The sequence below is a fragment of the Ornithinimicrobium cavernae genome (assembly GCF_003121625.1).
GTDB lineage: Bacteria > Actinomycetota > Actinomycetes > Actinomycetales > Dermatophilaceae > Ornithinicoccus > Ornithinicoccus cavernae.
On the sequence record NZ_QDDJ01000003.1, the window covers coordinates 1 to 55,487 of the forward strand.

A 55,487-nucleotide genomic window follows, 5' to 3' on the forward strand; every position below is an offset into this window, starting at 1 on the left:
GCCTCCTGTCGGCGTGCAAGTGCGGTCACCGTTGCCCGCTTCTGCACGACGCTGTCGCGGGTGTCGGTGCTGCTGCGCTGCGGGAGGGGGTGTGCCTCCTGTCGGCGTGCAAGTGCGGTCACCGTTGCCCGCTTCTGCACGACGCTGTCGCGGGTGTCGGTGCTGCTGCGCTGCGGGAGGGGGTGTGCGAGCAGGTACCTCCGGTCACCCGGGGACACCTCGCCGGTGGAGCACGTAGCCCCAGACGGCGAGGGCGAGCGCCGGCCCCCAGAGCCAGAAGGGGAAGATCAGCGCACTGACCAGACCGTCGCGCACACCCTGCTCCAGGAACATCAGCACGATCGGCACCGCAGCGGCGCACAGGATGGTGGCGACGAGCGCGCCGGGCACGGCCGCGAACCAGACCGGCACGGGTCGCCCGGCGACACCCGGCATCCAGCGCGGGAAGATCTCGCCCCACCGCTGGATGAGCCCGAGCGTCAGCACGAACCCGGCCCAGGCTCCCGCCGAGATGAGCAGTCCCTGCAGGCGGATCTCAGCGGGCATGTCACCCGGCGCGAACTGCGGCCACGGTGTCAGCCAGGTCAGCCGGACCAGGGCGTAGGGCAGTGGTCCCAGCGCAGCCAAGACGGTGATCGCGCGACGGTGTCGCAGCACCCAGGAGCCGAGCCGCTCGGTGGGCAGGACACTGGCCGTGAGGGACACCCACGCCAGCACGCCGGCGATCAGCAGGAACGGCATGGTCGTCTCGAGGTAGAGGTGCCGTGGCAGGGTCTGTGCGAGGTCGAGCATGTTGCCGACCGACTCGCGGGACAGGATGCCGGAGACGAGGCCGTAGCCCACGGTGGCCGTGACGCCGGCGAGGGCGAGCCAGCGGCCGGCGCCACCCCGGCGCAGCAGCTGGACCACGATGAACAGGACCGCGACGGGGACGGTGAACGCCATGACGTAGCCCGCCGAGGCGATCATGGTCACGGCGCTGAGTCCCACGCCGATGGTGACCGTCTGCACGAGGCCGACGACGGCGAGCCACCCCGGCAGCCGCCGTGCGGCCGCGCCCCGCTCGGTGCGTTGGTAGGCCAGCGCGAGGGCTGCCGCCACCAGTCCGAGCACCCCGACGCCGGTGGCGACCGCAGCGGTCTGGCCGGCGGTGAGCCAGGTTCGGAGCAGTGCGTGCTCAGGGTCGACGAACTGGTTCTGGTCCGGCTGCAGCAGCCACACGAGACCGAGTGTGGCGACGGCGGCGCCCGCGAGCGCCGCGAGGAGGAGCAGCCACCGGGCCCGGCCGCCGGCACTGGTGGTCACCGAGGCTCGAGGTGGTGCGATGTCGTGTCGGGTTGTCATATCTCCACGGTCCGCGACCTGGCCCCGCAGCAGATCACCCGCGCGGGTGAACCCACCTCCCGCCCGGGGGAGGCTCGTCGCCTGCGTGGCGGCCACGTTCAGCAGGAACGAACCCACCTCCCGCCCGGGGGAGGCTCACTCACCGTGGCAGGGACCGTCCGAGCGGGCATCCGGGCCCCTGAGCGCCTTCTGAGAGAAGTCTCACCGCCACCTCATCGCCTCTTCACAGAGCCGCCATAACTTCTCCACCAGGGCCCAGCGAACCTCCTCGCCGGGACAGAGGCCACAGAGCCTCCTGAGAAAGGACACTCTTGTGAAGCGCATCTTCAGCACGGCGGCCGCTGCGGCGGTTCTGGTGGGCAGCCTGATGGTGACGGCGCCCGCGGCACAGGCGGGCGACCGGCTCTGCGCCGGGACGATCGGCAAGGTCACGATCTCCGACAACCTCATCGTTCCCAGGGGCAAGACGTGCACCCTCAACGGCACCGTGGTCAAGGGCAATGTCGAGGTCCGAGCGAACGCCACCCTGAGGGCGAGTGCGGTCCGCGTCGACGGGGACGTCCAGGCCGCGGGACATCGCGCCCTGCACACCGTCGACTCCTTCGTCGACGGCAACATCCAGGCCACACAGGGCGGCGCCAGCAACCTGCGGCGCAACACGGTGAATGGTGACATCCAGCTCTTCGGCAACACCAAGGCCGGTGCCACCTACGTCTACAGCAACCGTGTGGACGGCAACCTGCAGTGCAAGAGCAACTCGCCAGTGCCCAAGGGGGCCTACAACAAGGTCAACGGCAACAAGGAGGGCCAGTGCAAGCGGTTCTGACTGCTCGCTGAACCAGCACCCCACACCCAGCCGGCCCCGCGACCACCGATCGTGGGGCCGGTCGGCTGTCCCGGGTGCACTGGCTGTCCCGGATCAGGCCTCGGCAGCGGCCGCGATGTCGGCCAGGTCCTGCTCCAGCGCCTTGCGGGTCGCCCGGGTGGCGACGCCGCCCAGGACGGCCATGAGCGCCTTCTGCACCGCGGACGGCCCGACCGGTTCGGCGGCGAAGCGCACCGTCAGCTCGGTGCGGGCACCATCGTCCAGCGGTGCAAGCAGGAACTCGGTGACATAGTGCGCGCCAGAGGACTCGGCGTGGATCTCGCTGCGACGCCACGGGTCGCTGGCCGTCACCCACATCTCCTCGGTCGACTTCTTCCCGAACATGGTGCGGGTCTCGCGCCAGCGGGTGCCCACGGCATACGGCCCGTCGGTCAGTCGCTGCACGTCGGTGACGCCCGTGAGGGTCTCGGGGGCGCGGTCGAGGTCGGTGAGGACCTCCCAGACCCGTTCGGGGGTCGTCTCGATGATCCGGCTGACGACGATCTCGCTCACGGCGTTCCTTCCCGACGGTGTCCGTCCGAGGTTACCCGCCTGAGGCCGTGCTCAGCTCCGTGCGCGGGTCGGTCTCCCCGCTCGAGCAGATGGCCGCCACGGCGGAGGCGGGCTCACTCGGTCGCGGTGGCCGAGTCGTCGGTCGCGACCGGCTCGATCTCCTCGAACTCCGCACCGATGTAGAGGTCGACCTCGTCGTCCTCGCGCTCGTCGGCGACCACCACGGCCTCGGGGAACAGGCTGCTCAGCAGCCGGGCGCCCTCCGCGCCCGCCGGGCCGTGGCGGATCTCGGCGACCTGTGGGGCCTCGGTGCCGGCAGGAGCGTTGTCCACCGCGTCGATGGAGTAGCCGCGGGAGGCCAGCGCCTCGGAGGTGCGGCCCGCCACGCCGACGGCCCCGGAGGCGTTGTAGACGTTGACGGTCACGTCCGACGGCTGGAGGGCCGGAGCGGTGGCGGTCGCGGTCACCTGGTCGGTGTCGCTGCCGGAGGCACCGTCGCCGGGCAGCCAGCCCTGGTAGTAGGCAAAGGCGTAGAGGCCGACAGCGGCCAGCAGTGCGACCAGGGCGGTCAGCACCAGGGCCGCGCGACGGCGGCGTCGTCGTGCGGCGGTCGACATGCCGGCAGTGCGGACATAACCCACGGGCGAGCTCCTTGGTGATCCGGTGAGCGAACGCTACCGAGCGCCCGGGTCGGGGAGCACGAGGACACGCCCGTGCACGATCGGGCGGCCACCCAGGGCGGCGCGCAGCGCGCGGTGCAGACCGTCCTCGAGGTAGAGCTGGTCGCGGTACTGCACCACGTGGCAGAAGATGTCGCCGTAGAACGTGGAGTCCGCCGCGAGCAGGTGCTGCAGGTCGAGCGTCGACTTGGTGGTGATCAGCTCATCGAGCCGGATCATGCGCGGCGGCAGGTGCGACCAGTCCTCGAGGTGGTGGGGAGGGTACGGCTGACCGTCGCCCACTCCCTTGAAGATCATGGGCCCAGTGTAGGAGCCCGGGCGGCAGACGGTCACTAGAGTGCTCGCGTGGGCAAGGAACCGGACGAGCAGACCCGCGGTGGCTCCGCTGTCGAGGGCGACTCCGTGGCGCCGCCTGCCGCAGTGTTCGAGGGCGGCGACCACGACGGGGGGAGCCAGCCGGCGGCGGACGCTCCTCACGGGACGATCCGGCGGCTCGCGCAGGGGTGCGCGGTCGTGGTCTTCGACCTCGACGGTGTCGTGCGCGAGTTCGCGCCGACCACCTCGGAGTCCGTGGCGGCCGACCTTGGTCTGACCGCCGAGGAGTTCCTCGCCCTGGCGTTCGCGCCCGAGCTGCTGCGCCCTGTCGTCACCGGCCGCACGACCTTCGCGCAGTGGTGCAGTCAGATCGTGGCGGTCCTGGTGGGCCGGGGGACCGATCCGGACCGGGCGCAGGAGTCTGTCGCGCGCTGGGTCGCCGACCGCGGAGCGCCGGTCGCCGAGACGGTCGAGCTGATGGCCGAGCTCGAGGAGGACGGCCGGCAGGTCTTCCTGTTCACGAACGGCACCGACAACATCCCCGCCGAGCTGCGTCAGATCGGCCTGGACCACCTGGTCGACGTGGTCCTGAACAGCGCGGTCCTCGGGGTGGCCAAGCCGGACCAGGGGGCGTATGCCGCAGCGCACGCGGCCATCGAGGTGCACCGTGGTGGACCGGTCGCCCGGGAGCAGGTGCTGTTCACGGATGACCGGGCGGAGAACGTCACCGCCGCGCTGGCTTTCGGGTGGCAGGCCGTGCACTTCGCCGGGGTGCGGACGGACGTCTGACCGGCCCGCCACGGTCCCGCGCGCGGCGCCACCGTGGGACGGGAGGTGCACCGGACGGCACGTGGTGGCAGCGAGACGCCACCGTGTCGTCCGAGCGGTTGACACCCCCTGGAGCCTCTGCTCGAATCGACTCAGCGGAACCGCCTGCCGCGAGGTCTGTCTCCAGGGTTTGAGAGGTTTGAAGGATGCATTTCACTCCATCGGACACCGAGAAGCTGTTGTTGAGCGTGGCCGGGATGGTCGCGCGCGACCGTCATGAGAGAGGCGTTCGCCTCAACCACCCGGAGGCGGTCGCCCTGCTGTCCTGCTGGGCACTGGAGCGCGCCCGGGACGGTGCCCGGGTCGCCGACCTGATGAACGACGGGCGGCACGTGCTGACCCGCGAGGACGTCATGGAGGGAGTGCCGGAGATGATTCCGGACGTGCAGATCGAGGCCACGTTCCCCGACGGGCGCAAGCTCGTCACGATCACGGACCCGATCCCGTGATCCCCGGAGAGGTGCGCGTCGGCGCCGAGCCGCTGGATCTCAACACGGGCCGGGACCGCCAGACCCTGGTCATGGTCAACGAGGGTGACCGGCCCATCCAGGTGGGCTCGCACCTGCACCTGCCCGCCGCCAACCCGGCCCTCGGGTTCGACCGCGTCGCCGCAGAGGGCTACCGGCTGGACATCCCGTCCGGGACCTCCGTGCGGTTCGAGCCGGGCGTCAGCAGGACCGTCGAGATCGTCGCCCTCGCGGGGCGCAAGGTCGTGCCCGGTCTCCAGGTCCGTCAGCCGGACGACCTGCCCAGCCACCACCGCGAGCCCAAGCCGGTCGTCCCCTTCGGCACGCCGGGCACCGAGGTGGAGACACCGCAGCGGGCCAGCGGCTACCAGGTCCGGGTCAGCGAGGAACCGACGCAGGCGGAGGCCGGCGCGTCAGAGTCAGGACAGGAGACGCCGTGAGCAGGATCGATCGTCGTGAGTACGTCCAGATGTACGGCCCCAGCGTGGGCGACCAGGTGCGGCTGGGCGACACCGACCTGTGGATCCAGGTGGAGCAGGATCTGACCGGCGGCGGGGACGAGATCGTCTTCGGTGGCGGCAAGACCATCCGCGAGTCCATGGGCCAGGGCCTGACCACGCGCGACCAGGGTGCGCTCGACCTGGTCATCACCAACGCGGTGGTGCTGGACCACTGGGGCATCGTCCGCGGCGACGTGGGCCTGCGCGACGGCCGGATCGTCGCGATCGGCAAGTCCGGCAACCCCGACGTGATGGACGGGGTCCACCCCGACCTGCACATCGGCCCCAGCACCGACGTCATCGCCGGCGAGGGCAAGATCCTCACCGCCGGCGCCGTCGACACCCACGTGCACTTCCTCAACGAGACGGAGATGCACGAGGCGCTCGCGACGGGCACGACCACGCTGGTCGGTGGCGGCACGGGCCCCACGGAGGGCTCGAAGGCGACGACGGTGACTCCGGGAGCCTGGTCCCTGGCGATGATGCACCGGGCGCTGGACCACCTGCCCGTCAACGTGCTGCTGTTCGGCAAGGGCAGCACCGTCAGCCAGGAGGCCCTTGAGCAGGAGGCCCTGGCGGGTGCCGGAGGCTACAAGGTCCACGAGGACTGGGGGGCCACCCCGGCGGCGATCGACGCCGCACTGCGTGCCGCCGACGAGCACGGTCTGCAGGTGGCGCTGCACGCCGACAGCCTCAACGAGGCCGGCTACGTGCAGCACACGCTCGACGCCATCGCGGGCCGGGGCATCCACGTCTTCCACTCCGAGGGCGCCGGCGGCGGGCACGCACCGGACATCATCGTGGTGGCCAGCGAGCCGAATGTGCTCCCGGCCTCCACCAACCCGACCCTCCCGCACTCGGTGAACACCGAGGCCGAGCACCTCGACATGCTCATGGTGGCCCACCACCTCAACCCGAGGGTGCCGGAGGACCTGGCCTTCGCCGAGTCCCGGATCCGGGGCACCACGATGGCGGCGGAGGACCTCCTGCAGGACATGGGGGCGATCTCGATCACCTCCTCGGACGCCCAGGCGATGGGCCGGATCGGTGAGCTGGTCTGCCGCACCTGGCAGGTGGCGCACGTCATGAAGCACCGGGTCGGGTCCCTGGGGTCGTCGCTGCCCGCCGACAACGAGCGCGCGCGGCGCTACGTCGCCAAGTACACGATCTGCCCGGCCATCGCGCACGGCATCGACCACGAGGTCGGCTCCGTGGAGCCCGGCAAGATGGCCGACCTGGTGCTGTGGGACCCCGCGTTCTTCGGGATCCGTCCCGCGGCCGTGATCAAGGGCGGTGCCATCGTCGTCGCCCAGATGGGCGACGTCAACGGCGCGATCCCGACGCCTCAGCCTGTCTTCCAGCGCCCGGCGCTGCCGGCGTCACCCGGCTCCGCACCCCACCTGGCGACGTCGTTCGTGTCGCCGAAGGCGATCGAGGACGGGCTGGCGGAGCGGCTGGGGCTGCGGCGACGGCTGACGGCAGTGCGGCCCACCCGCGCCCTGACCAAGGCGGACATGCCCAACAACACCGCCCTGCCGAGGCTCGAGGTCGACCCCGAGACCTTCGCGATCAGCATCGACGGCGAGCTGGTCCGACCCCGCCCGGTCGAGCGGGTTCCGCTGGCCCAGCGCTACCTGATGTTCTGATCCGGTGTCCGCTGAGCCGACCGCCGAGCTGGGCGCGCTCCTGCTGGCCGACGGACGGCTGCCCACCGGCAGCTACTCCCACTCCGCCGGCCTGGAGCCCGCAGTGCGCTCCGGCCTCACCGTGGAGCAGATCCCGGACTACCTCGAGGCGCGCCTGCGCACCGTCGGCCTCGTCGAGGCCACCGCAGCGGTCCTGGCCCGTCGGCAGGCGGCCCGTGAGCCGTCCGGCCTGGCCGGGGTGCAGGCCGCGCTGCTGGCCCGGACCCCGAGCGCGGCTCTGCGCACGGCCTCTGGCCTGCTCGGCCGGGGCCTGCAGCGGCTGGGCGTCCGACTGTTCCCGGACCATCCGGGCGTGGTCGAGCTCTCCCGGTGGCAGGACGCGCCGTTGCGTCCCGTGGCACTGGGGGTCGTGGGCGCAGCGGTCGGCATGGACGAGCGACAGGTCGCCCGGGCCAGCCTGTACGACGACCTCCAGACCGTGACGGCCGCAGCCCTCAAGCTGCTGCCGGTGGACCCCGTCGAGGCCACGGGTTGGGTGCTCGACAGCGCGGCGGTCCTGGAGGCTATGGTGGGCCGCGCCCTGGCGGTCCACGACACCGCGGACCTGCCGGCACTGGCCGCCCCCGTGGTGGAGCAGTGGTCACTGGACCACGAGACGAGCTCGAGGAGGATCTTTGTTGCCTGAACAGCAGTCCGGAGACACGACCGACGTCGCGCGCCGGCCGTTGCGCCTCGGCGTCGCCGGCCCCGTCGGCACCGGCAAGAGCACCCTGATCGCGACCCTGTGCCGGGAGCTGGCCTCCCGGATGGAGATCGCGGTCGTGACCAACGACATCTACACGGACGAGGACGCGCGGCTGCTGCGTGCGGCGGGAGTCCTGCCGGTGGAGCGTATCAAGGCCGTCGAGACGGGTGCCTGCCCGCACACGGCGATCCGCGACGACGTGACCGCCAACCTGCTGGCGGTGGAGGACCTCGAGCGCGCCTTCGCGCCCCTGGACCTGGTCATCGTCGAGAGCGGCGGGGACAACCTCACCGCAACGTTCAGCCCCGCGCTGGTGGATGCCCAGATCTTCTGCCTGGACGTGGCCGGCGGTGGTGACGTGGCCCGCAAGGGCGGCCCGGGCATCGAGCGGGCCGACCTGCTCGTCATCAACAAGACCGACCTGGCTCCCCATGTCGGCGTGGATCCCGAGCAGATGGTCCACGACGCCGGGCACGTCCGCGGTGGGCTCCCGGTGCTGGCCCTGAGCCAGCACGACCCGGCCTCGGTCAGCCGCCTGTGCGAGTGGGTCGACAGCATCCTGGCCGACCACCGCGCGGGTCGCCACGTGGCCAAGGACCCCGGTCCGATGGCCCCGCACAGCCACGCCATGGAGCACGACCACTCGTGAGCCGGCCGGCGCCTGCCCAGGTGTCGGTCGCGAACCGCCAGGGCACCGCGCAGGTCACCAGGCTCGCCACCAGCACGTTCGTGCGTCCCCGGGTGCTGGGCGTGCGCGGCGACCGGGTCTCGGTCGCCCTCGTCGCCGCGTGCGCCACCCTCCTGGCCGGTGACGACCTGCGCCTGGAGATCGACGTGGGGCCCGACAGCTGCCTGGAGCTCATCGAGCCCTCCGGCACGGTCGCCTACGACTGCCGAGGCGGTCGCGCACACTGGTCGGCTGTCATCCGGGTGGCCGAGGGGGGTCGGCTCCTGTGGCCGGCGGCACCCTTCGTCGTCTCCCACGGTGCCGATGTGCACCGCAGCACGCAGATCGAGCTCGCCCCCGGCGGCACCGTCCTGATGCGGGAGACCCTCGTCCTCGGACGTAGTGGCGAGGTCGGCGGATCACTGCGGGCCAGCCTGTCGGCGACTGCAGGCGGCGCACCGCTGCTCGTCGAGGACCTCGATCTCACGGACGACCGCCGGCGGTCGGCGCCCGGCGTCCTCGGGACGGCGCGGGTGCTCGCCACGGTCGCCCTCCTCGGGGCCGCACCGTCGGAGACGGCGCACCCGCACGAGACCCTGCTCGCCGGTCCGGGGGCCCTGCGGCGCGCGGTCACCCAGCACGCTCACGACGCCGAGGCCGCCCTTGACCCCACCTGGGAGAGGTGGCGTCAGGCGCAGCCCGGGGCGTGAGCCCACCGGGACCCTGAGCCTCTCGCGAGCCCCTTTGCGTTGACGCCCCAGGCCCCGTTCGTGGGCACCTGACGGCGTCTCATCGATCCCTTGACAGGTCGGGAGGTCAGCGTTAACCTGACCGCAATCGTTTGCATGAAGGGTGGATCAGCGTGGCTCAGACGACGCTTGTTGCTGTGGGACAGGTCGGTGGCATTCAGCCGGACGAGAGTCGGAGCGCGGTGGTGCGGCGGTTGATCGCCCTGCTGGAGCGAGCCGCCGCCCACGGGTGCCGGCTCGTGGTGTTCCCCGAGCTCACCCTCACGACCTTCTTCCCGCGGTACTTCCTGCCGAGCCCGGAGATGGCCGAGAAGTACTTCGAACGCGAGATGCCGAACGCGGACACGCAGCCGCTGTTCGACCGTGCCCGAGAGCTCGGCGTCGCCTTCGTGCTGGGTTATGCCGAGCTGACTCCGGACCAGCGCCGGTTCAACACGGTGTGCGCCGTCGATGTCGACGGAACGATCGTCGGGTCCTATCGGAAGATCCACCTGCCCGGGCACGCCGAGGACCGGAAGATGGAGCACCAGCACCTGGAGAAGTACTACTTCGAGGTCGGTGACGTCGGGTTCCCGGTCGTCACCCTCGCCGGGCTGAAGGTCGGGCTCGCCACCTGCAACGACAGGCGGTGGGCCGAGACGTACCGCGTGCTGGCCCTCCAGGGCGCCGACCTGGTGGCCATCGGCTACAACACTCCCGTCAGCGGCGTGCCGGGCATGAACCCCGAACCCCACCGGATGATGGAGGAACACCTCCTGTCCGTGCGGGCCGGGGCCTACCAGAACGCGCTCTGGGTGCTGGCGGCCGCGAAGTCGGGGGTGGAGGACGGGCAACGCCTCATCGGCGGTTCGTGCATCGTGACACCGGGGGGTGACGTGGTCTCCCGGGCGACCGGCGACGGCGACGAGCTGGTGATCGGTGCCTATGACCCCGGTGTGGCTGAGCCCTTCCGGGCGGAGATGTTCAACTTCTCCCGGCACCGACGGCCGGAGCACTACCAGCTGATCGTCGAGCGCACCGGCGTCGGCGAGCCCGTCGTCGCGGCGATCGCGGGTGGCCATGACGACTGACCGGGGGGTCGCCCTGCTCGGCGGGCAGGTGCTCGACGGCACCGGGACGCCGGCCCGTCCGGGCACGGTCCTGGTGGAGCGGGGACGGATCACGGACGTCCTGCCGCCCGGCGCCGCGGTGCCGAGTGAGGTCACCCGGCTCGACTGCACGGGGCAGGTCGTCGCGCCCGGCTTCATCGACGCACACTCCCACGCCGACAACGTGCCCTTCCTCGTCGATGACGACGTGTCGAAGATCGAGCAGGGCGTCACGACGGAGGTGGTCGGGAACTGCGGTTTCAGCCTGGCGCCGCTCGAGGTCCTCCACGACGACGCGGCCCAGGCCCTGCTGCGACGGTTGTTCCCGCCGATCCCCGTCGACTGGCGGAGCATGCAGGAGATGCTGCTGCGGGCGGACGCCGCGGGGAGGGTCACCCACCACGTGCCGCTGGTGGGACACAACATCCTGCGTATCGCCGCCATGGGCGCCGAGGGCCGCCCTGCGGACCAGCCTGAGGTCGCTCGGATGGTGCACCTGCTGGAACGCGCCCTGGAGGAGGGGGCCTTCGGGCTGTCCAGCGGCCTGATCTACCCGCCCGGACTCTTCGCCGAGCCGGCCGAGGTGGAGTCCCTGACCCGGGTGCTCGGCCCGGACCGCGTCTACGCGACCCACATGCGGAGCGAGACCACCCACCTGTTCGACAGCATCAGTGAGTCCCTGGCGGCGGCCGCCGGCCACTGCCGGCTCCACGTCTCACACCTCAAGATCGCTGACCGAGACCTCTGGGGGCGTATGCCGGAGGTGCTGGCGACCCTTGACCGTGCGCGTGACCGGGGTGAGAGCGTCACCCACGACGCCTACCCCTACACCGCGGGCAGCACCATGCTGACCGCGCTGCTCCCGCCCTGGTTCCAGGACGGCGGCGGCGCGGCGGTGCTGGCGCGGTTGGACTCCGAGGACGCCCGTCGGCGCGCGGAGCGTGACATCGAGCGGGACCGGTCCTACGAGAACCTGGTGGCCGCCACGGGGTGGGACAAGATCGTCGTGTCCAGCACGCGCTCCCAGCGTCACGTGGGCCAGTCGTTGGCGGCGCTGGCCGACCAGCGACAGTGCTCCCCGTTCGAGGCCCTGGTGATGATCCTGCGCGAGGAGGAGCTGGAGGCCACGATGGTCATGCACATGATGCACGAGGGCGACGTGCGGGCCGCACTGGCCCACCCGATGACCGCGATCGGCTCCGACGGGCTGCCACCCGGCACCGGCGGTCGACCACACCCGCGGACCTTCGGCACCTTCCCCCGGGTCCTGGGCCACTACGTCCGGGACGAGCAGGTGCTCACCCTGGAGGAGGCGGTGCGACGGATGACGTCCCTGCCGGCGGACATCTTCGGCCTGCGCGACCGTGGTCGGATCAGCCGTCATGCCGCTGCCGACCTGGTCACCTTTGACCCCGACCGGATCGTTGATGAGGCGACGTACGACGACCCGACGGCAGCGCCGACCGGCATCGGGTTCGTGCTCCAGGACGGACAGGTCGTCGTCAGCGACGGCCGCTGGCAGGGAGTCCGACACGGCCAGAGGCTGGTTCCCGCATGACGTCCCCGACGGTCAGCGTCCCGACTCCGGCCACCGTGGTGGATGTCGAGGTCCTGGAGCGCAACATCCGCTCGGTGCACGAGCACCTGGCCGGTCTCGGCGTCCGGGTGCGTCCCCACGTGAAGACGCACAAGTCCCTGGAGATCGCCCGTCGCCAGCTGGCCGCCGGCGCCGCTGGCCTGACCGTCGCCACGGTCGGTGAGGCCGAGGTCTTCGCCGAGGTCTGCTCGGACCTGTTCATCGCCTATCCGCTGTGGCCGGACGACTCCCAGCTCGCCTCCCTCGCGCGGCTCAGCGAGGGCGCCCGGGTGGCTGTCGGCACGGACTCGGAGGAGGCGGTCCACCATCTCGCGAAGGGGCTGGACCGCCGGGTCGAGCTGATGATCGAGGTGGACTCCGGGCACCACCGCAGCGGGTGTTCCCCCGAGCAGGTGGCCCGGGTCGCGCGCGCCGCCGGTGACCACGGCCTCACTGTGCGAGGAGTGTTCACCTTCCCGGGCCACAGCTACGCGCCGGGAGAGGGCGGGAGGGCGGCCCGTGAGGAGGCCGACGCACTGCGGCAGGCCGCGGAGCTCCTGCGCGCAGAGCTCCACCTCGACCGGGTGGAGGTGAGCGGTGGGTCCACCCCCTCGACACCGCACACCCGCCCCGGCGTCATCACCGAGACCCGCCCCGGCGTCTACGTCTTCAACGACGCCCAGCAGTGGGAGCTCGGCACCGTGCCCTCGGACCAGATCGCGCTCACCGTGCACGCGCGCGTCGTGAGCGTGCGTCCGGGGTCTGTCGTCCTGGACTCCGGGAGCAAGGTGCTGGGTGCGGACCGGGCGGCCTATGCCACCGGCTTCGGCCGTCTGCTGGACCACCCGGAGGCCAGGATCGTCCAGCTCAGCGAGCACCACGCGGTGGTGGCCGTCCCACCCACGATCCAGCTGCACCACGGGGACCGGGTCCGTGTCGTGCCGAACCACGTCTGCAACGCGGTCAACCTCGTCGACCAGCTCATCCCCGTCGCGGGTGGACGGCAGCTGCCACCGTGGCCGGTCGACGCGCGCGGCCGGAACCGATGACCCAGGGAGGACCGGACCCGCACGACACCATCCCGCACCCGCGGAACGAGACACACCAGCACTGACGATCCAGGAGTAAGTGGTGAGACCGATGAGCAGTAGCGATTCGCAGCGTTCAGCACCTGTCAACGACTTCGAGGAGGATCCACGCTACGCCGCCTCGGTGCGCGAGGCGTGGATCGCGGGAGCGTACTGGGTGGTCTACACGATCGTCGTCACGGCGGTCGCCTGGACCCTGGGCTACGGCAAGGCCGCGGAGGAGATCCGCTACGTCCTCGGTTTCCCCGAGTGGTTCCTCTGGTCGGCCGGCGTTGCCACGCTGGTCTTCTGCCTCATCCCGTACGTCCTGATCCGGCGGTACTTCGTCGAGGTCTCCCTCTCGCCCCATGGTGAGGACGGCGACGCCACGACGCGCACCGGAGACCGAACGACCCTCCACGACGAGGCAGGTGACACGGCATGAAGTGGGACATCCTGATCCCCATCATCATCTACATCCTCGGGCTCTTCGCCATCGGCGCGTGGGCCTTCCTCCGCAAGAAGAACGCACCGGAAGGTGGAGTCACGGCCGAGTACTACATCGGTGGCCGGACACTGGGGCCAGTGGTCCTCGTCTTCACCCTGCTGGCCTCGGCAGCCAGCGCAGGCACCTTCATCGGTGTCCCCGGGTTGGCCTACCAGGGTGGTCACGCCTGGGTCCTGGTGTTCCTCTTCCAGGCGCCAGCAGCGTTCATCACGCTCGCGATCCTCGGCAAGAAGTTCGCCATCCTGAGCCGCAAGCACAACTTCGTCACCATCACGGACTTCCTCAGGCACCGCTTCGAGAGCAAGGCCGTGACGGCCTTCGCCTCCCTCGGCATCGTCCTCTTCCTGGTCGCCTACATGGTGGCCCAGTTCGTCGGCGGGGCCCGTCTGCTGGTGAGCATCACGGGCGTGTCCTACCCCGTGCTGATCGTCGCCTTCGCCGGTGTCGTGGCGCTCTACACCGGCTTCGGCGGATTCATGGCGGACGCCATCAGCGACACGGTGCAGGGTGTCATCATGCTGGCCGGAGGGGTCGTCCTCTGGGTGGCGGTCCTGGTCGTCCTGGGTGGGACGACCCCGATGGCCGAGCAGCTCGCCGGGAGCCACCCCGACCTGGGCACCCTGCCGGGTCCCAGCGGCATCGGCCTGGGCGACATGTTCGCCTACTCCCTGCAGTTCGGTCTCCTGCTCTTCGCGCTCCCGCACGTCGCCATCCGGGCCATGAGCTACCGGGACAGCAAGACCGCGCACCTGGCGATGTGGACCGGCCCCCTCATCATGGCGATCTTCACGCTGGGGTTCGGCGCCATGGGCGTGACGGCGCGGGTCTTCTTCCCCGACCTCGACATCGTCGACCTCGCCGTGCCCAACATGGTCGTCGACACCCTGCCGGGGGCCCTTGCGGGCGCGCTGCTGGCAGCCCCACTCGCCGCCATCATGTCGACGGTCGACTCCATGATCCTCGTGGTCAGCGGCACCATCGTCCGGGACGTGTACATGGAGTACTTCAAGCCGAACCTCTCCGACCGCCGGGCCTCCAACGTCGGCACGCTGGTCAGCATCCTCATCGGTGTCATCGTGCTCGTGCTCGCGCTCCGGCCGCCCGACGCGCTCCAGTACCTCGTGGTCTTCGCGATCGCCGGCCTCCAGGCCGTGTTCGCGGTGCCGCTGGTCGGGGGCCTCTACTGGCGCCGGGCGAATGCGCTGGGAGCGATGCTGAGCATGGTCGGCGGCGTGGCGTGGTACATCGCCTCGACGCAGTGGTTCCCGGCGATGGCCATGGGGATCCTGCCGATCGTCAACGCCATGGTCGTCGCCGTCCTCCTCTTCGTCCTGGGCGGCTACCTCGGGTCTGCGCCGCCCCGGCACGTGCTGGTCAAGTTCTGGGGGACCCAGGCCGAGATCGACCGGTTGGGTGCCGTGCCGCAGGGCGGCGTGCGACAGTAGGCGGCGTGCCCGCGGACCAGCCCGATGAGGATCCGCCCACGCTGGCGACCCTCGCCCGCCGGCTCGGGGTCCACGTGTCGACGGTGTCCCGTGCCCTGAGCAACGACCCCGGTGTCCGCGGCACCGTGTCGCCGGCGACGGTCGCGCGCATCCGGGCGGTGGCCACGGAGATCGGGTACGTCCCGAACCGCTTCGGTGCCTCGCTGCGCACGGGTCGGTCTCGGGCGCTCGGCGTGCTCGTCCCGCACACCTCAGAGTTTGTCGTCGGTGCGATCTATGAGGGCCTCGACACCGCGGCGGCAGAGCTGGGCTACGCCACGTTCGTGGCGAACACCTTCGACGACCCCCGGGTCCGCAGCGTGCGCATGGCCCACCTGCGGCAGTGGGGGGTCGAGGCCATCCTGTATGCCGACGCCCGCCTGGGCGAGGACGAGCTGCCGACCGTCGGCAGGATCCCGTGTGTGCCGATCGTGCGGTACGGCGCCGCCCGCCACCGGCTGCACGCCGATGACCGTGAGGGGGGTCGGCAGGTGGCCCGTCACCTGCTCGAGAGGGGCTACCGCGACGCCGCGGTGATCACCGGCCCGCGCTATGCCAGCACGAGCCACGAGCGCGCCGTGGGCTTCCTCGAGGAGTACCGCTCACTCGGTGGGCACGTGGACCCCGGCCTGGTCGTCGACTCGACGTTCGAGGTCAGCGGCGGCCGCCGGGCGACGATGACCATCCTGGAGCGAGGGCTCCCCTCGGCCATCGTGACCGGTCACGACCTGCTGGCCCTCGGTGTGTACGGCGTGGCCCGCGAGCACGACATCGACATCGGCTCCCAGCTCGGGATCGTGGGCTACAACGACCTCGAGCTGTCGGCCCAGCTCCCCGTCCCGCTGACGTCGGTCAGGTGGGACTTCCACGCGCTGGGCCGTGCCATCGCCATCGAGACGATCGCGTCGCTGGAGGGCCGCCAGGTGCAGATCGACATCCCGACACCGCACCTCGTCGCGCGGGCCTCGACCTGCGGGTGGTCGGGGTCGTCATGACGACACGTCCCGCCACGTGAGGCGCAACCGGCGATCAGTCCCGGTCCGCCGTGCCCTGCGGCGCCTCGAGGTCGGGAGCGAACAGCCGCAGCAGCTCCTCGACGCCGACCATGTCGGCCGCGGCCAGGGACTGCGCCTCGGTGCGCAGGTCCGCGACGGTCACGCCTCGCGCGGTGACGATGGCGCTGCCCCTGAGCAGCTCGGCCGAGTCCGCGACGAGCGCCGCCAGACGCAGGGTGTCGGACGCCTCGGCCTGTGACCAGGTGATCGGCGCCTCCACCTCCGTGGTCTCGCCGCTGCCCGGGTCGGCCCACCGCAGCCGCGCCTCGCCGACCTCCGCGCCCTCGGTGACCGCATCGGTCGGGACCAGCTCATAGAGAGCAGAGACCTGGTGACCAGCACCGAGCTCACCGGCGTCCACGGTGTCGTCGCGGAACGCCTCGTCCTCCAGGGCGCGGTTCTGGTAGCCGATCAGCCGGTAGGACTCCACCAGCTCCGGGTCGAACTCCACCTGGCTCCTGGCGTCCCGCGCGACCACGGTGAGGGTCTGCGTCAGGTCCTCGACGAACAGCTGCTCGGCCTCCTCGAAGGTGTCGACGTAGGCGTAGAAGCCGTCGCCCCGGTCGGCCAGCTGCTCCATGAGCGTGTCGTTGTAGTTGCCCATGCCGTAGCCGACCGTGACGAGGTGGATCCCCTCCTCGCCGGCCCCGGCGATCTCCTCGGCGAGCCTGCCGCCGTCCGTGGTGCCGACATTGGCGACCCCGTCGGACGCCAGGACCACGACGTTGAGACCGTCCTCGCGCTGCGCCGCCCGCGCCTGCCGGTAGCCCATCTCCAGGCCGGCCTCCATGTTGGTGCTCCCGCCAGGAGCCAGCCCGTCGATCGCGTCGATGATGGTGTCGTGCTCGGCGACCCTCGCCGGCTCCAGCACGGGGGCCGCCTCGCTGCCGTAGGTGACGATCGCGATGGTGTCCTCGGCCCGGAGGCTCTCGGCCAGCAGGGCCAGGGACGACTTCACCAGGCCGAGCCGCTCCCGGATGTCCATCGAGCCCGAGGTGTCGATCACGAAGGTGATGTTCGCCGGCGGGCGGTCCTCGTCGGTCACCTCGGCCGCGCTGATCCCCACGCGCACCAGTGCCGTCCCCTCCTCGGCACGGGGCGCCGCCCCGGTCTCCACCTGCAGCCCGAGCGCGGTCCCCTCAGGTGGACTGTCGGCATACGCAAAGGAGTTGACCCACTCCTCGACGCGGATCGAGTCGGGCTCGGGAGCCATCCCCTCTGCCGCCATCGCCTGCGCGACCCGGTAGGAACCGGTGTCCACGTCCAGGGCGAACGTCGACAAGGGACTCGCCTGCGCCGCAACCCAACCGGTGTCGCCCACGTCCGTGAAGGTGTTGTCGTCGCCCGGGCCGGGAGGTGGCACCGGCGGCGCCGGCTCGGGTGGCCGCGCCCCGTCCTCGCTGTCCCCGGCGGGTCGCCCCTCGTCGACGGCGGCGGGCGGCGGGGCGGCACCGACGGGTCCTGCTTCCCCCTGATCCTCCCGGTACTCCTCGAAGTACCGCCGCGCCACCTCGTGGTCGCCCGCCCCCTGGGTGGGTTCGTCCGGCTCGGGGGCACCTGAGCAGGCTGTGGCGCCGAGTCCCGCCACGAGCAGCACGGCAAGCAAGGTCTTGTTCATGGCCGTGCGACGCCGCCAGATGGCGATCGGGTTCCCTGGCCGCGGGTCACGATGTCGTCACGGTCGCGCGCGGACGTAGAGGGTCCCCCGCGCACCTGGAAGAGCTCACCTGCCCTTGCTGCATTCCTGCCCTGGGGGAGTTCAGTGAGGTACCACCGCACGGGGGACCGGTCCCCATGATACGTGCCGGACCGCCGGGCGACGAAACCTGGGGATCGCTCGCGGTGTCATCCGGCGGGCACCTCCGGACAGCACGAGACCCCCGGCCCGAACGGGCTGGGGGTCTCGGCGTCCTGGGTCAGGACTCGTGGCGGAGGATGGGGGATTTGAACCCCCGAGGGTTTTATCCCAACACGATTTCCAATCGTGCGCACTAGGCCACTATGCGAATCCTCCGTCGGAGAGGTTACCTGACAGGCCGCTGACCTCCGAAATCGGTCGGTGCGCACGGGCGGGGGCCGCGACCCTCGGGCCGCACCCGCGCGGAGGGACTCGAGGTGTCAGGGCCGCAGCATCACCTTGATGGCGGTGCGCTCGTCCATGGCGCGGTAGGCGTCGGCGACCTCGCTCAGGGGACGCACCGAGTCGAAGACCCGGCCCGGGTTGATCTGGCCGTCCAGCACGCGGGGCAGCAGGTCGGCGAGGTAGCCGCGCACCGGCGCGACACCACCGGCCAGGCCGACGTTGCGGCGGAACATCTCGCCCATGGGTGCCTCGGCGCCGTGCGGCACCCCGACGAACCCGACCGTGGCGCCGGGGCGGGCGCTCGCGAAGGCCTGCTCCATCGACTCCTTGGTGCCCACGCACTCCAGCACGGCGTCGGCGCCGACCCCTTCGGTCAGCTCCATGACGCGGGCCACGCCCTCCTCCCCGCGCTCGGCGATGAGGTCGGTCGCCCCGAACTCACGGGCCACCGCCTGGCGGTCCGCGTGCCGGGACATGGCGATCACCCGGTCGGCACCGAGCAGCACCGCGGACAGGACCCCGCTGAGGCCGACGGCGCCGTCACCGACGACGACGACGGTCGAGCCGGGCACGACCCGGGCGGAGACGGCGGCGTGCCACCCCGTGGCCATCACGTCGGTGAGCGTCAGCAGCGAGGGCAGCAGCGCCTCGTCGGGCTGCTCGGGCGTGGCGACGAGGGTGCCGTCGGCGAGGGGCACCCGCACGTACTCACCCTGGCAGCCGTCGACCAGGTCGCCGTTGCGGTCGGGGCCGCCGAAGCCGCCACCGTTGGCGCAGGCCGACTGCAGGCCCGCGGCACAGTGGGCGCAGGTGTTGTCGGACCAGAGGAACGGGGTGATGACGAAGTCGCCGGGGCGGATGGTGCCCACCTCCGTGCCGACCTCCTCGACCACCCCGATGAACTCGTGGCCGATGCGTCGCGGCCGGGTGACCTTGGAGATGCCGCGGTAGGGCCAGAGGTCGGAGCCGCAGACACAGGTGGCGGCCACCCGGACCACGGCGTCGGTCGCCTGACGGATCTGGGGGTCGGGCACCTGGTCGAGCCGGATATCGCCGGGGGCGTGCAGCACAGTCGCGTCCATGGACACATTCTGTCTGTCCCGGGCAGTATGCCGCGCGGCCGGCTCCCGGTGACCGGCCGGGAGAGCGGCCACACGGCATACTCCCGGTGGTCCGTTCCGACGCTCGCGGGGGTGCCGTCCGGCTCCGGCGGGTGCGAGGATGGGGACCGCCGACGCACGGCAGCGACGAAAGGACCAGCCATGCCACTCCATGTGGGCTCCGAGGTGGGCCGGCTCCGGCAGGTGATCGTGCACCGTCCCGACCTGGAGATGCGCCGTCTCACCCCCGAGAACAAGGGCCGCTACCTCTTCGACGAGATCCTCTGGGTCGAGCGGGCGCAGGAGGAGCACGACGAGTTCGTCCGGGTCATGCGGGAGCGGGACATCACCGTGCACTACTTCCACGACCTGCTGGAGCAGACCCTGGCGATCCCGGAGGCGCGCACGCAGGTGCTGTCCCAGGCGCTGGACGAGCGCCACCTCGGCCCGTTCGCGGCGCAGGAGATGCACGAGCTGTTCGACCAGATGGCCGACCGCGAGCTGACGCAGTTCCTCATCGGCGGCATCACCAAGGCCGAGGTGCTGGACCGCATGGACGCCCCCAGCTCGGTGGTCATCGCCCAGCTGGATCCGCACGAGGCACTGCTCGCCCCGCTGCCCAACCACCTGTTCACCCGCGACACCTCCGCCTGGCTCTACAGCGGGGTGGCGGTCAACTCGATGCACAAGAAGGCCCGCCGGCGCGAGACGGTGCACTACGGGGCGATCTACCAGTGGCACCCGATGTTCCGGGACGTCGGCATGGACTGGTGGACCGACGGTGTGGAGGCCGGTCCGGCCACGGCCGAGGGCGGCGACATCCTGGTGCTCGGCAACAAGGTGCTGCTCGTCGGTGTCAGCGAGCGGACCACGACCCAGGGCGTGGAGCGGCTCGCGCAGCGCACGCTGGCCTCCGACCAGATCGACACGATCATCGCGCTGGACATGCCGAAGGCGCGCGCGGTGATGCACCTGGACACCGTGATGACGATGATCGACGAGGAGACCTTCACCAGGTACCTCGGGCTGCCTGACCTGCCGTCCTACACGATCACCGCCACCGGGGCCGGCGACTCCGCGCTGCCCGACCTCCGGATCGAGGCCAACGAGCCCCCGGACATGATGAAGGTCATCGGTGAGGCGATGGGCATCGGCACGCCCCGGGTCGTCGCCGCCGACCAGGACCCGCGCGCCGCCGCCCGCGAGCAGTGGGACGACGGCTGCAACGTCCTGGCCCTCGAGCCGGGGGTCGTCGTGGCCTATCAGCGCAACACCGTCACGAACGACTTCCTGCGGGGGCTCGGCGTCGAGGTCCTCGAGATCGCCGGGCAGGAGCTGGGCCGCGGCCGTGGCGGTCCCCGCTGCATGTCCTGCCCGATCGAGCGCGACCCGCTGGGCTGAGAGCGGCGAGGTCCTCACACCCGGCGGTCCGGCCCCGGACTGCTACGCGCCAGCGCGTCACCCACGTCCGGGGCACCCACGTCCGCGTCACCCACGTCCGTGTCACCCACGTCAAGGAGAGCTGTGCCCCCACGTCGTCGCACCCCGCTTGATCAGGGAGAGCAGGCTCTCTGGGCCTGGCGGGCCGCGCCGGAGCAGACGCCTCGCCCGGTGCTGGCCACGGCGGTCCGCTACACGCTGGAGGAGCTGGCCGAGCGTGCGCCCGGCCGCTCCGTGGAGGTGCGGGTGCCGCCGTTCGGCGCGGTCCAGTGCATCGAGGGCCCGCGGCACACCAGGGGCACCCCGACCAACGTGATCGAGGCCGACGCGCAGGCGTGGCTGCGCCTGGTCACCGGTGTGACGACGTGGGAGCAGGAGCGCGGCGAGGGCACCGTGCGGGCCAGTGGCCAGCGGGCGGACCTGTCGGACTGGCTGCCCCTGGTCTGAGTCACCCCGCGGGGCGACACGGGGCGCGGGCCGTCAACGCCGGGTGGAGTAGCGCTCGACCAGGAGGTAGACGACGCCGCCGAGCAGGCCTCCGAGGAGGCCGCCGGGCCCGGCGACCGCGATGAGCTCCTGGGACGCCGACGCGGTGGGCGCGTCCGGGCCGGTGACCGCGAGGAAGGTGCCGATGATGAGCCCGATGACGGCGCCGGTCAGCAGGAACGGCAGCAGCCGGGGACGGCGGTGCACGGGACGGCGCTGCGGGGAGGTCACGCCCCAAGGATGCCACGGCGGACGGACCCACCCGCCGGTCACCCGGCAGGTGGGCCCGTTCCCTCGGCCCCGGGCTCGAGGGCGAGGACCAGGTGAGCCTCGACGGGCGCCGCCTTGCCCTTGAGCTCCAGTGGCCCCAGGGGACTGGTCCGTGCGCGGGGGAGGGCCGCCAGGGTGGCCGGTCCGACGGCCACGCCTCCTGCCGGGGCCCGGCCCTCGATCCGGGAGGCCGTGTTGACGGTGTCACCGATGAGGGTGTGTGTCCGGCCACCGTGGGTGCCGAGCAGGCTCACCGAGGTGGGTCCGGTGTTGATGCCGACCCGGAACCGTGGCCACTGCGGGTGCCGGACAGCGACCTCCCGGGTGGCCTCCTGGAGGGCCAGCCCGGCGCGCACGGCCCGGACCGCGTGGTCCGGTTGGTCACCGCGCTTGTTGAAGGTCACCATGAGGGCGTCACCGACGATCCGGTCCACGTCCCCGCCGTGACGCGTCACCGCCGGCACCGCGGCGCCGAGGTACGCATTGAGCATGGCGGTCACCTCCTCGGGCCGATGGCGCTCGGAGAAGGCGGTGAACCCCTGGAGGTCGGCGAACAGCACGCTCGCCTCACGGTGACCACTCGTCGTGTCCTCGAGATAGAGGGCAGCGAACCGCTCCTCGTGCCAGGAACGCCTCGCGCCGACGGCCACGAGTCCGAACGCGATGAGCAGGAGCACGTGCCACTCCCACCACGACAGCTGCCAGGTGGGGGCGAGCGCCATCGCGAGCAGGGCCTGGGCGAGGAGCAGGTAGGCGGCGAGGACCGCGAGGAGCACGTCCTGGCGCCGCGCCCTCCACAGCTGCGCATAACGCCAGGCGGCCAGGGCATACAGGGCCATGCCCGGGACGGCGAGCAGCACCGGCAGGGTCTCCGCCTCCGTCGGCGGACCGTCGAGGGGAGGAAGCCCGGCGAGCGACACCAGGGCCCAGATCAGCATGAGCGCCAGCAGGGCCCAGCGCAGCCGTCGGCTGCGGACGACCTCCGTCGCGGCCGCGCTCCCGGAGACGTCCCGGGTCGAGCGGAGCGCGAAGAGGGAGCCGATGGCCACCCCCACGGGTGTGGCCACCACGAAGCCGACGTTCGACGCGGCCAGGAGGATCCCCGGCGTCGCCAGGGCGTGCAGTCCCAGGAACCCCGCCGAGGCGAGGAAGGCCAGGGAGACATGGCTCAGCCGGGCGTCACCGCGTCGTCCCGCGGCCTCGCCCGTGGCATAGGCGAGCACGGCCGACACGGCGGCGGTGCCGAGCACGAGCCAGAAGTGGGTGGGCTGGTGTCCCCAGTGCAGGTCGAGCCGTGGCACGCCGAGCAGCAGCGCCAGCCCGGCCACGGGGAGAGCCAGCGCGACGGCGGTGGCCACGACCGCCCGGCCACCGTGGCCCGAACGGGCAGCACCGGGCGCCCCGGACCCGGGGCCGGCGGGTGCGGGCGGCGTCGCGGTCATGGGTCATCACGCGCGCGGGACGCTGAGGTGCTGGTGGACCTCCGACACGACGACCGAGCCCTCACCGACGGCGGACGCGACCCGCTTGACCGAGCCGCTGCGCACGTCGCCGACGGCGAACAGACCCGGCAGTGAGGTCTCGTGGGGTTGCGGAGCCCGGTCCGGCCCGGGTGCCGGCTGGCGCTGGTCCGGGGGTCCGGCCGCGGCCTCCGTGCCGGTCAGCACGAACCCGCGCCGGTCCCGCTGCACCTGCTCCGGCAGCCAGTCGGTGTGCGGCTCGGCCCCGATCATCACGAACAGGCCGTCGGCGGCGATCGTCGTGGTGTCACCGGTCGTCAGGTCGGAGAGCACCAGCGTCTCCAGCCTCCCGGCGCCTGCAGCGTCCGTGACCGCGCAGGACCGGTGGACGGTGATGACGGGCTCACCGGCGATCGCCTCGATGAGGTAGGCGGACATGGTGTCCTCCAGTCGAGGACCACGGATGACCAGGTGCACCGCGCTGCAGTAGCGGGCGAGCTGGAGCACCGCCTGCCCGGCCGAGTTGCCGCCGCCGATGACGGCCGCCGACAGACCGGTGAGGGCGTGCGCGGCCGACACGCTGGCGCCGTAGTACACGCCCTGACCGGTGAACGCCTCGACGCTGGCCACGCCCAGCCGGCGGTAGGCCACGCCGCACGCCAGCACCACGGCCCGCGCCGTCACGGTGCCCTGCCCCGAGACGGTCGCCCGCAGCAGGCCGTCCGCCTGCTCCAGGGCCTCGACCCAGCGGGTCAGCACGAACCGCGCCCCGAAGACCCAGGCCTGCTGGTAGCCGCGCTGGGCCAGCTCCGAGCCGCTCAGCCCGCGCGAGAAACCGAGGTAGTTGCGGATCAGGGAGCTCGTGCCGGCCTGACCCCCGATCGCCTCGCGCTCGATCACCAGGGTGTGCAGTCCCTCGGAGGCGCCGTAGACGGCCGCGGCCAGACCCGACGGCCCGGCCCCGACGACGAGCAGGTCCACGGTGCGGGCCTCCTCGGTCAGTGTGGTCGGGATCCCCCAGGCGTCGAGCACCTGCGCGTCGCTCGGGTCGACCAGGGTGGTCCCGCCGATCGCGGGCATCCACACCACCACCTGCCCGTCCGGCGCAGGGGCCGCGGCCCGGAGGACCTGCTGCCCGCGCTGTGAGTCCCGGTCCCGGAAGGCGTACGGGATCCGGTTGCGGTGCAGCAGGTTGCTGAGCTCGAACGCGCGACCCGAGTGCGGGTCCGCGACGATGACGACCTCACGCTTGTTGCGCGGGTCCGCCCGGGACCAGTCCTGCACGATCTCCGCCACGGTCCGGTGGAACAGCTCGTCGCCCTCGACCCAGGGGCGCAGGACGTAGGAGTGCAGGTCGCCGATCGCCGTGCCCTGCAGGATGGTGCGGGCGACGTCCGGCTCGGACCAGGCGCCCCAGTCGATCAGCAGCACCCGCCGGGCCTCGGGGTGCTGCGTCCGTGCGGCGGCGAGCACCGCGCCGCGGTCGACCTGGGACAGGCGGTCACTGACCAGCACCAGCGCCACGCGCTCGCCCCGCTGCAGGGCGCCGTCGAGCTGGTGGACCGCCTCGGCCGCGCTCGGCTCACCCCGGATCCTCAGGGAGGTTCCGAAGCTCCGCGCCAGCTCGGTCTCGGTGCGCCCCAGGCGGGCGGCGTCCGACTCGACGGCGAGCACCAGGGGACGAGTGCCCCAGTCGGCCATGGCCATGTTCCAGAGTAGGAGCGTCGGAGGGTCGTGCACCAGTGCCTGTGAGCAGGAAGGTGGTCGGACCACTCGCCGGTGTGCTGGAGGCCGTCCAGCGTGGGCGCAGCGCCGACACGGGCCCCGACTGTGGGACGATGGGGCAGTGGCACGCGCAGACGGACGTCTCTCCCACGACCTCATGCCCGACGAGAAGGTCCCGCAGGACGCCTGCGGGGTCTTCGGTGTCTGGGCGCCGGGGGAGGAGGTCGCCAAGCTCACCTACTACGGCCTCTACGCCCTGCAGCACCGCGGGCAGGAGGCGGCCGGCATCGCGACCAGCGACGGCCACTCCCTGCTGGTCTACAAGGACGTCGGTCTGGTGTCCCAGGTCTTCGACGAGTCCAGCCTGGCCTCGCTGCGCGGGCACCTGGCCGTCGGCCACTGCCGTTACTCCACCACGGGCCGCAACACGTGGGAGAACGCCCAACCGACCCTGGGCGGCACCGAGGACCAGACGGTCGCCCTGGCGCACAACGGCAACCTGATCAACACCTCCGAGCTGCGCGACCGGCTCGCCGAGATCTACGGCGGCGACCTGAACAACGCGCCGGGCGAGGTGCGGCGCGGCAACACCACCGACACCGCCCTGGTCACCGGACTGCTCACGGCCGACCCCGACCTGTCGCTCGAGGCCTCCGCCCTCCAGGTGCTGCCGACCCTGCGGGGCGCGTTCTCCCTGGTCTTCTGCGACGAGCAGACGCTGTATGCCGCCCGCGACCCGCAGGGGGTCCGTCCCCTGGTCCTGGGTCGCCTGGAGCGGGGGTGGGTGGTCTCCTCGGAGACCTCCGGCCTCGACATCGTGGGTGCCTCGTTCGTGCGCGAGATCGAGCCCGGTGAGCTGATCGCGATCGACCAGAACGGCCTGCGCACCCAGCGGTTCGCCGAGGCCGACCGCAAGGGCTGCGTCTTCGAGTACGTCTACCTCGCCCGTCCCGACACCTCCCTCAACGGCCGCGGCGTCTACGAGTCGCGGGTCGAGATGGGGCGCACCCTGGCCCGCGAGCACCCGGTCGAGGCCGACATGGTGATGCCGACGCCGGAGTCGGGCACCCCCGCGGCGATCGGCTATGCCGAGCAGTCCGGCATCCCCTACGGGGCCGGACTGGTCAAGAACGCCTACGTCGGCCGCACGTTCATCGCCCCCAGCCAGACGATCCGCCAGCTCGGCATCCGGCTCAAGCTCAACCCGCTCCGCGACGTGATCCGCGGCAAGCGGCTCGTGGTGGTGGACGACTCGATCGTCCGCGGCAACACCCAGCGGGCCCTGGTGCGCATGCTGCGTGAGGCCGGCGCCGCCGAGGTGCACGTGCGCATCTCCTCACCGCCGGTGCGCTGGCCGTGCTTCTACGGCATCGACTTCGCCACCCGGGCCGAGCTGATCGCGACCGGTCTGGGCGTCGAGGACATCCGCCAGTCGATCGGCGCCGACAGCCTCGGCTACATCAGCGAGGAGGGCATGGTCGCGGCCACCCACCAGGAGCGCGACCAGCTGTGCACGGCGTGCTTCTCGGGTGTCTACCCGATCGAGCTGCCCGAGGCCGAGAAGCTCGGCAAGGACGTGCTCGAGCTCGAGTTCCCCGCCGGTGAGGGGCAGGACAAGCCGGCCGAGCGGCATACCCCTCTGCACGCCCGTGCTGTCGACGCCGACGGCGTCGGCGTCACCGCGCACGCCGGCGCGGCGGACGCGGTCCGTCGCCCCTGACCCGCCACGCCCCCGCCCACCGAGGAGACCTGAGTTGAACGAGCCGATCACCTACGCCGGGGCCGGCGTCGACGTCGAGGCGGGCGACCGCGCCGTCGAGCTGATGAAGGAGTCGGTCGCGCGCGCGCAGCGACCGGAGGTGGTCGGCGGGCTGGGCGGCTTCGCCGGACTCTTCGACGCCAGCGCCCTGCGCGGTATGGAGCGCCCGGTCCTGGCCACCAGCACCGACGGTGTCGGCACCAAGGTCGCGATCGCCCAGGCGATGGACGTCCACGACACGATCGGGATCGACCTGGTCGGCATGGTTGTCGACGACATCGTGGTCAGCGGGGCGGAGCCGCTGTTCATGACCGACTACATCGCCTGTGGCAAGGTGGTCCCGGAGCGGATCGCGGCCATCGTCTCGGGCATCGCCCGCGGGTGTGAGCTGGCCGGTGTCGCACTGGTCGGCGGCGAGACCGCCGAGCACCCCGGCCTGCTGGCCCCGGACGAGTACGACGTGGCGGGGGCGGCGACGGGTGTCGTCGAGTACGACGACGTGCTGGGCCCGCAACGGGTCCGGGAGGGGGACGTCGTCCTCGCCCTGGCCTCCTCGGGGCTGCACTCCAACGGCTACTCCCTGGTGCGCCGGGTCGTCGCCGCGGCCGGTTGGGACTGGGGCCGGCACGTGGACGAGCTGGGGCGCACGATCGGCGAGGAGGCTCTCGAGCCGACCCGGATCTACACGCGGATGCTCCTGGACCTGATCCGCACGCCCGGCCTCGATGTGCACGCGTTGTCCCATGTCACCGGTGGCGGGCTGGCCGCGAACCTCGCCCGGGTGCTGCCCACGGGTGCGCTGGCCACGGTCGACCGCGCCACCTGGACCCCACCGCCGGTCTTCTCCCTCGTGCAGCGGCTCGGCTCGGTGCCGCAGGAGGACCTGGAGCGGACCCTCAACCAGGGCGTCGGGTTCGTCGCGGTGCTCCCCGGTGACCAGGCAGACCGCGCCGTGGCGCGCAGCAGTGAGCTCGGGGTGCCGGCGTGGGTGCTCGGTGAGGTGGGAGCCGACGCGGGCGACACCGGGCAGGACATCGTGCGGGGAGCCAAGGGCGTCGACGGCGGTGCGGTGCGTGTGGTGGGCACCCACGGCTGAGCGTGTCGTGCGGGTGACCGTGCCCTAGTTCGGCGGGGCGACCACGACGTAGAACGACGTGGTGTCGATCTCGCCGAGGTTGCGTGCGAAGACCGTGCGGTCGACGTCACTGGCCGTCATCTCGCGGTGGACGGTGGGCGGCGTCGTCGACGCGTCGACGATGTAGACCCTCCCGGCGGACTCCTGGAGAAAGACGTTGAGCCCCATGGTCGAGAAGGCCGTCGGCATGTTGCGGAACGTCCAGCTGGTCCCGTCGGTCTCGACATCCTGTGCGGGCACGCCGACGTCGAGCAGCTTGACGTCCGCGCCGGGGATCGCCTCCTGCGCGCACCCGGCAACCTCCATGTCCGACCACGTGGCCTCACCCGGCAGGGGCTGGTCACACGAGAACGTCGCCACGGTCCAGTCGCCGTACTGCCAGTAGTTGTTGTAGCGGGCGAGCGAGAACAGGATCAGGACGGTGGGAATGAGGAGCAGCCAGAGCCACGCCCAGCGGAACCGTCGCCGCGGCTTCTCAGGTGCGTCCGGGTCCACCCAGGTGGCCTCGTGCCAGGCCTTCATGACCGCTCCCCTCCTGCGTCGGCCGACGCCCGACGGGCAGCTGCGCAGCCCGATGTGCACGGTCGCCGAGTGAGCAGGGTGTCACACGCGGACCGTGACGGCAATGGGTTTCACGACAGCGCCGCCGGTCCCGGGGCATCCGGGCACGGCGGCGGTGGTGTCAGTTCTCGGACGAGGCCCAACGCTCGTAGGCGTCGTCCTCGTCGAACTCGTCCTCGGCGGACTCGTCGGCCGCGACGTCTGGGGCGGCGTCACCGCTCGCTCCCAGCTCGCGCGCGAGTGCGTTGAGGTCAGTGTCCGGAGAGTAGTACTTCAGTCTCCGGGCAACCTTCGTCTGCTTTGCTTTGGCCCGGCCGCGCCCCATGGCGAGACCCCCTTGTGCGTTGTGCGGAACGGCATCGCCTGTGAGGTGGCACCAAGGTGCCACCCCGCCGCGGAGCCGGTCCGGGGAATGTATCTGTCGTGGGTCTAACGGTACATGACTCGGCCCGCAGATTCCGCATCAGGGGGTGCCGGGCGGCGTCCCGGTGCGTGCTCAGCTGCGCCGGAAGGCCAGGAAACCGCAGGCCACCAGGCCGACGGCGGCCAGGGCGGCCACCAGCCAACCCCAGGCGGGTATGCCGGAGGCCGGCTCTGCGACGTCGGGGTCGGCAGCGTCGGCCGTCACCTCGGCCTGGTCAGCGGTGCCGGAGTCACCGGTCGCCGGTGCCGGGTCCGTGGTGGGCGTGGGGCTGGGGGCCGCACCGGGCGTCGCGTCGGTCGTGGTCGCCTCGCCCTCCGGGCCGGCGGTTGCCGCGCCCCGGTCGTCCGAGCGGGAGGCGTCGTCGGCCGCGATCGAGAAGGTGATCGTCCCCGAGATCGGGTGGCCGTCGGAGGACGTGACGCGCCAGGCGACCTCGTAGTCCCCGTCCACCAGCTCGTCGGCCAGCTCCTGGGTCACGACGGCACCCTCGACCGTGGGCGTGCCCTGCACCACGTCGCGCCCCTCCGGGCCGGTGACCATGAACTGGGCCCCGAGGTCGGAGATCTCTCCGGAGTACGTCAGCACGAGCGCGTCCGGCGCAACGGTGAGCACCTCGCCCTCGGCGGGCTCGCTCCCGGTCAGGCTGTCGTGGGCGGAGGCTGGCGCGGCGAGGAGCGTCAACCACAGGGAGATGAGAAGGGCGCCGAGCGCCACCCGACCCCCTGGTCGCCGCCCCCGGTGAAGGAGGGTGAACACTCCTTCATGCTACGCGCCCCCGGCGAGGACCTATCCTGCAGGCCATGGCGACCACCGGATACCGCACGATCCGCGCGCCGGTGTCCGCCTCCATCGAGGAGCGGCGCTCGGTCTTCGAGTGCCGGCTGGAGCGGGCCGACACCGAGGACGCTGCCCGCGCGGTCGTCGAGAGCGCGCGGGCCGCCCACTGGGACGCCCGTCACCACTGCTCGGCCTGGGTGCTGGGCGCCGACGCCGCCCTGACCCGGTCGAACGACGACGGCGAGCCGTCCGGGACGGCCGGGACGCCGATGCTCGAGACGCTGACCCACAGCGGGCTCAGCGATGTGGTGGCCGTGGTGACCCGCTGGTTCGGCGGGACACTGCTGGGCACCGGCGGGCTGGTGCGCGCCTACGGTGACGCGGTGCGGGCGGCGCTGGAGGAGGCTGAACCGCTGGAGCGGGAGCTGCGCCAGCTGGCGACCCTGGAGGTGGGGCACGCCGACGCGGGGCGCCTCGAGCACGACCTCCGGGCGAGTGGGGTGATGGTGACGGACAGCGAGTACTCGGCGCGCGTCATACTGCACCTGGCCGTGCCGGTCGAGGAGATCGACCAGGTGACCCAGCTCGTCGCGCGGTTCACCGCCGGATCGGGGCGGCTCGTGCGGGGTGACACCGAGTGGGTCGATCTGACCACGTGATCCGGGGGCCTGAGGGCCCTGTCCGGTGCTCCACGGCCGCTCCACGATCCGCTCCCGCAGACTCTTGTCGGGGGGTCGGTCACGCCGCCATGATTGACCTAGCGTCACGCGCGGCCAGCCAGGTCGCTCGGGCGCCTGAGGAGGAGTTATGCACCGATTACCGAGGAAGTGGGTCGCTGCGGCCGCAACCGTGGCGCTCGTCCCGGCCGGGCTGTTCGCCACGGCCGCTCCCGCCTCCGCAACAGTTCACGAGATCGTCGCGCAGTGGTGCTCCGGCCAGGACCCGCTGGAGCCACCCGGTGTCTCCGGAGGCAGCAACGGCGACAACTTCGCCAAGCCACTGATGGCCAGTGGGTTCATCGGTGACCCCGTCCCGTTCCGGGACGGCTTGCTCATTCCCTTCGACTACGGCGCTCCCGCCTCGAAGGTGATGGGCACCGGCATCTTCGTCCCGATCCAGACCCAACCGGTCACGATCTACATCGAGCTCATCCAGCCCGACCCCACCTTCCCCGCGTTCCAGCACTGTCCCCGGCTCGCGACCGGCTGACCCGCTGTAGGTCCCGCACGGGGCGACCGGCACCCGACGGTGCCCCGCCCCGTGCGGAGCGGACCGACGCGCTCCTAGAAGCCGGAGTCGGTCGGGCGGGGGTAGTAGGTCTGGTACTTCTTCACGTAGTTGGCCTTGGCCATCGCCACGTAGCCCTTGCGCCACAACGTGTCCCGATAGACCAGGGGGTGGTGCACTCCCTTGGCGGACACACGCTGGTGCAGCGCCCGCGCCTCGCCGCTGAGGTAGCGGCGCAGCAGCGGCTGGGGGAGGACGGAGTAGAGGATCTCGTTGCGGACGACCACCTGGTCGTGGCTGCGCTTCTCGATGAGGTCGGTGGTGATGAACTCCGCCACGTTCGCGCCGGCCGCGGTCACGTAGTAGTTGTTGCGCCCGATCCGCGGGTTCATCTCGAAGAACTTCATCACGCCGTCCCGGGGGTCCAGCTTGACGTCGAAGTTGGCGAAGCCGCGGTAGCCGACGTGCGTGAGGAAGCGCTCGGCCTGCTCCATGAGCTCCGGGAAGGGGGTCGTGACCATCGCGGCCGGGTTGCCGATCGCCAGCGGCGTGTGCTCCTGCAGCAGCACCTGCGCCGTCGCCAGCAGGGTCGCCTGACCCGACGAGTCGACGTAGGCGGTGATCGAGCGCATCGCCGTGTCGTCCCCGGGGATGAGCTCCTGGACGACGAACCGGTCCCGGAAGCCGGACCGCTTGACCCGGTCGAAGATGTCCCGCAGCTGCGCGGGTGTGTCGACCAGGTAGATCTTCTGCTTGCCCTCGAAGACCAGGCCCTCGTAGGCGGCGCCGACGGCGGGCTTGGCCACGACCGGGAAGGTCAGGTCGACGTCCTCGGGGCTCCAGTCGGGTGCGTCCGCCCCGGTGAAGTCCTGCACGAGGGTGCGCGGCGTCGGGATGTCCAGCTCCCCGCAGACCCGGGCGAACTCGACCTTGTCGGCAGAGATGTCCAGGACGGAGCCGTCGACGGCCGGCACGACGTACCACTGGCGCAGCCACTCGGCCTGCTCGGAGAGCATCCGGCTGAAGGTGTCGGCGTTGGACAGCAGCAGGGTGGTGCGGCCCGCGGCCTTGCGACGGCGGCCCTCCTGCTCCAGCGCCGCCAGGGTCTCCGGACGGCCGGCCTCCTCGCCCAGGTCGATCACCCTGATGATGCGGGAGTTCTTGACGGGCCCGGCGACCACCCGGGAGATGACCGTGCTCACGATGCCGTAGCGCTCGTGGAAGGCGCGGGCGAGCCCGTAGATCCCGATGTCGGTGCCGAGCATGACGACGTCGAAGTCGGGGTCTGGGTTCACGGTGGCCATGCTGCTCCTCGGGGTCGTGCTCCGCGGAGCCGAGGGCGCGCGGGCGGAACTGGTGCGCTGGCGAGCCTACTGGCAGACGGGCCGTCGGCGTGCACGGTGCAGGCGCCGCGGACGGTGCGCGGGAGTTCCCGGGGGCCGCACTCCGAGGCCCCTGACGCAGCGCTCGCGGACCTGGGGTTGGTTCAGTTGCTGGAGCCTCGCCGGATGATCTGCCACCGGTCGCTGAAGTCGCTGGTGGTGCCCGTGAGGATCTGGCGGGCGCACGCCGCGCCCTGCTCGCGCATGGACTGTGCGACGGTCGTGATGCCGAGGCGGTGCGCAACCTCCGCGTCGTCCCAGCCGGTCAGCGCGACGTCGCGCGGCATCCGGAGGCCAACGGCATCCAGGGCCGCGACCGCACCCGAGGCGAGCTCGTCGCTCATCGTGGCGAGAGCATCGGGACGAGGGGTCCGTGACATCAGGTCTGCGGTCATCGTGTGTCCCTCGCGCGCGTCATTCGTCGAGCACACCGCCACGAGCACTTCTGACCATCGGGCGCCCACGTCGCGTGCGGCGTCCTGCAGGCCGAGCAGGCGCTCGCGCGTGACGGGAAAGGTCACCCCGTGCGGATCCGGACCCGCGACGACCTGGGCCCGCCGGGCAGAGGTGAGGGGGAAGCTCACGACCGCCGGCAGGGTGGCGCCGGCGAACACCACCTGACCGATGGCCCGAGCGGCGGCGCGGTTGTCGATCCCGACCAGCCGGGCACCTGCAGCCGCTGGCCCACCGTGCACGACGACGGGCCGGTGGGTCGCGATCGCCGCGTCCAGGACCGGAGCGCCGTCCTCGGTCGTCCAGAGGATGTAACCGTCCACGGCCGCGGCGCGCACCCGCGCCACGTCGGCGCCGGCGTCCACGACCGGCAGGATCGTCATCGCGTGCCCCTGCTCCGCGCAGACGTCCGCCACGCCGGCCAGGAACGCCCGCGCCTGTGGGTCATCGAACGCGTAGGTCAGGTGCTCACCGAGGATGACGCCGAGGGCTCCGGCACTGCCCCGTCGCAGTGACCGGGCCGAGGGGTCGGGCCCGCCATAGCCCAGAGCCCTCGCGGCTGCCAGGACCTTCTCCCGCGAGGCGGCCGAGACCCGCTCTGGTCGGCTGAACGTGTAGGACGCGGTCATCGTCGAGACCCCGGCACGATCTGCCACCTGGGCCAGGGTCACCCGACTGGAAAACGACTTTCTCACGAGCTCATCCTATATGTATCGTTACACAAATGTCACGATCAGTCTCGGCTACCCGTCCGGTGGTCCGTGCGGCGACTCTCGCCTTCGCAGCGTTCGGCGTGTTCTGGGGTGTCTGGGGGGCCTCGATCCCGAGGATCCGCGCCCAGGCGGACCTGGACGAGGCCGGGCTCGGTGTCGCCCTGCTCTTCGTCGGGGCAGGGGCCCTTCCTGCCATGCTGCTGACGGGTCGGGCCATCGACCGGTGGGGCCTGCGGGTCGCAGCCGCCACCATTGCCTCGCTGGGAGCGGCAGGGGTCACCGTCGCGCTCGTCGCCGACGACCTGGCCAGCCTCTCCATGGCACTGGCGCTGGTCGGGGTGACGTCCGGCGCCGCGGATGTCGCCATCAACTCCGTCGCCGGGCGCGCCGAGCGCGACGCCGGACGGCCGGTCATCACCCGGGCACACGGCGTCTTCTCCCTGTTCGTCGTGATCGGCAGCCTGGGCACTGGACTGCTCGCGAGCGCCGGCACGCCCGTCGCTGCCCCGTTTCTCCTCGCCGCGCTCGCCGCGCTGTGCGCGGCCGTCCGGATGGCCCGTGTGCTTCCGGCCGGACCCGATGCCGGCGCGCCTGCTCACCCAGCCGCCGCCGGGGGCGACGACGGGCGCACCCCTGCCCTGCCGACCCTCTCGTTGGTCGGTCTGGGGTTGCTGGGGGCACTGGCCTTCGCCAGCGAGAACGCCCACCAGAGCTGGAGCGCTGTCTTCGCGACCGACGCCCTCGGAGCCGAGGCCGGCGTCGCCGCGATCGCCCCGGCAGTCTTCGCAGGCGGCGCAGCGATCACCCGCTTCAGCGCAGGAGGCATCAGTGCCTCCCGTGGGCGCCCGGTGCTCGCCGTCGGGGCGGGAGTGGCGGCGGCCGGCGCGGTCGTCATCGCCGGCAGCCACAGCCTGGTCGTGAACGCGATCGGTCTCGTGCTGGCCGCCGCCGGAACAGCCGTCCTGTTCCCGATGATCCTGTCCGTCGTCTCTCTCCGCATCGGCGAGGCCCAGCGTGGCCGTGCGACGTCGGTCGTCTCGACGGTCGCCTACCTGGGGTTCCTCCTCGGGCCCTCGTACGTCGGCCTGTCGGCCGCTGTCGTCGGCCTGCGCGGCGCCATGCTCGCCGTCGCCTTCCTCGGTGCCCTCCTGCTGGTGTTCACTCCCCTCGTCCGGCCCGGATCGCGCAGGGCGGTTGGTGCGGCACCCAGCCTGCAGGCATGACGCGCGCGAGGGACCACCGGGCTGGAGCGGCAGTGGCTACCGTGTGGCGATGACCAGTTCGGTGACGGGCGACGCAGGGCCGACCACGCGGCATACTCCCTGGCACCTGGTGGTGATGGGGGTGTCCGCCTCGGGCAAGACGACGGTGGCCCGCGAGATGAACCGGACCCTGCGGTGGGAGTTCGCCGAGGGGGACGACTTCCACCCGCAGGCCAACGTGGACAAGATGGCCTCAGGGGTGGCGCTGACGGACGAGGACAGGCGGCCGTGGCTGCGGGCGCTCGCTGACTGGACCGCGGAGCACGACGCGGCCGGGCGGTCGACGATCATGTCGTGCTCGGCGCTGCGCCGCTCCTACCGCGACGTCCTGCGGGAGGGTGGGGTCGGCACGTTCTTCGTGCACCTCACCGGCGACAAGGAGCTGTTGCTGAGACGGATGTCGCACCGCGGCGGTCACTTCATGCCGGTGGAGCTGCTCGACTCCCAGCTGGCCACGCTCGAGCCGCTCGAGCCCGATGAGCCGGGCGCGGCCTTCGACGTCACGCCGCCGCCGCGGCTCATCGCCTCCTCCGTGCTGCGCGAGCTCGGTCTGGCCTGACGCCGCTTCAGGCGGCCGCCGGTCCTGTCCAGGGCTGCACCAGGTCGAGGTAGCGCTGCGCGATGGTCTCCACGACCTGGTCACCGGGGGCCGCCCACAGGTCGGCGTTGAAGATCTCCACCTCGATGTCGCCCGCGTAGCCGGCACGGTTGACCCGCTCGGTGAAGGTGGCGAAGTCGATGTGCCCCTCGCCCATCATGCCCCGGCTGAGGAGCGCGTCCGGGGGCAGCGGGGTGATCCAGTCGCTGATCTGATAGCTCGCGATGCGGCCCGCGGCGCGGGCGATCTGCTGGTCCACACCGGGCTCCCACCACAGGTGGAAGGTGTCAATGACGACGCCGACGGACTCCGCGGGAAACTGCTCCGCCAGGTCGAGTGCCTGGGCGAGCGTGGAGATGACCCCGCGGTCCGCCGCGAAGATCGGGTGCATCGGCTCGATCGCCAGCAGCACCCCGTGCTCCTGAGCCACGGGCACGAGCTCCGCCACGCCGTCCAGGAAACGTCCGCGCGCCGCGTCGAGGTCGCGGTCGCCGTCCGGCAGGCCGCCGGGCACGAGCACGAGCGTGGCGGCGTCCAGGGCCGCAGTCTCCTCGATCGCGGCCCGGTTGCTGTCGATCGCGGCGCGGCGCCCGGACCCCTCCGGGCCGGTGAGGAAGCCCCCGCGGCACACGGAGGACACCCGCAGCCCGGCGTCGCGGATCCACCGGCGGGCAGTCTCCAGACCCACCTCGGCGACCGGCTCGCGCCAGACCCCGATGCTCGGCAGCCCGGCCCGCACGCAGCCGTCGATCGCCTCGCGGAGCGACCACTCCGCACAGGTCCGCTGGTTCAGCGACAGCCGCGCCAACCGGGTGTCGGCGGCGCCGGCCAGTTCCACCGTCATGCCGGTGCCCCCTGCGACGCGAGCCACAGCCCGAGCCGGTGGGCCGCCAGGTCCGGGTCGGGGAACAGCCGGGCCGCGTTGGCCAGCGCGAACACCTCCGCGAGGTGGGGCACCGAGCGTGCCGACTGGAGGCCGCCGACCATGGTGAACCCCGGCTGGTGGCCACACAGCCAGGACAGGAAGGCGATCCCCGTCTTGTAGAACCAGGTCGGCGGCGCGAACACCAGCCGGGACAGGGGGAGGGTGGGCGTCATCTCCCGCTCGTATGCGGCGAGGTCACCCTCGTCGAGCGCCGCCAGGGCGGCGGAGGCAGCGGGTGCGATGGCGGCGAACGCCCCGAGCAGGGCGTCGCTGTGCCGGCTCCCGTCACCGCGGATCAGCTCGGGGTAGTTGTAGTCGTCGCCCGTGTAGAGGCGCACCCCCTCGGGGAGCGCGGCGCGCAGCCCGACCTCGTGCTCGGCGGACAGCAGCGACACCTTGACGCCGTCCACCCGGTCGGCGTGCCGGTGGACCAGCTCCAGGAACGTGGCCGTGGCGGTGTCGATGTCGTCCGACCCCCAGTACCCCTCCAGCTGGGGGTCGAACATCGTGCCCAGCCAGTGCAGGATGACCGGCTCGCTCACCTGACGGAGGATCTCGTCGTAGACCGTGAGGTAGTCCTCGGCGTCGTTCGCGAGGCGGGCCAGGTGCCGGCTCGCCATCACGATGACCTGGGAGCCGGCACCCTCGACGAAGGCGACCTGCTCGGCATACGCCCGGGTCACCGCCGCCAGGTCGGCGCACTCCCCGACGTGGTCGGTGCCGGCACCCGACGCGATGCGGGCGCCTGCTGCCCGGGCCTGCGCGGCACTCCGGGTGACCAGCTCCTGCACCGCCGGCCAGTCCAGCCCCATGTTCCGCTGGGCGGTGTCCATGGCCTCAGCGACGCCGAGACCGTGGTCGAACAGGTGCTGGCGGAAGCCCAGTGTGGAGTCCCAGTCGATCGCTGCCGGTTGCCCGGGACCGTTCTCCCGCAACGGGTCCGCCACCACGTGAGCCGCCGCGAAGGCGACCCGGCTGCGGAAGCCCTGCGGGTGCTGCGCCCACTCGCGGGCCGGCTGCAGCTGGATGTCGTGCAGGCCACCGTCCGCCCTCGGGATGCGGATCGTCCCGCTGCTCACCAGGGTCACGAGATGACCTCCTTCAGCGCGACGCGGCGGCCCTCGGTGGAGGAGCGCAGGCCGGCTTCCACGAGCTGGAGGCCACGCACCCCCGAGCGGAAGTCGTAGGGATGCTGACGACCGTGGTGCAGGTCGACCAGGAACTGTTCCCACTGGGCCCGGAACCCGTTGCCGAAGGACTCGGTGTCCGGCACCTCGGACCACTGGGACCGGAAGTCCTCGGTCGTCGGCACGTCCGGGTCCCACACCGGGCGGGGGGTGAGCACGCGCGGCTGGACCCGGCACCCGAAGAGCCCCGCGACCGCGGACCCGTGAGTGCCGTCGACCTGGAACTCGACGAGCTCCTTGCGCTCGACCCGCACGGCCCAGGAGGAGTTCATCTGCGCGATGATGTCGCCCTCGAGCTCGAAGATGCCGTAGGCCGCGTCGTCGGCGGTCGCGGTGTAGGGCTGACCGTTCTCGTCCCAGCGCTGCGGGATGTGGGTGACCGCCTTGGCGGTGACAGCCTCCACCGCGCCGAACAGGCCCTCCATGACGTAGTTCCAGTGGCAGAACATGTCCAGAACCATCCCGCCGCCGTCCTCGGCCCGGTAGTTCCAGCTGGGGCGCTGCGTGGGGATGCCGTCACCCTCGAACACCCAGTAGCCGAACTCCCCGCGGACGGACAGGATGCGACCGAAGAAGCCGCTGTCGATGACGCGCTTGAGCTTGCGCAGCCCGGGGAGGTACAGCTTGTCGTGCACGACGCCGGTCGTGACTCCGGCCGCCTCGGCGGCGTCCGCCAGCTCGACCCCGTCCAGGACGGACTCCGCGATCGGCTTCTCGGTGTAGATGTGCTTGCCGGCGGCGATCGCCTGCAGGATGGCACCCTTGCGCGCCTGCGTGGTGGCGGCGTCGAAGTACACCGGTGCCGAGTCGTCGGCGAGGGCGGCGGACAGATCCGTCGTCCACTCCGCGATGCCGTGCTGCTCGGCGAGGGCCGCGAGCTTGTCGGCGTTGCGTCCGAGCAGGACCGGCTCGACCTGGATCCGGTCACCGTCGGGCAGCTCGACGCCCCCGTCGTCCCGGATGGCCAGGACGGACCGCACCAGGTGCTGGCGGTAGCCCATCCGGCCGGTCACGCCGTTCATCAGGATGCGGACGGTGTGCGTTGTCATGAGGGCTGCCTTTCCGTGGCTGAGGTGCGTGGGCGCCCACCGAGGTAGAGCTCGCCCAGCTTGGGGTCATCGAGGAGCTGGCGGGCGGGGCCACTGATGTGGACCCGGCCGAGGTCGAGCACGAGCCCGACGTCCGCGGACTCCAGTGCGCGCCTAGCGTTCTGTTCCACGAGCAGCACGGCGGTGCCGGCGTCGCGCATCCGGACCACCTGCTCGAAGATGATGGCGGTGGCCTTCGGGTCCAGGCCCATGGACGGCTCGTCCAGGAGGACGACCTTCGGGTCGACCATCAGCGAGCGGGCGAACTCCACCTGCTTCTGCTGGCCGCCGGAGAGGGCACCGGCCAGGGCGTCCCATCGGTCGGCGACGAGGGGGAACAGGGACTTCACGAAGTCCAGGCGCTCAGCGACGTGCCTGGGGTCACGCACGGAGAAGGCGCCCAGGTTGACGTTCTCTCCGACCGTCATCTCCTTGAAGACGCTGTGCCCCTGGAGCACGTGCGACAGCCCGGCACGGAGCAGCTGCTGCGGCCCCTTGCCCGTGACGTCCGCGCCGTCGACGACGATCCGGCCGCTGCGCGGCACGAGCATGCCGCTGGCGACCTTGAGCACCGTTGACTTGCCGGCGCCGTTGGGGCCGACCAGGCAGACGATCTGGGCAGGGGGCACCTGGACGGTGAGGCCCCGCAGCACGAGGGCCGCGCGACCGTAGCCGGCCTCGATGTCGGTGAGCTCGAGCAGGTAGTCAGACGCCAAGGTACGCCTCCAGGACGGCAGGGTCCTTCTGGACCGTGGACGGGGGACCGGCGGCGATGGGGGCGCCGCGGTCGAAGACGATGACGTGGTCGCTCAGCCGCATGACCAGCTCCATGTTGTGCTCGACCACGATGAAGGTGCGGCCCTCGGCGTTGAGCTCGACGATCAGCGTGCTGATCCGGTCGATCAGCGCCGGGTTCACCCCACCGGCGGGCTCGTCGAGCATGATCGTCTCGGGGTCGGTCATCAGCACCCCAGCCAGCTCGAGCAGCTTCTGCTGGCCGTAGGAGATGTCACCGGCCTCGGCACGCTCCAGGTGGTCGATGCCGACCCGGGCCAGGAGCGCCCGGGCCCTCTCCACGTCGCTGCGCCGCCGGCCCGAGCCCAGGAGCGTCGCGAGTCCGGTGGGGCGCACACCGGCGAGCACGTTGTCCAGCACGGTCATCCGCGGGAAGATGCGGCAGACCTGGAAGCTGCGGCCGATCCCGGCGTGGGCCACCCGGTGTGGTGCCTTCCCGGTGATGTCCTGACCCCGGTAGGTGACCGTGCCCGCGTCGGCCCGGATCATCCCCGTGACGCAGTTGAAGAACGTCGTCTTCCCGGACCCGTTGGGACCGATGAGGGCGTTGATGCGGCCGTGGTGGAAGTCGACCGAGGCATCGACGACGGCGTGGACCCCGCCGAACGACTTGGACAGGCCGTGCACGGCGAGCCCGATCTCGTGCGCTGGCGCAGTGCTCATGACGCTCCTCCGTTGTCGCCGACCAGGACGGCACGTTTGTTGGCGAGCTCCTCCGCGCTCTCCTCCCGGATGCTGGTCGCGCTGGGACGCAGCCGGTCGAGGAGCCTGCCGAGCGAGGGGAGGATGCCCTCGGGCATGAACAGGACCACCAGGCCCAGGAGCAGCCCCAGCGCCACCAGGTGGAACTGGGTGTCGCCGTACTGCGCCTTGAAGAACTCGATCGCGTAGCCGACGATCGCGGCACCGAGCGCGGGCCCGAACAGGGAGCGGATGCCGCCCAGCAGCGACATCAGGACCATGTAGGAGCCGGTCAGGATCGAGAACTGGAAGATCGGGTCCAGGAAGCCGAACCAGAGCGCGTACAGGCCGCCGGCGAGCGCGGTGAAGAAGGCGGAGATCACGTAGACGGACAGCTTGTAACCGAAGGTGGGGATGCCCAGGCTCTGCGCCTTGTCCTCGTCCTCCCGGATCGCCTTCAGCCCGGCCCCGAAGCGCGAGCGGTCGATGGCCCACCAGGCGACCAGCATGATCACCAGCAGCAGGACGTGCAGGTAGTAGAAGCGCTCGTGCTGCTCGGGGCGCAGCACCTCGGGCCCGAACGGCCGGGGCACGCGCAGACCGTTCGAGCCGCCGGTCACGTCGGACCAGCTCTGGAAGATCAGCAGCATGATGAGCACGAGGGCGAGCGACATGATGACGAAGGACGCACCGCGCACCCGCAGGGAGGCGAAGCCGATCGGGATCGACAGGACAGCCACGATCACGGCGGCCAGCACCAGGGCGATCCACGAGGGCACGTCGGCGCGCAGGATCAGCAGTCCCACCAGGTAGCCGCCGAGGCCGGTGAAGGCGGCGTGGCCCAGTGAGATATAGCCGGTGAAGCCGCCCACGAAGTTCCAGCCGGTCGCCATGCAGGCGTAGCTGAGGATGACGACACCGACGGACATGATGAACGGCCCCGGGCCGGTCTGTGGGAAGACCAGGACCCCGATCGCGGCCGCGACGACGGCCAGGACCTGCACGCCGCGGATCACCCGGACCACGGTCGGGCTGCCGCTGGCGGAGGTTGTCGCGGTGTCAGAAGCGTTGCGCAAGGCGACCTCCGAAGAATCCGTGCGGCCGGAAGACCAGGGTGGCGAACAGCACGATGTAGAAGATGGTCTGGGCCCACGTGGTGCCCATCGGGATCTGCAGCAGCGACTGGCTGACCCCGAGCACCATCGCCGCCGCGGCCGCACCGGGCACGCTGCCCAGCCCGCCCACGACGATGATGGCCATCAGGGGACCGATCCAGTGCCAGTGGAGCGAGGGATAGATGGTGGCGTCCAGGGAGAGCGCCGTGCCGCCGACGGCGGCGGTTGCCAGGCCGACGCCGAAGCCGTAGCCGGCGACCTTCTTGGTGTCGATGCCGACCAGGGCGGCCGCCTCGCTGTTCTGGATGGTCGCCCGGAGGGACTGGCCGAACCGGGTCGCCTTCAGCACGACGTACAGGACGGCCAGGGCCACGGCCGCCAGGGCGAACGCGATGAGCTTGACCACCGCGATCCGCGCCCCGAACACCTCGAGGCTGGCACCCGAGTAGGGCAGCTGGATGCGGCGCTGCGTGCCGGAGAACACGAACCCGAGCAGGCCCTCGATGGTGAGTGCGATCGCGAAGGTCAGGAGCACCGACATCATCGTCAGCGTCGCGGGCTTCAGCCGAGCGATCAGGACTCGCTGCACGAGGACACCGAGGACGAAGAAGGCGGGCACCGTGAACACCAGTGAGAGCAGCGGGTCCAGCCCGGTGCTGCTGCTGAACCACCAGGCCAGGTAGGCCGCGAGGATCAGGAACGCCGAGTGGGCGATCATCACGACCCGCATGACGCCGAAGTAGAGCGTGAGACCAGCCGCGAGGAGCGCGTAGAGGCCGCCCAGCAGAAGGCCCAGGATGAGGCTCTGGACGAGGAGGTCCATCACCACTCCGGCTTCGGGTAGATGAACTCGGCCTCCTTGGCGTCGTCGGGCAGCACGATGGTGATCTCCCCGTCGACGTACTGCTGGATCAGGTGCGCACCCTGGGGGCGGCCCTCGGCATCCCAGGTCAGGGGTCCCACCACGGTGTCGACCTCGTTGGTGCGCAGCCAGTCGATGAGCTGCCCCTGGCACTCTGGGGACGGGTCGGCACACCCGACGCCCTCCACGGCTGCCGCGACGACCTGGCCGGTGGTCCAGGCGTTCGCCTCGTCCTCGGTCGGCTCCGTGCCGTACTCCTCGGCGAAGTACTCCACGAACTCGGCGTTGGTGGGGTAGCTGGACTCGGGGGTGTATCCGGTCGGGGACAGGATCCCCTCGGTCTTGTCACCGATCGCCGCCGCGAACTCCGGGTTGGTCGGCGCGGTGGAGAACGCCGCGAGGTCTGGCTGGTAGCCGAGCTGCTGCAGCGCGATGATCAGGTTCACCGCGTCCTGGTACTGCGTGCCGCCGACGATGATGTCGGCGTCGCTGGCCTCGATCTTGGCCGCGATGGAGGAGAAGTCGGTCGTGTTCGGGGGGTACACCTCATCCACCACCGTCTCGACCCCGATGGCTTCGAGGCGGGCCTTGAGGCCGTAGGCAGTGCCCTGGGCGAACGGGTCGTCCATGGCGGCGTAGGCCGCGGTCTTCGGCCGCTCGGACTCGGGCATCGCCTCGATGTGGTCCGCGAGGTAGTCGTAGTGGTCCTGAGCGACCGCCGGGGCGGCGTAGAACAGGTTGGTGAACCCCTGGGTGAAGACCTCCTCGGCGGCACCGGCCGGCTCCACGAAGAGGAAGCCGTAGTCCATCGCGACCTGGGCCGAGGGCACGACCAGGCGCGTGGAGAAGGGTCCGAAGACGAGGTCGACGCCGTCCTGGTTGATGAGCTTCTCGTAGTCGCTGGCGACCCGGTCGGCGTTGGACTGGTCATCGAGGATGGTGAGCTCGACGTCGCGACCGAGCAGCCCGCCGTTCTCGTTGACGTAGGCGGCCCACGCCTCGTAGCCGCGTTGGACGCCCTTGCCGGGCTCGGAGAAGTCACCCGTCAACGGGAGCGAGATGCCGATCTGGATCGGGTCCTCACCGCCACCGGTGCCGGTCGCGCCGTCACCAGTGCCCCCCTCGCCGGACTCCGACGGGTCATCGATGCCGCAGCCGGTCAGGGCTAGCAGCCCTCCGGCCGCGGTGAGGGCGACCCACCGGCTGATGTTCGTGCGCGTGCTCTTGCTCATGCTTCGTTCCTCCTTGAACGTAAGCGCTTACGTAACCGCTTACAGAGCACCATAGGTCATGCCCTACGATCTGGGCAAGAGGCGACGTCCGGAACGTTCCCTCCGGTGGAGTCCGGGCGAAGGAGGAGGGTCAGATGGCTGGATCCGGCACGAGGGCGCGCCCCCACGGAAGCCGTCCGCGTCTGTCGGACGTCGCTGAGGAGGCGGGCGTCTCCATCGCGACCGCCTCACGCGCGCTGTCGGGTGCGGCGGGTGTCAGTGAGTCGATGGCCGACCGTGTGCGGACTGTCGCCGCGGAGCTCGGCTACGTCGCGAACCTGCACGCCCGCACGCTCGCGGGTGGCCCGACCTCCGTGGTCGGGTTGGTGGTCCACGAGATCGGTGACCCCTACTTCGCGGAGATCGCCAGCGGTGTCCTGGGTCTGGCGGCCGCCGAGGGGCTGACCGTGCAGATCTGCCACAGTGGCCGGGACCCGGAGGCCGAGCTGACCCAGATCCGCACCCTGATCGCCAATGGTGTCGGTGCCGTCATCGTGGCGGGCTCCGGCTTCGTGGACCGCGAGATCCGGGCCAAGGTCACCGCGACCCTGAAGTCCTACCTGGCCGACGGGGGCCGGGTGGCTGTCATCGGACGGCACCACCTGGCGGTGGACACGGTCCAGCCGGAGAACGACAAGGGCGGCCACGCGATCGCGGAGCATGTGGTGTCCCTCGGACACCGCCGGATCGGCATCATCTCCGGGTCGCGCGCCCTCACGACGATCCACGACCGGCTCGGCGGGATGGACCGGGCCCTGCAGGCCGTGGGCCTGGGTGTCGCGAGCACACCTCTCGTCGAGGCGGCGTTCACCCGGGACGGTGGCAAGGAGGCGGCGCTCGAGCTCCTCGAGCGGGCTCCCGACGTGACAGCGATCATGGCTCTCAACGACGACATGGCGATCGGTGCCCTGTCCGTGCTGCGGGACCGGGGGATCCCGGTGCCGGGCCAGATCTCGGTCACCGGCTTCGACGACGTGGCCGTCGCTCAGGATCTTGCCCCGAGCCTGACCACGGTGCGGTTGCCGATGGGGGAGATGGGTCGGCAGGCCCTGGAGCTGGCACTGTCTCCGGCGGCAAAGCGGTCGAGGCGCCGCACGGCACGCGCGGAGCTGATCGTCCGCGCCTCCACCGCGGCCCCGAGGACCTGACGTTGCGCGGGCCCAATGTCTCGCCCCACAGACTCTGCACGGGCTGGCGTGGCGCCTCCCGCCGTCTGGCCAGGTCAGGCCGCTAGACTGCCGACAGAGGGAGGTCGCGATGGAGTGGCTCAGGGAGACGCAGTGGCTCTGGTGGGTCGCCGGGGCCCTCGTGCTCGGACTGGTGGAGATCGCCTCGCTCGACCTGGTCTTCTTCATGCTCGCGGTCGCCGCGATAGCCGCCGCCGCGGCCGCCGGCCTGGACCAGAGCGTCACCGTGCAGGTGCTCACGTTCGTGGCGATGGCCGCCCTGCTGCTCGCGGTCCTGCGGCCTGTGGCGCTGCGCAAGATCAAGCCTGAGGGGGCGGGGGAGCGGACCAACGCCGACGCGCTGGTCGGCCGGACCGCCCTGGTGCTCCAGGAGGTCACCGACCGCAGCGGCCTGGTGAAGCTCACCGGGGAGGAGTGGACGGCGCGGACCCGGCCCGGGACCGTGCTCCCCGTCGACGAGACCGTCCACGTTGCCCGGATCGAGGGCGCGACCGCCGTCGTGGAGCCGCTGCACGGAGCCGGCCCTCACGGCCCCGACGAGCCGAACACCGACAACCAGCATCCCGACAACCAGCATCCCGACAACCAGCATCCCGACAACCAGCATCCCGACACCCGATAGCCAGAACGCCAGGAGGCCGCCATGCCCGCACCCACGACCGTTGCCCTGTGGATCGTCCTGGCGCTGCTCGTCCTCTTCACCGGGGTGGCCATCAGCCGCGCCATCCGGATCGTCCCCCAGGCGAGTGCCGTGATCGTCCAGCGGCTGGGCCGTTACAGCCGCACGCTCGACGCCGGCCTCCACTTCCTGATCCCGTTCATCGACAAGGTGCGGGCCACCGTCGACCTGCGGGAACAGGTCGTCTCGTTCCCGCCGCAGCCGGTGATCACCAGTGACAACCTGGTGGTCAGCATCGACACGGTCATCTACTTCCAGCCGACCGACCCGAAGGCGGCGACCTACGAGATCGCCAACTACATCCAGGGCATCGAGCAGCTGACCGTCACCACCCTGCGCAACGTCATCGGCTCGCTGGACCTCGAGCAGACACTGACCAGCCGTGACCAGATCAACGGGCAGCTCCGCGGCGTCCTGGACGACGCGACCGGTCGGTGGGGCATCCGCGTCAACCGCGTCGAGCTCAAGGCGATCGACCCGCCGGCCAGCGTGCAGGACTCGATGGAGAAGCAGATGCGCGCCGAGCGGGACCGGCGCGCCGCGATCCTCAATGCCGAGGGTGTCAAGCAGTCGCAGATCCTCACCGCCGAGGGGCAGAAGCAGGCCCAGATCCTGCGGGCCGAGGGCACCGCGCAGGCCGCGATCCTGGAGTCCCAAGGCGAGGCCCGCGCGATCCTGCGGGTCTTCGACGCCATCCACAAGGGCAACCCGGACTCCAAGCTGCTGGCCTACCAGTACCTCCAGATGCTCCCGCAGATCGCGCAGGGTGAGTCCAACAAGATGTGGATCGTCCCGAGCGAGCTCACCCAGGCGCTGCAGGGCATCGGTGCGGCCCTCGGTCCGCACGGCCCGTCGGGCACGGGCTCCCTGGACGCCCCGCCCGGGAGCTCCTACGAGGTGGACCAGGACGATGCCGTGGAGGTGGACGAGCCCTCGCTGGAGGACCCGGCCGAGGCGCTGCGGCGCGCCCGCGCCGATGCGGCGGGGGCGGCCAAGGAGGCCGAGGAGTCCACCCGCACGGTCCGGAGCCGAGGCCTCCGTCCGGAGACTCCCTCCCCGCAGCCCGACCCCGGCCGTATGCCGACCGGTCCCGCTCCGGTCTCCGAACCGGATCTGCCGGACGAGCCGACGCAGTAGCGCCGTTCCCGACGCCCTCGCGAGGGCGTCGCCACCGAGCTGCCAGGCACGTGCTGAATGGCGGTTTGCATAGTTATGCGGTTGACCGTATACACTCGCACCGTGAGCAAAGTGATGACCAGTCTTCCTGTCGGCGAGCGCGTCGGCATCGCCTTCTCCGGGGGTCTCGACACCTCTGTGGCCGTCGCCTGGATGCGCGACAAGGGAGCGGTGCCCTGCACCTATACCGCCGACATCGGACAGTACGACGAGGCGGACATCGAGTCGGTGCCCGGCCGCGCCCTGCAGTACGGCGCGGAGCTCGCCAGGCACGTGGACTGCAAGCTTCCCCTGGTCGAGGAGGGCCTGGCCGCGCTGGCCTGCGGAGCGTTCCACATCCGCTCCGGTGGTCGTCCCTACTTCAACACCACGCCGCTGGGGCGTGCCGTGACGGGCACGATGCTGGTCCAGGCGATGCACAGCGACGGGGTCAACATCTGGGGTGACGGCTCGACGTTCAAGGGCAACGACATCGAGCGGTTCTACCGCTACGGGCTGCTCTCCAACCCGGACCTGCGGATCTACAAGCCGTGGCTCGACGCCGACTTCGTCGACGAGCTGGGCGGCCGGGCCGAGATGAGCCAGTGGCTCACCGAGCACAACCTCCCCTACCGCGACTCCGAGGAGAAGGCCTACTCGACGGACGCCAACATCTGGGGTGCCACCCACGAGGCCAAGACCCTGGAGCACCTCGACGTCTCCCTGGAGACGGTCGAGCCGATCATGGGTGTGAAGTTCTGGGACCCTGCGGTGGAGATCGAGACCGAGGACGTCACGATCGGCTACGAGCGCGGACGGCCCGTCTCGATCAACGGCGTGCGCTACGACGACCCGGTCGCCCTGGTCCACGAGGTCAACACCATCGGTGGCCGGCACGGCCTGGGCATGTCCGACCAGATCGAGAACCGCATCATCGAGGCCAAGTCCCGTGGCATCTACGAGGCGCCGGGGATGGCGCTGCTGTTCCTGACCTACGAGCGGCTGCTCAACGCTGTCCACAACGAGGACACGATCGCCCACTACCACGCCGAGGGGCGTCGCCTGGGCCGGCTGCTCTACGAGGGTCGCTGGCTCGAGCCGCAGGCGCTGATGGCCCGCGAGGCGATCCAGCGCTGGGTCTCCTCGCTCGTGACCGGTGAGGTGACGGTCCGGCTGCGTCGCGGCGAGGACTACACGATCCTGAACACCAGCGGGTCCAACTTCTCCTACCATCCGGACAAGCTGTCGATGGAGCGGACCGACAACGCGGCCTTCGGCCCCAACGACCGTATCGGCCAGCTGACCATGCGCAATCTCGACATCGCCGACTCGCGGAGCAAGCTCGAGCTGTATGCCCGGCAGCCGCTCGACGAGGGCCAGGTCATCGTCGAGAACGGGATCCTGCTCGGCGCCCTCGAAGCCGGTGGCGCGGACCGGATCGCCTCGAACCCGGCCGTCCGGGCGGACGAGGACCTCGCGCTGGACAACGCCGCGATGGAGTTCGGGGTCGACTGATCCGGAGGTGCCCGCTGCCCACCCTGGACGCAGGGCTCGCGAGGCGTCCGGTGACGTCCTGGAGCGGGCCCTGCATCTGAGGGCCGGCTAGAGGGGGCTCCAAGAACGCCACGGCGCTCCAAGAGTCCCGATGCGGCGCTCATGGTGCAGAGCGTGGAGCAGGTGAGGGTCGCGCGGGACAACCCCCATCGCGACCGCAGGGGTCACCAGAGCCCGGTGCCGGCCAGGACCGGCGGCAACCCCGGCGCGCTGAACGGCACGGCCGGACGCACCTCGGCACGCCGCTCCGCGCGGTCGGCCGGGAGGGCGACTCCGTGCGTCCGGAGCTCCGCGGTTGCCGGTGAGTCACCCACTCCGGCATCGCCCGCCGGGACGGAGCGGGCCGTGCCGGTGCCGTTCGTGGCGACGAGAGCGACCTGCGCGGCCTTCGCCCCCGAGGGGGCCCGGTCCTCCAGGGCGTCACCGATCGCGGCGAACACCTGGTCGGTCTCGATGAGGAACCCGTCGTGGCCGTAGCGCGAGTGCACGGTCACCAGGTCGCGGCAGGCGGGGGAGGTGGCGATGCGCTCGCCCTCGCCCGGTGTGAAGAGCCGGTCACTGTCGACCACGACCACGGTGAGGTCGGCCGTGATGCGCCTCAGCGCCGCCTCCACGCCGCCGCGGTCCCGGCCGATGTCGTGCCCGTTCATCACCTCGGTGAGCACCACATAGCTGTTGGCGTCGAACCGGCGGGCCAGCTTCTGGCCGTGGTGCTCGAGGTAGGACTGCACGGCGTAGCGACCACCCGCCGCCGGGTCCTCGCCCTCCTGGGAGTCGGCGCCGAACCGCTCCTGCAGCTCCTCGGCCGTGCGGTAGGTGGCGTGCGCGATCTGCCGGGCGATCTCCAGGCCGTGGCGCGGCCCGGGGCCCGGGTAGTAGTCGCCTCGGTGGTAGGCCGGGTCTCCCTTGATCGCGAACAGCTGGGGTGTGGCCCAGGCGATCTGGTCGGCGGAGGCGATCGCCGAGGTCGCGATCGGCAGGCACCTGCGGACGCGGCCGGGCAGCGTGACGGCCCACTCCAGGGCGCGCATGCCGCCCATCGAACCGCCGACCACTGCGGCGAAGGTGTGGATGCCGAGCCGGTCGGCGAGCAGCGCCTCGGCGCGGACCTGGTCGCGGACGGTCACCCGGGGGAACATCGATCCCCAGGGGCGACCGTCCGGGCCGGGCGACGACGGGCCGGTGGACCCGCGCGAGCCGCCGAGCACGTTGGGCGCGACCACGAAGTAGCGGTCGGTGTCCAGCGCCCGCCCGGGCCCGATCAGGCCCGGCCACCACCCGGGTGTCGGACTGTCCGGTCCGGCAGGACCCTCCACGTGGGAGTCCCCCGTGAGTGCGTGGAGCACCAGCACGGCGTTGTCCCTGGCCTCGTTGAGCCGTCCCCACGTCTCGTAGGCCATTCGCACGCCGGGCAGGGTCTCCCCGGACTCCAGGAGCAGGTCACCGACGGGGAGCGTGCGCCGTCGGCTGCCGGACCGGACAGTGTCAGAGGTCATCGCGGATCAGAGGCCCTTGGCGGCGCGGAAGCCCGTCTCCAGGTCGGCGATGATGTCGTCGATGTGCTCGAGGCCGACGGCCAGGCGCACCAGGCCCGGGGTGACGCCGGCGGCTGCCAGTGCCCCCTCGTTGAGCTGGCGGTGCGTGGTCGAGGCGGGGTGGATGACCAGGGAGCGCACGTCGCCGATGTTGGCCACGTTGGAGTGCAGCTCCAGGGCGGAGACGAACGCCTTGCCGGCCTCCAGGCCACCGGCGATCTCGAAGGCCAGGACGGCGCCGGCACCTTCCGGCAGGTAGCGCTGGGCCAGCTCGTAGGAGGGGTGGCCGGGCAGTCCCGCGTAGCTCACCGAGACGACCTGCTCCTGGTCCAGCAACCAGTTGGCCACCTTCTTGGCGTTGGCGACGTGACGCTCGACCCGCAGGGACAGGGTCTCGATGCCCTGCGCGATGAGGAAGGCGTTGAACGGCGAGATCGCCGGGCCGAGGTCGCGCAGCAGCGTCACGCGGGCGCGCAGGATGTAGGACAGGTTGGTGCCGCCGAAGATCTCGTTGCCGACGCCGAGGTCCTTGCCGAAGGTGAGCCCGTGGTAGCCCTCGTCCGGCTCGTTGAAGTGCGGGAACCGCTCCGGGTGCTGCGCGTAGTCGAAGTTGCCGCTGTCGACGATGACGCCGCCGATCGAGGTGCCGTGACCGCCGAGGTACTTGGTGGCCGAGTGCACGATGATGTCCGCGCCGTGCTCGAACGGCCGGGTCAGGTAGGGCGTGGCGATGGTGTTGTCGATGATCAGCGGGACGCCCACCTCGTGGGCCACGTCGGCGACCGCGCGGATGTCAAGGACCAGGCCGCTCGGGTTGGCGATGCTCTCGCCGAAGAAGGCACGGGTGCGCTCGTTGGACGCGGCACGCCACGACTCGGGGTCGGTCGGGTCCTCGACGAAGGTCACCTCGATGCCCAGGCGCGGCAGGGTCTGGGCGAACAGGTTCTGGGTCCCGCCGTACAGGCTCGGCGAGGCGACGAGGTGGTCACCGGCCTGTGCGACGTTGAGGATGGCCAGGGTGGAGGCGGACTGGCCGCTGGCCAGCAGCAGCGCGCCGACGCCGCCCTCGAGATCGGCGATGCGGTTCTCGACGACCTCGGTGGTCGGGTTGCCGATGCGGGTGTAGATCGGGCCGAGGTCCTCGAGGTTGAACCGTGCGGCGGCGACGTCCGCGTTGTCGAAGACGAACGAGGTGGTCTGGTAGATCGGCAGGGCGCGGGCGCCGGTGGCGGCGTCCGGCGTCTGACCGGCGTGGATCTGGCGGGTGGCGAAGGACCAGGACATGGTGTGCTCCAAGGGGATTCAGGTAAGGGGTGCGCGTGAGCGCGGGGTCAGGGAAGTGTGGGTGGCGCGGCGTGGTGGTGCCGGCTGAGTCGCGCAGACTCGGCCCGGGGACGGGCGTGCTGGTCTCGGGGGCGGACTCAGCGGTTGGGCATTCGACAACAGGTCACAGCAGCGCTCCTTCATGCGTCACTGGGCCCACCGGTCGACGGGCCCGCGCTTGCGGATCGTGGCTCCGGTGCCGCGTCCGCCCGGTCATCACCCGGGGCACCCCACCGCGAGTGGAGGGTTGCCGCCCAACGAGCCGGGGCTTGGCGTTGGGACTCATGACCTGGGTTAGTTGTAGCAGACAGGGATCACCGTGGTCAATTCGGCCAGAAAGGTGCTCGTGACCGTCATTTCGAACGATCTGCGGCACTATGCCGTGGCGTGCGTGGATCATGAGGCTGCCCTTGTCGCGGGGTGCCGACTGGGTAACGTCGTGGCATGGGAACCGACGAACCTCCCCGGGGCGGACGCCCGGACGGGCGCTCCGACATCGTCCGTGCCTTCGACAGGCTGCCCAAGCCGCTGCGCGTGATCCTCTTTGCGTTGGCCGTGTCGTTCGCCGTCGTGATGGTCATCAGCTATGTCACGCAGGGTCGCTGGGGAATGGCCGTCATCTGGGTGGTCGTGACACTGGTGTGGGGCGTCATCGCGCTCGTGCGGCTGGGGGAGGCCGACCGCTATGCCTCGACCCACGTCGACGGCCGGTGACGACGTACCCCGCGTCGTCACCGGCCGTCCGGCAAACCGCCTGCCCTGCCCCCGGGCGGCGGTGGGCTCATCGCCCGGGTGGTCTCACGTGCCGGGCGTCGTACCCGGCCTCACCGGTAGTCCTCGTCGACGTCCTCGTCACCGTTCCGGCGGACCAGCGCGGCCAGGCCCACCAGGACCAGCAGCAGCCCCAGGCCGACCAGGCTCAGGGGGCCGAAGCTGCTCCAGTCCAGGTTCACGTCGGTCAGCTCGACCAGCAGGGCGCCTCCGGCGACCACCAGGCAGACCAGCCCGAGCGCCACGGTCCCCCAGGAGGGGCCCTTGGGTCGGGGCAGTGTCCGCGGGGCCGTGGTCTCCGCACCCTCCGCGGCCCAGTCGTTGTCCATCCGGTCCGGTCCGTCCTGGCCCAGCTGGCCGGTCGTGCCGTTCTCGTCCCAGTTGCTGCTCATCGTCCGTCACCTTCCACCACGACCTGACCGAAACCCACGCGGGCCTCGACCTCTAGCTCGACCGGGCCGTCGCCGACCACGATCTCCTCACCGACGTTGACCCCACCCACCTCGCGGCGGGGATCGCCGTGCACGATGCCGCCCATGCCGGCACCGGCCTCGACACGCACCGTGACGTCGTCCGGCACGAGCACCCGCAGGGTGCCGAACGAGACGGTCGCGGTGATCGGTCCGGTGAGGTCCTGGCCGTCTGCTCCACGCAGGTCGAGCGTCCCGGTCCCGGCGCCGAGCCGGTAGGGGCCGGTGTCACCGGCGTCGGGTGCCCAGGTGTAGTCACCCACCCGGCCCGAGGGCACGAAGTGGTCACCGATCGGCAGCACCGCTGCGGTGACGAGCAGGGCCACGACGGCCACGAACCCGGGGAACCCCGAGGTCCGGCCGGCGAGCCCGAGGACCAGGATCACCAGACCGAGCGACCCGAGGGCGCCCACCAGGCCGATCACGAGCGGGTTGACACCCCAGGCGTACTCCGCGGCGGCCCAGGCCAGCCCGCCGCCGGCGGTCAGGGCCAGACCGAGCCCGAGCAGCGTCCCGGCAGCGCCCGCCGAGCGGCGACCAGGTCGCCGCGGCGCGGGCGGAGGCTTCGGGGCCCGCGGCCGGGACTGCCACCCACCCGGTCCCTGCGGGGCCGAGGGACCGCCACCCGAAGGACCGCCGGGCCCTGACCCCTCGGCGGAACCCCAGCCGCCGTTCGGGTCCGCGCTCCACGCCGACGCCTGGCCACCGGTCTCGCCGCCCCACCGGGAGTCGGTCGTCTCCGTCGCCGGTGTGGCGAACGAGGAGGTCGTCTCATCGGTGCCCGGCGTCCAGGCCGTGGCACCGCCGGTGCCCTGCCCACCGGTGCCGGCCGGACCTGCATACTGATCGGCGCGCTGACCGTAGAACCCGGGCTGCTCCCGCTTGGTCCACTCGCTCCAGAGCCACCAGGCCCCCAGCCCCACGATCACCAGGGTGATCACGCCCCAGCCGAAGAAGCCGCCGTCGGCCCACCAGCCGCCGCCGAACCAGCCGAACGACCCGAACAGGCTCAGCACCGCCACGACCAGGAGGACGACCGACTCGGCCCGCCCGTCCCGCAGCGCCAGCTCCAGGTGGGTCTCCTCCTGACGGTTCGGGATCAGCAGCCACGCGGCCAGGTAGAGCATCACGCCCAGCCCCATCCCGAGGGTCAGCACGACGAAGAGCGCCCGGATCACGAGGGCGTCCACGCCGAGGCGCTCGGCCAGGCCCGAGCAGACACCGCCGATCCAGCTGTCCTGGGAGCGGCGCATGTCGATGCGGCGGAGCCCGGTGAAGAAGGTGTCGGCGCCGCGCGGGCCGGGCTGCCCGCCGCCGGGTGGTGGTGTCTGTGTCATGGCTCCACTGTCCCGCCGATCGGACCCCTGCCGCTATGAGGGTCGACCCTGACCGGACCCTGAGCGCACCCCGAGAGCCTCGGTCCGGGGGCCGGCCGTGGGGGAGGATGGGGTCGTGACCAGCCCACGTGTGCCGCCCCCGCCGGCCGGGAGTGCCCCCCACCGGCAGCGGCCGCCGCTGCGCCGGGGTGCCCACGGGCGGGTGGTCGCTGGCGTATGCCGTGGGCTGGCCGACCACCTGGGCCTGCACCCGCTCGCCCTGCGGGTCGGGTTCATCGCGCTGACCGCCGTCGGCGGTGTCGGCGCCCTGGTCTATGCCTTCCTGTGGGCGACGGTCGAGCCCGCCGAGGGTGCAGCCCCTGCGGGAGGGGACCGCTCGAGGTGGCTCCGTCAGCCGGACACGGGGTCGCTGCTGGTGCTCACCGGGGGACTGGTGATCCTGGTGGGTGGGCTCGCCCTGGTGCAGGCCTGGGGGCTCGACCTGCGGCTGGACATCACCGTCCCGGTGCTGGTGCTGACCACCGGTGCCGTCTTCGTCTGGTCCCAGCTGGACACGAGTGGCCGTGACCGGTTGCTGGCACCGCACGGCGGCAGCCGGCAGCAGGCGATGGGCCGGTTGGTCATCGGGGTCGGTCTCGCGGTCGCCGGTCTGGTGGCGCTCGGGGCCCAGGGACGGAGCCTCGGGGAGCTGCGCGACGTCGGCGTCGCGGTCGTCATCACCCTGGCCGGCGTGGGTCTGCTGGCCGCCCCCTACGTCACCCGCCTCTGGCGTGACCTCAGGGAGGAGCAGGCGGCCACCGCCCGCGAGACCGAGCGCGCCGACATCGCGGCCCACCTGCACGACTCGGTGCTGCAGACCCTGGCCCTGATCCAGCGCCGGGCCGACGACCCGGTCCAGGTCGCCCGGCTCGCCCGTGCCCAGGAGCGCGAGCTGCGCAGCTGGCTGTATGCCGGACCGGTCGGCCCCACCGCCACGCTCGCGGGGGCGGTGGCCGCCGCGGGCCACGAGGTCGAGGACCTCCACGGCGTGCCGATCGAGCTCATCGTCACGGGCGACCGACCCCTGGACGCCGACGGTCAGGCGCTGGTCAACGCGTTGCGCGAGGCGATGCTCAACGCGGTGCGGCACGGGGCCCCGCCGGTCTCGGCCTACGTGGAGGTGGGCACCGGGTCGGTGGAGGCCTTCGTCCGCGACCACGGCGAGGGGTTCGACCCGGAGGACGTCCCGGCGGACCGGCTGGGCGTGCGCGAGTCGATCATGGGCCGGATGCAGCGACACGGAGGGACGGCGCGGGTGCGTCGCCTCGAGCAGGGGACCGAGGTCAGCCTGGAGCTGCCCGTGTCCCGCGAGCCACAAGGAGCAGAGTCATGAGCCAACCGCGTCCCACCGGCAGCCAGGGCACGCCCGCAGCCCGACCCGGCGGACCGATCCGCCTCGTGCTGGTCGACGACCACCGGATGTTCCGGTCCGGCGTCCGCGCCGAGCTCGACGAGGTGTCCGGCAACCGGCTGGAGATCGTGGGGGAGGCCGGCACCGTCGACCAGGCCGTGGTGGTCATCCGGGAGCAGCGACCGGACGTGGTGCTGCTCGACGTGCACCTGCCCGGCGGGGACGGCCGCGGCGGCAGTGATGTCATCACCGGCTGCGCAGGGGTGACGACCGAGTCCGGTGCCCCGGTCCGGTTCCTGGCGCTGTCGGTGTCCGACGCCGCCGAGGACGTCATCGCGGTGATCCGCGCGGGCGCCCGCGGCTATGTCACCAAGACGATCAGCGGGCCCGAGCTCGGTGGTGCCATCGTGCGGGTCGCCGACGGGGACGCGGTCTTCAGCCCACGGCTCGCCGGGTTCGTCCTGGACGCCTTCGGCGCCGCGGCCGGTGAGATCGCCGAGGTCGACGAGGAGCTGGACCGCCTCAGCGCGCGCGAGCGCGAGGTGATGCGGTTGATCGCCCGCGGCTATCAGTACAAGGAGGTCGCCAAGGAGCTGTTCATCTCGGTGAAGACCGTCGAGACGCACGTCTCCTCGGTGCTCCGCAAGCTGCAGCTGTCCTCGCGGCACGAGCTGACCGTCTGGGCGATGGGCCGCCGCCTCCTCTGACGACCCCGACCGGGGCGCGCGGTCGGATGGTCACGGCCTGGCCGGGCGCGGCTGCAGCAGCGCCACGCCGGCCCCGACGACGAGGATCGCCGCGGACAGGAGCAGCCCGGTGCCGAGGTCCGCGCTCAGGTCCGAGACCCAGCCGGTCAGCGTCGGTCCGACGGTCTGCCCGAGACCGAAGGCGATCGTGGCGAAGGCGATGCCGGCGGTCCAGTGCGGCTGCGGCAGGGTCTCCCGCACCGAGATGCTCACGGCAGTGACGACCGCCAGGAAGCTCCCGCCGACGACCGCGCCCGACAGGTAGGCCGCGACCGGGCCCTCCAGCACGACGGGCAGCACGGTCCCGCCCGCCAGCGCGATCATGACCACGACCATCCCGCGCGACCCGCCGAGCCTGCCCAGGACCGGTCCCCACGCCAGCCCGGAGACCGCCGCGGCGGTCCCGACGACGGCCCAGAACCCGGCGATCACCGGGCCGCTCATGCCCTGTTCGGTCAGGTAGG

At 71.5% G+C, this 55,487-nt stretch carries 56 protein-coding genes, 1 tRNA gene, 1 other RNA gene and 1 riboswitch (1 of these 59 running past the window's edge); of the genes, 29 read left to right on the forward strand and 29 right to left on the reverse strand.

Features of this window, described 5'->3' with window-relative positions; all coding sequences use genetic code 11:
- Window positions 1–204: 204 nt before the first annotated feature.
- Window positions 205–1,344 (reverse strand): hypothetical protein, encoded by a 1,140-nt coding sequence (locus DA085_RS03380; RefSeq protein WP_154402083.1) that lies wholly within the window; start codon window positions 1,342–1,344, stop codon window positions 205–207.
- A 313-nt stretch (window positions 1,345–1,657) separates the two neighbouring features.
- Here DA085_RS03380 and DA085_RS03385 point away from each other — a divergent pair, with 313 nt between their 5' ends.
- Window positions 1,658–2,170 carry a polymer-forming cytoskeletal protein gene (locus DA085_RS03385; RefSeq protein ID WP_109471547.1) on the forward strand — a complete coding sequence of 171 codons (513 nt, stop codon included), beginning with the start codon at window positions 1,658–1,660 and terminating at the stop codon, window positions 2,168–2,170.
- Window positions 2,171–2,263: 93 nt separating this feature from the next.
- On the opposite strand, the gene DA085_RS03390 is transcribed toward DA085_RS03385, so the two are convergent.
- The 3 genes from DA085_RS03390 to DA085_RS03400 all read right to left on the reverse strand — a co-directional run bounded on the left by DA085_RS03390 (window position 2,264) and on the right by DA085_RS03400 (window position 3,699).
- Window positions 2,264–2,722 carry an SRPBCC family protein gene (locus DA085_RS03390; RefSeq protein WP_109471548.1) on the reverse strand — a complete coding sequence of 153 codons (459 nt, stop codon included), beginning with the start codon at window positions 2,720–2,722 and terminating at the stop codon, window positions 2,264–2,266.
- Between the two features lie 113 nt (window positions 2,723–2,835).
- Window positions 2,836–3,339: a LytR C-terminal domain-containing protein gene (locus DA085_RS03395; protein WP_154402084.1), complete on the reverse strand. Its 504-nt coding sequence runs from the start codon at window positions 3,337–3,339 to the stop codon at window positions 2,836–2,838.
- Between the two features lie 57 nt (window positions 3,340–3,396).
- Window positions 3,397–3,699, reverse strand: coding sequence for a hypothetical protein (locus DA085_RS03400; protein ID WP_109471550.1), 303 nt, complete (start codon window positions 3,697–3,699; stop codon window positions 3,397–3,399).
- A 48-nt stretch (window positions 3,700–3,747) separates the two neighbouring features.
- On the opposite strand from DA085_RS03400, the gene DA085_RS03405 reads away from it, so the two are divergent.
- The 13 genes from DA085_RS03405 (at window position 3,748) to DA085_RS03465 (ending at window position 16,037) form a co-directional block, all read left to right on the forward strand.
- Entirely contained in the window at window positions 3,748–4,506 is a 759-nt protein-coding gene (locus tag DA085_RS03405) for an HAD family hydrolase (protein ID WP_109471551.1), read from the forward strand.
- Window positions 4,507–4,691: 185 nt separating this feature from the next.
- Entirely contained in the window at window positions 4,692–4,994 is a 303-nt protein-coding gene (locus DA085_RS03410; RefSeq protein ID WP_109471552.1) for an urease subunit gamma, read from the forward strand.
- Window positions 4,991–5,452 (forward strand): urease subunit beta, encoded by a 462-nt coding sequence (gene ureB / locus DA085_RS03415; protein ID WP_109471553.1) that lies wholly within the window; start codon window positions 4,991–4,993, stop codon window positions 5,450–5,452. The genes DA085_RS03410 and ureB overlap by 4 nt, the downstream gene beginning before the upstream one ends.
- A gap of 29 nt (window positions 5,453–5,481) precedes the next feature.
- Entirely contained in the window at window positions 5,482–7,158 is a 1,677-nt protein-coding gene (locus DA085_RS03420) for an urease subunit alpha (RefSeq protein ID WP_419866499.1), read from the forward strand.
- 4 nt (window positions 7,159–7,162) lie between these two features.
- Complete coding sequence (locus tag DA085_RS03425) at window positions 7,163–7,843, forward strand: urease accessory protein UreF (RefSeq protein WP_109471555.1); 681 nt, start codon at window positions 7,163–7,165, stop codon at window positions 7,841–7,843.
- Entirely contained in the window at window positions 7,836–8,552 is a 717-nt protein-coding gene (ureG, locus tag DA085_RS03430) for an urease accessory protein UreG (protein ID WP_109471556.1), read from the forward strand. Before DA085_RS03425 ends, ureG begins: the two co-directional genes overlap by 8 nt.
- Entirely contained in the window at window positions 8,549–9,280 is a 732-nt protein-coding gene (locus tag DA085_RS03435; protein ID WP_109471557.1) for an urease accessory protein UreD, read from the forward strand. Before ureG ends, DA085_RS03435 begins: the two co-directional genes overlap by 4 nt.
- A gap of 152 nt (window positions 9,281–9,432) precedes the next feature.
- Entirely contained in the window at window positions 9,433–10,389 is a 957-nt protein-coding gene (locus DA085_RS03440; protein WP_202619089.1) for a nitrilase-related carbon-nitrogen hydrolase, read from the forward strand.
- Window positions 10,379–11,965 (forward strand): N-acyl-D-amino-acid deacylase family protein, encoded by a 1,587-nt coding sequence (locus tag DA085_RS03445; protein WP_109471558.1) that lies wholly within the window; start codon window positions 10,379–10,381, stop codon window positions 11,963–11,965. Before DA085_RS03440 ends, DA085_RS03445 begins: the two co-directional genes overlap by 11 nt.
- Entirely contained in the window at window positions 11,962–13,032 is a 1,071-nt protein-coding gene (locus DA085_RS03450; RefSeq protein WP_109471559.1) for an alanine racemase, read from the forward strand. Before DA085_RS03445 ends, DA085_RS03450 begins: the two co-directional genes overlap by 4 nt.
- Before the next feature lie 91 nt (window positions 13,033–13,123).
- Complete coding sequence (locus tag DA085_RS03455; RefSeq protein WP_109471560.1) at window positions 13,124–13,495, forward strand: DUF997 family protein; 372 nt, start codon at window positions 13,124–13,126, stop codon at window positions 13,493–13,495.
- Window positions 13,492–15,003, forward strand: a complete 1,512-nt coding sequence (gene panF, locus DA085_RS03460) for a sodium/pantothenate symporter (RefSeq protein WP_109471561.1) — start codon at window positions 13,492–13,494, stop codon at window positions 15,001–15,003. The genes DA085_RS03455 and panF overlap by 4 nt, the downstream gene beginning before the upstream one ends.
- A 5-nt stretch (window positions 15,004–15,008) precedes the next feature.
- Window positions 15,009–16,037: a LacI family DNA-binding transcriptional regulator gene (locus DA085_RS03465; protein WP_161958400.1), complete on the forward strand. Its 1,029-nt coding sequence runs from the start codon at window positions 15,009–15,011 to the stop codon at window positions 16,035–16,037.
- A 34-nt stretch (window positions 16,038–16,071) separates the two neighbouring features.
- On the opposite strand, the gene DA085_RS03470 is transcribed toward DA085_RS03465, so the two are convergent.
- From DA085_RS03470 to DA085_RS03485, 4 genes are all read right to left on the reverse strand, one after another.
- Window positions 16,072–17,715: a vWA domain-containing protein gene (locus DA085_RS03470; RefSeq protein WP_109471563.1), complete on the reverse strand. Its 1,644-nt coding sequence runs from the start codon at window positions 17,713–17,715 to the stop codon at window positions 16,072–16,074.
- 75 nt (window positions 17,716–17,790) lie between these two features.
- Window positions 17,791–17,887, reverse strand: an RNA gene (gene ffs, locus DA085_RS03475) — signal recognition particle sRNA small type.
- A gap of 136 nt (window positions 17,888–18,023) precedes the next feature.
- Window positions 18,024–18,111: transfer RNA gene (locus DA085_RS03480), tRNA-Ser, on the reverse strand.
- Between the two features lie 104 nt (window positions 18,112–18,215).
- Window positions 18,216–19,262: a zinc-dependent alcohol dehydrogenase family protein gene (locus DA085_RS03485; RefSeq protein ID WP_109471564.1), complete on the reverse strand. Its 1,047-nt coding sequence runs from the start codon at window positions 19,260–19,262 to the stop codon at window positions 18,216–18,218.
- A gap of 180 nt (window positions 19,263–19,442) precedes the next feature.
- Here DA085_RS03485 and DA085_RS03490 point away from each other — a divergent pair, with 180 nt between their 5' ends.
- Both DA085_RS03490 and DA085_RS03495 read left to right on the forward strand, forming a co-directional pair.
- Window positions 19,443–20,681, forward strand: coding sequence for an arginine deiminase (locus DA085_RS03490; RefSeq protein WP_109471565.1), 1,239 nt, complete (start codon window positions 19,443–19,445; stop codon window positions 20,679–20,681).
- Window positions 20,682–20,804: 123 nt separating this feature from the next.
- On the forward strand, window positions 20,805–21,167 hold the full coding sequence (locus DA085_RS03495) for a sterol carrier family protein (RefSeq protein WP_109471566.1): 363 nt from the start codon (window positions 20,805–20,807) through the stop codon (window positions 21,165–21,167).
- A gap of 33 nt (window positions 21,168–21,200) precedes the next feature.
- Here DA085_RS03495 and DA085_RS03500 read toward each other — a convergent pair whose 3' ends face one another.
- Genes DA085_RS03500 through DA085_RS03510 form a run of 3 tightly spaced genes read right to left on the reverse strand, consistent with a single transcriptional unit; the run spans window position 21,201 to window position 24,643 of the window.
- Window positions 21,201–21,437: a hypothetical protein gene (locus DA085_RS03500; RefSeq protein ID WP_109471567.1), complete on the reverse strand. Its 237-nt coding sequence runs from the start codon at window positions 21,435–21,437 to the stop codon at window positions 21,201–21,203.
- A 38-nt stretch (window positions 21,438–21,475) separates the two neighbouring features.
- The gene (locus tag DA085_RS03505; protein ID WP_109471568.1) at window positions 21,476–22,918 is read right to left on the reverse strand and encodes an adenylate/guanylate cyclase domain-containing protein; all 1,443 of its coding nucleotides are present in this window, start codon (window positions 22,916–22,918) and stop codon (window positions 21,476–21,478) included.
- 6 nt (window positions 22,919–22,924) lie between these two features.
- On the reverse strand, window positions 22,925–24,643 hold the full coding sequence (locus DA085_RS03510; RefSeq protein ID WP_161958401.1) for an NAD(P)/FAD-dependent oxidoreductase: 1,719 nt from the start codon (window positions 24,641–24,643) through the stop codon (window positions 22,925–22,927).
- Window positions 24,644–24,782: 139 nt separating this feature from the next.
- On the opposite strand from DA085_RS03510, the gene purF reads away from it, so the two are divergent.
- Both purF and purM read left to right on the forward strand, forming a co-directional pair.
- Entirely contained in the window at window positions 24,783–26,381 is a 1,599-nt protein-coding gene (purF, locus tag DA085_RS03515; protein ID WP_202619090.1) for an amidophosphoribosyltransferase, read from the forward strand.
- A 34-nt stretch (window positions 26,382–26,415) separates the two neighbouring features.
- Window positions 26,416–27,516, forward strand: a complete 1,101-nt coding sequence (gene purM / locus DA085_RS03520; RefSeq protein WP_109471569.1) for a phosphoribosylformylglycinamidine cyclo-ligase — start codon at window positions 26,416–26,418, stop codon at window positions 27,514–27,516.
- Between the two features lie 24 nt (window positions 27,517–27,540).
- Here purM and DA085_RS03525 read toward each other — a convergent pair whose 3' ends face one another.
- From DA085_RS03525 to DA085_RS03535, 3 genes are all read right to left on the reverse strand, one after another.
- Window positions 27,541–28,077, reverse strand: coding sequence for a hypothetical protein (locus DA085_RS03525; RefSeq protein ID WP_109471570.1), 537 nt, complete (start codon window positions 28,075–28,077; stop codon window positions 27,541–27,543).
- Window positions 28,078–28,237: 160 nt separating this feature from the next.
- Window positions 28,238–28,441 carry a DUF3073 domain-containing protein gene (locus DA085_RS03530; protein WP_109471571.1) on the reverse strand — a complete coding sequence of 68 codons (204 nt, stop codon included), beginning with the start codon at window positions 28,439–28,441 and terminating at the stop codon, window positions 28,238–28,240.
- Window positions 28,442–28,612: 171 nt separating this feature from the next.
- Window positions 28,613–29,296: a copper resistance CopC family protein gene (locus DA085_RS03535; RefSeq protein WP_109471572.1), complete on the reverse strand. Its 684-nt coding sequence runs from the start codon at window positions 29,294–29,296 to the stop codon at window positions 28,613–28,615.
- Between the two features lie 44 nt (window positions 29,297–29,340).
- On the opposite strand from DA085_RS03535, the gene DA085_RS03540 reads away from it, so the two are divergent.
- Window positions 29,341–29,976 carry a YigZ family protein gene (locus DA085_RS03540; RefSeq protein ID WP_109471573.1) on the forward strand — a complete coding sequence of 212 codons (636 nt, stop codon included), beginning with the start codon at window positions 29,341–29,343 and terminating at the stop codon, window positions 29,974–29,976.
- Between the two features lie 148 nt (window positions 29,977–30,124).
- Window positions 30,125–30,526, forward strand: coding sequence for a hypothetical protein (locus DA085_RS03545; protein WP_154402086.1), 402 nt, complete (start codon window positions 30,125–30,127; stop codon window positions 30,524–30,526).
- 74 nt (window positions 30,527–30,600) lie between these two features.
- Here DA085_RS03545 and DA085_RS03550 read toward each other — a convergent pair whose 3' ends face one another.
- The gene (locus tag DA085_RS03550) at window positions 30,601–31,848 is read right to left on the reverse strand and encodes a carboxylate--amine ligase (protein WP_109471575.1); all 1,248 of its coding nucleotides are present in this window, start codon (window positions 31,846–31,848) and stop codon (window positions 30,601–30,603) included.
- 182 nt (window positions 31,849–32,030) lie between these two features.
- On the reverse strand, window positions 32,031–33,074 hold the full coding sequence (locus DA085_RS03555) for a LacI family DNA-binding transcriptional regulator (protein WP_154402087.1): 1,044 nt from the start codon (window positions 33,072–33,074) through the stop codon (window positions 32,031–32,033).
- A 29-nt stretch (window positions 33,075–33,103) separates the two neighbouring features.
- On the opposite strand from DA085_RS03555, the gene DA085_RS03560 reads away from it, so the two are divergent.
- Both DA085_RS03560 and DA085_RS03565 read left to right on the forward strand, forming a co-directional pair.
- Entirely contained in the window at window positions 33,104–34,315 is a 1,212-nt protein-coding gene (locus tag DA085_RS03560; protein ID WP_109471577.1) for an MFS transporter, read from the forward strand.
- A gap of 49 nt (window positions 34,316–34,364) precedes the next feature.
- Complete coding sequence (locus DA085_RS03565; protein ID WP_109471578.1) at window positions 34,365–34,913, forward strand: gluconokinase; 549 nt, start codon at window positions 34,365–34,367, stop codon at window positions 34,911–34,913.
- 7 nt (window positions 34,914–34,920) lie between these two features.
- Here DA085_RS03565 and DA085_RS03570 read toward each other — a convergent pair whose 3' ends face one another.
- Genes DA085_RS03570 through DA085_RS03605 form a run of 8 tightly spaced genes read right to left on the reverse strand, consistent with a single transcriptional unit; the run spans window position 34,921 to window position 42,837 of the window.
- Entirely contained in the window at window positions 34,921–35,796 is an 876-nt protein-coding gene (locus tag DA085_RS03570; protein ID WP_109471805.1) for a sugar phosphate isomerase/epimerase family protein, read from the reverse strand.
- The gene (locus tag DA085_RS03575) at window positions 35,793–36,959 is read right to left on the reverse strand and encodes a dihydrodipicolinate synthase family protein (RefSeq protein ID WP_109471806.1); all 1,167 of its coding nucleotides are present in this window, start codon (window positions 36,957–36,959) and stop codon (window positions 35,793–35,795) included. Before DA085_RS03575 ends, DA085_RS03570 begins: the two co-directional genes overlap by 4 nt.
- 2 nt (window positions 36,960–36,961) lie before the next feature.
- Window positions 36,962–38,113: a Gfo/Idh/MocA family protein gene (locus DA085_RS03580; protein ID WP_202619091.1), complete on the reverse strand. Its 1,152-nt coding sequence runs from the start codon at window positions 38,111–38,113 to the stop codon at window positions 36,962–36,964.
- Window positions 38,110–38,868 (reverse strand): ABC transporter ATP-binding protein, encoded by a 759-nt coding sequence (locus DA085_RS03585; protein ID WP_237565291.1) that lies wholly within the window; start codon window positions 38,866–38,868, stop codon window positions 38,110–38,112. Before DA085_RS03585 ends, DA085_RS03580 begins: the two co-directional genes overlap by 4 nt.
- Window positions 38,858–39,610, reverse strand: a complete 753-nt coding sequence (locus DA085_RS03590; RefSeq protein WP_109471580.1) for an ABC transporter ATP-binding protein — start codon at window positions 39,608–39,610, stop codon at window positions 38,858–38,860. The genes DA085_RS03585 and DA085_RS03590 overlap by 11 nt, the downstream gene beginning before the upstream one ends.
- Entirely contained in the window at window positions 39,607–40,704 is a 1,098-nt protein-coding gene (locus DA085_RS03595) for a branched-chain amino acid ABC transporter permease (protein ID WP_237565292.1), read from the reverse strand. Before DA085_RS03595 ends, DA085_RS03590 begins: the two co-directional genes overlap by 4 nt.
- Window positions 40,688–41,566, reverse strand: coding sequence for a branched-chain amino acid ABC transporter permease (locus tag DA085_RS03600; protein ID WP_237565293.1), 879 nt, complete (start codon window positions 41,564–41,566; stop codon window positions 40,688–40,690). Before DA085_RS03600 ends, DA085_RS03595 begins: the two co-directional genes overlap by 17 nt.
- Entirely contained in the window at window positions 41,566–42,837 is a 1,272-nt protein-coding gene (locus DA085_RS03605) for an amino acid ABC transporter substrate-binding protein (RefSeq protein ID WP_109471582.1), read from the reverse strand. The genes DA085_RS03600 and DA085_RS03605 overlap by 1 nt, the downstream gene beginning before the upstream one ends.
- Window positions 42,838–42,971: 134 nt before the next feature.
- Here DA085_RS03605 and DA085_RS03610 point away from each other — a divergent pair, with 134 nt between their 5' ends.
- From DA085_RS03610 to argG, 4 genes are all read left to right on the forward strand, one after another.
- Window positions 42,972–44,024, forward strand: coding sequence for a LacI family DNA-binding transcriptional regulator (locus DA085_RS03610; protein WP_109471583.1), 1,053 nt, complete (start codon window positions 42,972–42,974; stop codon window positions 44,022–44,024).
- Window positions 44,025–44,133: 109 nt separating this feature from the next.
- Window positions 44,134–44,685, forward strand: a complete 552-nt coding sequence (locus tag DA085_RS03615) for an NfeD family protein (protein WP_109471584.1) — start codon at window positions 44,134–44,136, stop codon at window positions 44,683–44,685.
- Window positions 44,686–44,706: 21 nt separating this feature from the next.
- On the forward strand, window positions 44,707–45,879 hold the full coding sequence (locus DA085_RS03620; protein WP_109471585.1) for an SPFH domain-containing protein: 1,173 nt from the start codon (window positions 44,707–44,709) through the stop codon (window positions 45,877–45,879).
- A gap of 102 nt (window positions 45,880–45,981) precedes the next feature.
- Entirely contained in the window at window positions 45,982–47,412 is a 1,431-nt protein-coding gene (argG, locus tag DA085_RS03625) for an argininosuccinate synthase (protein ID WP_109471586.1), read from the forward strand.
- Window positions 47,413–47,615: 203 nt separating this feature from the next.
- Here the strand turns inward: argG and metX are convergent, their stop codons facing one another.
- Window positions 47,616–48,947: a homoserine O-acetyltransferase MetX gene (metX, locus tag DA085_RS03630; RefSeq protein ID WP_109471587.1), complete on the reverse strand. Its 1,332-nt coding sequence runs from the start codon at window positions 48,945–48,947 to the stop codon at window positions 47,616–47,618.
- 6 nt (window positions 48,948–48,953) lie between these two features.
- Entirely contained in the window at window positions 48,954–50,270 is a 1,317-nt protein-coding gene (locus DA085_RS03635) for a bifunctional o-acetylhomoserine/o-acetylserine sulfhydrylase (protein ID WP_109471588.1), read from the reverse strand.
- A gap of 208 nt (window positions 50,271–50,478) precedes the next feature.
- Window positions 50,479–50,599: riboswitch (SAM riboswitch) on the reverse strand.
- 154 nt (window positions 50,600–50,753) lie between these two features.
- Between DA085_RS03635 and DA085_RS03640 the strand changes: the two genes are divergently transcribed.
- Window positions 50,754–51,023, forward strand: a complete 270-nt coding sequence (locus DA085_RS03640; protein ID WP_109471589.1) for a hypothetical protein — start codon at window positions 50,754–50,756, stop codon at window positions 51,021–51,023.
- Between the two features lie 110 nt (window positions 51,024–51,133).
- Here the strand turns inward: DA085_RS03640 and DA085_RS03645 are convergent, their stop codons facing one another.
- Together DA085_RS03645 and DA085_RS03650 are read right to left on the reverse strand one after the other, a co-directional pair.
- Window positions 51,134–51,472, reverse strand: coding sequence for a hypothetical protein (locus tag DA085_RS03645; protein WP_109471590.1), 339 nt, complete (start codon window positions 51,470–51,472; stop codon window positions 51,134–51,136).
- Window positions 51,469–52,887, reverse strand: coding sequence for a PspC domain-containing protein (locus DA085_RS03650; RefSeq protein WP_109471591.1), 1,419 nt, complete (start codon window positions 52,885–52,887; stop codon window positions 51,469–51,471). The genes DA085_RS03645 and DA085_RS03650 overlap by 4 nt, the downstream gene beginning before the upstream one ends.
- Before the next feature lie 115 nt (window positions 52,888–53,002).
- On the opposite strand from DA085_RS03650, the gene DA085_RS03655 reads away from it, so the two are divergent.
- Window positions 53,003–54,259: an ATP-binding protein gene (locus DA085_RS03655; protein ID WP_237565294.1), complete on the forward strand. Its 1,257-nt coding sequence runs from the start codon at window positions 53,003–53,005 to the stop codon at window positions 54,257–54,259.
- The gene (locus DA085_RS03660; protein WP_109471592.1) at window positions 54,256–54,984 is read left to right on the forward strand and encodes a LuxR C-terminal-related transcriptional regulator; all 729 of its coding nucleotides are present in this window, start codon (window positions 54,256–54,258) and stop codon (window positions 54,982–54,984) included. The genes DA085_RS03655 and DA085_RS03660 overlap by 4 nt, the downstream gene beginning before the upstream one ends.
- Before the next feature lie 30 nt (window positions 54,985–55,014).
- Here the strand turns inward: DA085_RS03660 and DA085_RS03665 are convergent, their stop codons facing one another.
- On the reverse strand, window positions 55,015–55,487 hold the final stretch of the coding sequence (locus DA085_RS03665) for a YbfB/YjiJ family MFS transporter (RefSeq protein WP_161958402.1). It continues 715 nt past the right edge of the window; only the last 473 of its 1,188 coding nucleotides appear in the window; the start codon falls outside the window, past its right edge; its stop codon occupies window positions 55,015–55,017.

What these genes read in the sequence shown, in the direction of transcription:
- DA085_RS03380 (WP_154402083.1), bottom strand. Translation starts at nt 1,344, where the DNA reads ATGACAACCCGACACGACATCGCACCACCTCGAGCCTCGGTGACCACC.
- DA085_RS03395 (WP_154402084.1), bottom strand. Translation starts at nt 3,339, where the DNA reads ATGTCGACCGCCGCACGACGACGCCGCCGTCGCGCGGCCCTGGTGCTG.
- DA085_RS03400 (WP_109471550.1), bottom strand. Translation starts at nt 3,699, where the DNA reads ATGATCTTCAAGGGAGTGGGCGACGGTCAGCCGTACCCTCCCCACCAC.
- DA085_RS03410 (WP_109471552.1), top strand. Translation starts at nt 4,692, where the DNA reads ATGCATTTCACTCCATCGGACACCGAGAAGCTGTTGTTGAGCGTGGCC.
- DA085_RS03420 (WP_419866499.1), top strand. Translation starts at nt 5,482, where the DNA reads ATGTACGGCCCCAGCGTGGGCGACCAGGTGCGGCTGGGCGACACCGAC.
- DA085_RS03445 (WP_109471558.1), top strand. Translation starts at nt 10,379, where the DNA reads ATGACGACTGACCGGGGGGTCGCCCTGCTCGGCGGGCAGGTGCTCGAC.
- DA085_RS03450 (WP_109471559.1), top strand. Translation starts at nt 11,962, where the DNA reads ATGACGTCCCCGACGGTCAGCGTCCCGACTCCGGCCACCGTGGTGGAT.
- DA085_RS03455 (WP_109471560.1), top strand. Translation starts at nt 13,124, where the DNA reads ATGAGCAGTAGCGATTCGCAGCGTTCAGCACCTGTCAACGACTTCGAG.
- panF (WP_109471561.1), top strand. Translation starts at nt 13,492, where the DNA reads ATGAAGTGGGACATCCTGATCCCCATCATCATCTACATCCTCGGGCTC.
- DA085_RS03470 (WP_109471563.1), bottom strand. Translation starts at nt 17,715, where the DNA reads ATGAACAAGACCTTGCTTGCCGTGCTGCTCGTGGCGGGACTCGGCGCC.
- DA085_RS03485 (WP_109471564.1), bottom strand. Translation starts at nt 19,262, where the DNA reads ATGGACGCGACTGTGCTGCACGCCCCCGGCGATATCCGGCTCGACCAG.
- DA085_RS03490 (WP_109471565.1), top strand. Translation starts at nt 19,443, where the DNA reads ATGCCACTCCATGTGGGCTCCGAGGTGGGCCGGCTCCGGCAGGTGATC.
- DA085_RS03505 (WP_109471568.1), bottom strand. Translation starts at nt 22,918, where the DNA reads ATGACCGCGACGCCGCCCGCACCCGCCGGCCCCGGGTCCGGGGCGCCC.
- DA085_RS03510 (WP_161958401.1), bottom strand. Translation starts at nt 24,643, where the DNA reads ATGGCCATGGCCGACTGGGGCACTCGTCCCCTGGTGCTCGCCGTCGAG.
- DA085_RS03525 (WP_109471570.1), bottom strand. Translation starts at nt 28,077, where the DNA reads ATGAAGGCCTGGCACGAGGCCACCTGGGTGGACCCGGACGCACCTGAG.
- DA085_RS03530 (WP_109471571.1), bottom strand. Translation starts at nt 28,441, where the DNA reads ATGGGGCGCGGCCGGGCCAAAGCAAAGCAGACGAAGGTTGCCCGGAGA.
- DA085_RS03540 (WP_109471573.1), top strand. Translation starts at nt 29,341, where the DNA reads ATGGCGACCACCGGATACCGCACGATCCGCGCGCCGGTGTCCGCCTCC.
- DA085_RS03545 (WP_154402086.1), top strand. Translation starts at nt 30,125, where the DNA reads ATGCACCGATTACCGAGGAAGTGGGTCGCTGCGGCCGCAACCGTGGCG.
- DA085_RS03550 (WP_109471575.1), bottom strand. Translation starts at nt 31,848, where the DNA reads ATGGCCACCGTGAACCCAGACCCCGACTTCGACGTCGTCATGCTCGGC.
- DA085_RS03560 (WP_109471577.1), top strand. Translation starts at nt 33,104, where the DNA reads ATGTCACGATCAGTCTCGGCTACCCGTCCGGTGGTCCGTGCGGCGACT.
- DA085_RS03565 (WP_109471578.1), top strand. Translation starts at nt 34,365, where the DNA reads ATGACCAGTTCGGTGACGGGCGACGCAGGGCCGACCACGCGGCATACT.
- DA085_RS03570 (WP_109471805.1), bottom strand. Translation starts at nt 35,796, where the DNA reads ATGACGGTGGAACTGGCCGGCGCCGCCGACACCCGGTTGGCGCGGCTG.
- DA085_RS03580 (WP_202619091.1), bottom strand. Translation starts at nt 38,113, where the DNA reads ATGACAACGCACACCGTCCGCATCCTGATGAACGGCGTGACCGGCCGG.
- DA085_RS03590 (WP_109471580.1), bottom strand. Translation starts at nt 39,610, where the DNA reads ATGAGCACTGCGCCAGCGCACGAGATCGGGCTCGCCGTGCACGGCCTG.
- DA085_RS03600 (WP_237565293.1), bottom strand. Translation starts at nt 41,566, where the DNA reads ATGGACCTCCTCGTCCAGAGCCTCATCCTGGGCCTTCTGCTGGGCGGC.
- DA085_RS03605 (WP_109471582.1), bottom strand. Translation starts at nt 42,837, where the DNA reads ATGAGCAAGAGCACGCGCACGAACATCAGCCGGTGGGTCGCCCTCACC.
- DA085_RS03610 (WP_109471583.1), top strand. Translation starts at nt 42,972, where the DNA reads ATGGCTGGATCCGGCACGAGGGCGCGCCCCCACGGAAGCCGTCCGCGT.
- DA085_RS03615 (WP_109471584.1), top strand. Translation starts at nt 44,134, where the DNA reads ATGGAGTGGCTCAGGGAGACGCAGTGGCTCTGGTGGGTCGCCGGGGCC.
- DA085_RS03620 (WP_109471585.1), top strand. Translation starts at nt 44,707, where the DNA reads ATGCCCGCACCCACGACCGTTGCCCTGTGGATCGTCCTGGCGCTGCTC.
- metX (WP_109471587.1), bottom strand. Translation starts at nt 48,947, where the DNA reads ATGACCTCTGACACTGTCCGGTCCGGCAGCCGACGGCGCACGCTCCCC.
- DA085_RS03635 (WP_109471588.1), bottom strand. Translation starts at nt 50,270, where the DNA reads ATGTCCTGGTCCTTCGCCACCCGCCAGATCCACGCCGGTCAGACGCCG.
- DA085_RS03640 (WP_109471589.1), top strand. Translation starts at nt 50,754, where the DNA reads ATGGGAACCGACGAACCTCCCCGGGGCGGACGCCCGGACGGGCGCTCC.
- DA085_RS03645 (WP_109471590.1), bottom strand. Translation starts at nt 51,472, where the DNA reads ATGAGCAGCAACTGGGACGAGAACGGCACGACCGGCCAGCTGGGCCAG.
- DA085_RS03650 (WP_109471591.1), bottom strand. Translation starts at nt 52,887, where the DNA reads ATGACACAGACACCACCACCCGGCGGCGGGCAGCCCGGCCCGCGCGGC.
- DA085_RS03660 (WP_109471592.1), top strand. Translation starts at nt 54,256, where the DNA reads ATGAGCCAACCGCGTCCCACCGGCAGCCAGGGCACGCCCGCAGCCCGA.